66 protein-coding genes, 1 tRNA gene, 3 pseudogenes, 1 riboswitch and 1 other annotated feature (1 of these 72 only partly in view) are annotated in these 56,247 nt (G+C 41.0%); of the genes and pseudogenes, 12 read left to right on the top strand and 58 right to left on the bottom strand.

All coding sequences use genetic code 11. The features are described from left to right. Window positions 1-88, bottom strand: a sequence feature (16S ribosomal RNA rRNA prediction is too short). Window positions 89-523: 435 nt separating this feature from the next. Continuing rightward, a riboswitch (TPP riboswitch) is annotated at window positions 524-626 on the top strand. 96 nt (window positions 627-722) lie between these two features. Beyond that, window positions 723-1,298: an energy-coupled thiamine transporter ThiT gene (thiT, locus tag ID12_RS00010; protein WP_050826533.1), complete on the top strand. Its 576-nt coding sequence runs from the start codon at window positions 723-725 to the stop codon at window positions 1,296-1,298. Window positions 1,299-1,538: 240 nt separating this feature from the next. Here the strand turns inward: thiT and ID12_RS00015 are convergent, their stop codons facing one another. Further along, entirely contained in the window at window positions 1,539-2,093 is a 555-nt protein-coding gene (locus ID12_RS00015) for a GNAT family N-acetyltransferase (RefSeq protein ID WP_050826534.1), read from the bottom strand. A gap of 170 nt (window positions 2,094-2,263) precedes the next feature. Here ID12_RS00015 and ID12_RS00020 point away from each other — a divergent pair, with 170 nt between their 5' ends. Genes ID12_RS00020 through ftsW form a run of 3 tightly spaced genes read left to right on the top strand, consistent with a single transcriptional unit; the run spans window position 2,264 to window position 5,210 of the window. Continuing rightward, window positions 2,264-2,902 carry a DUF1232 domain-containing protein gene (locus ID12_RS00020; protein ID WP_169476055.1) on the top strand — a complete coding sequence of 213 codons (639 nt, stop codon included), beginning with the start codon at window positions 2,264-2,266 and terminating at the stop codon, window positions 2,900-2,902. A 14-nt stretch (window positions 2,903-2,916) separates the two neighbouring features. Beyond that, window positions 2,917-4,071, top strand: coding sequence for a rod shape-determining protein RodA (rodA, locus tag ID12_RS00025; protein ID WP_050826536.1), 1,155 nt, complete (start codon window positions 2,917-2,919; stop codon window positions 4,069-4,071). Window positions 4,072-4,076: 5 nt separating this feature from the next. After that, a complete protein-coding gene (gene ftsW, locus ID12_RS00030; RefSeq protein WP_411859173.1) occupies window positions 4,077-5,210 on the top strand; it encodes a putative lipid II flippase FtsW in 1,134 nt (377 codons plus the stop codon). Between the two features lie 31 nt (window positions 5,211-5,241). On the opposite strand, the gene ID12_RS00035 is transcribed toward ftsW, so the two are convergent. Both ID12_RS00035 and ID12_RS00040 read right to left on the bottom strand, forming a co-directional pair. Beyond that, on the bottom strand, window positions 5,242-6,789 hold the full coding sequence (locus tag ID12_RS00035; RefSeq protein WP_008344044.1) for a flotillin lipid rafts scaffold protein FloT: 1,548 nt from the start codon (window positions 6,787-6,789) through the stop codon (window positions 5,242-5,244). An 11-nt stretch (window positions 6,790-6,800) separates the two neighbouring features. Then, on the bottom strand, window positions 6,801-7,331 hold the full coding sequence (locus ID12_RS00040; RefSeq protein WP_017367919.1) for an NfeD family membrane protein: 531 nt from the start codon (window positions 7,329-7,331) through the stop codon (window positions 6,801-6,803). A 205-nt stretch (window positions 7,332-7,536) separates the two neighbouring features. Here ID12_RS00040 and ID12_RS00045 point away from each other — a divergent pair, with 205 nt between their 5' ends. Continuing rightward, window positions 7,537-8,016 (top strand): DinB family protein, encoded by a 480-nt coding sequence (locus ID12_RS00045; protein WP_050826537.1) that lies wholly within the window; start codon window positions 7,537-7,539, stop codon window positions 8,014-8,016. Between the two features lie 40 nt (window positions 8,017-8,056). Here ID12_RS00045 and ID12_RS00050 read toward each other — a convergent pair whose 3' ends face one another. Then, window positions 8,057-9,265 carry a choline dehydrogenase gene (locus tag ID12_RS00050; protein ID WP_008344050.1) on the bottom strand — a complete coding sequence of 403 codons (1,209 nt, stop codon included), beginning with the start codon at window positions 9,263-9,265 and terminating at the stop codon, window positions 8,057-8,059. A 27-nt stretch (window positions 9,266-9,292) separates the two neighbouring features. After that, on the bottom strand, window positions 9,293-10,762 hold the full coding sequence (gene betB, locus ID12_RS00055) for a betaine-aldehyde dehydrogenase (RefSeq protein ID WP_050826538.1): 1,470 nt from the start codon (window positions 10,760-10,762) through the stop codon (window positions 9,293-9,295). Between the two features lie 207 nt (window positions 10,763-10,969). On the opposite strand from betB, the gene cudC reads away from it, so the two are divergent. Together cudC and ID12_RS00065 are read left to right on the top strand one after the other, a co-directional pair. Beyond that, the gene (gene cudC, locus ID12_RS00060; protein WP_035389194.1) at window positions 10,970-11,527 is read left to right on the top strand and encodes a transcriptional regulator GbsR; all 558 of its coding nucleotides are present in this window, start codon (window positions 10,970-10,972) and stop codon (window positions 11,525-11,527) included. Between the two features lie 72 nt (window positions 11,528-11,599). Further along, window positions 11,600-11,672, top strand: a tRNA-Ala gene (locus ID12_RS00065). Between the two features lie 59 nt (window positions 11,673-11,731). Here the strand turns inward: ID12_RS00065 and ID12_RS00070 are convergent. The 40 genes from ID12_RS00070 to ID12_RS00255 all read right to left on the bottom strand — a co-directional run bounded on the left by ID12_RS00070 (window position 11,732) and on the right by ID12_RS00255 (window position 39,319). Continuing rightward, window positions 11,732-12,178: a hypothetical protein gene (locus ID12_RS00070; protein WP_017359003.1), complete on the bottom strand. Its 447-nt coding sequence runs from the start codon at window positions 12,176-12,178 to the stop codon at window positions 11,732-11,734. A gap of 102 nt (window positions 12,179-12,280) precedes the next feature. Further along, window positions 12,281-13,102, bottom strand: a complete 822-nt coding sequence (locus tag ID12_RS00075; RefSeq protein ID WP_050826539.1) for a peptidoglycan recognition protein family protein — start codon at window positions 13,100-13,102, stop codon at window positions 12,281-12,283. A 19-nt stretch (window positions 13,103-13,121) separates the two neighbouring features. Further along, the gene (locus ID12_RS00080) at window positions 13,122-13,385 is read right to left on the bottom strand and encodes a phage holin (RefSeq protein ID WP_008361671.1); all 264 of its coding nucleotides are present in this window, start codon (window positions 13,383-13,385) and stop codon (window positions 13,122-13,124) included. Between the two features lie 12 nt (window positions 13,386-13,397). Further along, on the bottom strand, window positions 13,398-13,610 hold the full coding sequence (locus tag ID12_RS00085; RefSeq protein WP_017367922.1) for a BhlA/UviB family holin-like peptide: 213 nt from the start codon (window positions 13,608-13,610) through the stop codon (window positions 13,398-13,400). A 36-nt stretch (window positions 13,611-13,646) separates the two neighbouring features. Beyond that, window positions 13,647-13,787 carry an XkdX family protein gene (locus ID12_RS00090; protein WP_039170001.1) on the bottom strand — a complete coding sequence of 47 codons (141 nt, stop codon included), beginning with the start codon at window positions 13,785-13,787 and terminating at the stop codon, window positions 13,647-13,649. Further along, window positions 13,787-14,107 (bottom strand): heme oxygenase-like domain-containing protein, encoded by a 321-nt coding sequence (locus ID12_RS00095; protein ID WP_019743387.1) that lies wholly within the window; start codon window positions 14,105-14,107, stop codon window positions 13,787-13,789. Before ID12_RS00095 ends, ID12_RS00090 begins: the two co-directional genes overlap by 1 nt. A 13-nt stretch (window positions 14,108-14,120) precedes the next feature. Continuing rightward, complete coding sequence (locus tag ID12_RS00100) at window positions 14,121-15,506, bottom strand: hypothetical protein (protein WP_050826540.1); 1,386 nt, start codon at window positions 15,504-15,506, stop codon at window positions 14,121-14,123. Between the two features lie 33 nt (window positions 15,507-15,539). Continuing rightward, window positions 15,540-16,670 carry a pyocin knob domain-containing protein gene (locus tag ID12_RS00105; RefSeq protein ID WP_050826541.1) on the bottom strand — a complete coding sequence of 377 codons (1,131 nt, stop codon included), beginning with the start codon at window positions 16,668-16,670 and terminating at the stop codon, window positions 15,540-15,542. A 7-nt stretch (window positions 16,671-16,677) separates the two neighbouring features. Then, complete coding sequence (locus ID12_RS00110; RefSeq protein ID WP_017359001.1) at window positions 16,678-16,851, bottom strand: phage portal protein; 174 nt, start codon at window positions 16,849-16,851, stop codon at window positions 16,678-16,680. Further along, window positions 16,848-17,177, bottom strand: a complete 330-nt coding sequence (locus ID12_RS00115) for an XkdW family protein (RefSeq protein ID WP_008344076.1) — start codon at window positions 17,175-17,177, stop codon at window positions 16,848-16,850. Before ID12_RS00115 ends, ID12_RS00110 begins: the two co-directional genes overlap by 4 nt. A 10-nt stretch (window positions 17,178-17,187) precedes the next feature. After that, window positions 17,188-18,066, bottom strand: a complete 879-nt coding sequence (locus tag ID12_RS00120; protein ID WP_008344078.1) for a hypothetical protein — start codon at window positions 18,064-18,066, stop codon at window positions 17,188-17,190. 15 nt (window positions 18,067-18,081) lie between these two features. Then, a complete protein-coding gene (locus ID12_RS00125) occupies window positions 18,082-18,465 on the bottom strand; it encodes a phage tail-collar fiber domain-containing protein (protein WP_008344081.1) in 384 nt (127 codons plus the stop codon). Between the two features lie 11 nt (window positions 18,466-18,476). Beyond that, the gene (locus ID12_RS00130) at window positions 18,477-19,400 is read right to left on the bottom strand and encodes a YmfQ family protein (protein WP_050826542.1); all 924 of its coding nucleotides are present in this window, start codon (window positions 19,398-19,400) and stop codon (window positions 18,477-18,479) included. Further along, the gene (locus tag ID12_RS00135; protein WP_050826543.1) at window positions 19,387-20,433 is read right to left on the bottom strand and encodes a baseplate J/gp47 family protein; all 1,047 of its coding nucleotides are present in this window, start codon (window positions 20,431-20,433) and stop codon (window positions 19,387-19,389) included. Before ID12_RS00135 ends, ID12_RS00130 begins: the two co-directional genes overlap by 14 nt. Then, entirely contained in the window at window positions 20,426-20,848 is a 423-nt protein-coding gene (locus ID12_RS00140) for a DUF2634 domain-containing protein (protein ID WP_050826544.1), read from the bottom strand. The genes ID12_RS00135 and ID12_RS00140 overlap by 8 nt, the downstream gene beginning before the upstream one ends. 14 nt (window positions 20,849-20,862) lie before the next feature. After that, window positions 20,863-21,129: a DUF2577 family protein gene (locus ID12_RS00145; protein ID WP_017358996.1), complete on the bottom strand. Its 267-nt coding sequence runs from the start codon at window positions 21,127-21,129 to the stop codon at window positions 20,863-20,865. Further along, entirely contained in the window at window positions 21,126-22,136 is a 1,011-nt protein-coding gene (locus ID12_RS00150; protein ID WP_050826545.1) for an XkdQ/YqbQ family protein, read from the bottom strand. The genes ID12_RS00145 and ID12_RS00150 overlap by 4 nt, the downstream gene beginning before the upstream one ends. 12 nt (window positions 22,137-22,148) lie before the next feature. Next, window positions 22,149-22,817, bottom strand: coding sequence for a LysM peptidoglycan-binding domain-containing protein (locus ID12_RS00155; protein WP_025207870.1), 669 nt, complete (start codon window positions 22,815-22,817; stop codon window positions 22,149-22,151). Next, complete coding sequence (locus ID12_RS00160) at window positions 22,810-26,910, bottom strand: transglycosylase SLT domain-containing protein (RefSeq protein WP_419761246.1); 4,101 nt, start codon at window positions 26,908-26,910, stop codon at window positions 22,810-22,812. The genes ID12_RS00155 and ID12_RS00160 overlap by 8 nt, the downstream gene beginning before the upstream one ends. A 1-nt stretch (window position 26,911) precedes the next feature. Next, entirely contained in the window at window positions 26,912-27,049 is a 138-nt protein-coding gene (locus ID12_RS19225) for a hypothetical protein (protein ID WP_008344097.1), read from the bottom strand. A 41-nt stretch (window positions 27,050-27,090) separates the two neighbouring features. After that, entirely contained in the window at window positions 27,091-27,531 is a 441-nt protein-coding gene (locus tag ID12_RS00165; protein WP_008344099.1) for a phage tail assembly chaperone, read from the bottom strand. 2 nt (window positions 27,532-27,533) lie between these two features. Then, a complete protein-coding gene (locus tag ID12_RS19710) occupies window positions 27,534-27,974 on the bottom strand; it encodes a hypothetical protein (protein ID WP_438823434.1) in 441 nt (146 codons plus the stop codon). A 74-nt stretch (window positions 27,975-28,048) separates the two neighbouring features. Beyond that, a complete protein-coding gene (locus tag ID12_RS00175) occupies window positions 28,049-28,492 on the bottom strand; it encodes a phage tail tube protein (protein WP_003213309.1) in 444 nt (147 codons plus the stop codon). 1 nt (window position 28,493) lies between these two features. Continuing rightward, complete coding sequence (locus ID12_RS00180) at window positions 28,494-29,840, bottom strand: phage tail sheath family protein (protein ID WP_050826547.1); 1,347 nt, start codon at window positions 29,838-29,840, stop codon at window positions 28,494-28,496. A gap of 3 nt (window positions 29,841-29,843) precedes the next feature. Then, a complete protein-coding gene (locus ID12_RS00185) occupies window positions 29,844-30,056 on the bottom strand; it encodes a YqzN/YkzM domain-containing protein (RefSeq protein WP_008344108.1) in 213 nt (70 codons plus the stop codon). Beyond that, window positions 30,043-30,498 (bottom strand): phage tail terminator family protein, encoded by a 456-nt coding sequence (locus tag ID12_RS00190; protein ID WP_041091933.1) that lies wholly within the window; start codon window positions 30,496-30,498, stop codon window positions 30,043-30,045. The genes ID12_RS00185 and ID12_RS00190 overlap by 14 nt, the downstream gene beginning before the upstream one ends. A gap of 4 nt (window positions 30,499-30,502) precedes the next feature. Further along, complete coding sequence (locus ID12_RS00195) at window positions 30,503-31,000, bottom strand: HK97 gp10 family phage protein (protein WP_050826548.1); 498 nt, start codon at window positions 30,998-31,000, stop codon at window positions 30,503-30,505. Then, window positions 30,997-31,353 carry a YqbH/XkdH family protein gene (locus tag ID12_RS00200; protein WP_017367938.1) on the bottom strand — a complete coding sequence of 119 codons (357 nt, stop codon included), beginning with the start codon at window positions 31,351-31,353 and terminating at the stop codon, window positions 30,997-30,999. Before ID12_RS00200 ends, ID12_RS00195 begins: the two co-directional genes overlap by 4 nt. Continuing rightward, a complete protein-coding gene (gene yqbG / locus ID12_RS00205; RefSeq protein ID WP_007500574.1) occupies window positions 31,350-31,733 on the bottom strand; it encodes a protein YqbG in 384 nt (127 codons plus the stop codon). The genes ID12_RS00200 and yqbG overlap by 4 nt, the downstream gene beginning before the upstream one ends. Before the next feature lie 13 nt (window positions 31,734-31,746). Then, complete coding sequence (locus ID12_RS00210) at window positions 31,747-32,670, bottom strand: phage major capsid protein (protein WP_008344119.1); 924 nt, start codon at window positions 32,668-32,670, stop codon at window positions 31,747-31,749. Window positions 32,671-32,692: 22 nt separating this feature from the next. Continuing rightward, window positions 32,693-33,784, bottom strand: coding sequence for an XkdF-like putative serine protease domain-containing protein (locus tag ID12_RS00215; RefSeq protein ID WP_050826549.1), 1,092 nt, complete (start codon window positions 33,782-33,784; stop codon window positions 32,693-32,695). Between the two features lie 35 nt (window positions 33,785-33,819). Then, the gene (locus ID12_RS00220) at window positions 33,820-35,277 is read right to left on the bottom strand and encodes a phage portal protein (protein ID WP_035389215.1); all 1,458 of its coding nucleotides are present in this window, start codon (window positions 35,275-35,277) and stop codon (window positions 33,820-33,822) included. Beyond that, the gene (locus tag ID12_RS00225; RefSeq protein WP_050826550.1) at window positions 35,274-36,587 is read right to left on the bottom strand and encodes a PBSX family phage terminase large subunit; all 1,314 of its coding nucleotides are present in this window, start codon (window positions 36,585-36,587) and stop codon (window positions 35,274-35,276) included. Before ID12_RS00225 ends, ID12_RS00220 begins: the two co-directional genes overlap by 4 nt. Beyond that, on the bottom strand, window positions 36,584-37,231 hold the full coding sequence (terS, locus tag ID12_RS00230; RefSeq protein WP_050826551.1) for a phage terminase small subunit: 648 nt from the start codon (window positions 37,229-37,231) through the stop codon (window positions 36,584-36,586). Before terS ends, ID12_RS00225 begins: the two co-directional genes overlap by 4 nt. A 152-nt stretch (window positions 37,232-37,383) precedes the next feature. Continuing rightward, the gene (locus ID12_RS00235; protein ID WP_017358981.1) at window positions 37,384-37,902 is read right to left on the bottom strand and encodes a sigma-70 family RNA polymerase sigma factor; all 519 of its coding nucleotides are present in this window, start codon (window positions 37,900-37,902) and stop codon (window positions 37,384-37,386) included. A 124-nt stretch (window positions 37,903-38,026) separates the two neighbouring features. Continuing rightward, a complete protein-coding gene (locus tag ID12_RS00240; RefSeq protein WP_370648332.1) occupies window positions 38,027-38,212 on the bottom strand; it encodes an XtrA/YqaO family protein in 186 nt (61 codons plus the stop codon). Between the two features lie 17 nt (window positions 38,213-38,229). Then, entirely contained in the window at window positions 38,230-38,634 is a 405-nt protein-coding gene (locus tag ID12_RS00245; protein WP_050826552.1) for a RusA family crossover junction endodeoxyribonuclease, read from the bottom strand. Between the two features lie 102 nt (window positions 38,635-38,736). Then, window positions 38,737-38,931 carry a hypothetical protein gene (locus ID12_RS00250; protein ID WP_234717158.1) on the bottom strand — a complete coding sequence of 65 codons (195 nt, stop codon included), beginning with the start codon at window positions 38,929-38,931 and terminating at the stop codon, window positions 38,737-38,739. Continuing rightward, window positions 38,909-39,061: a hypothetical protein gene (locus ID12_RS19290; RefSeq protein ID WP_164704276.1), complete on the bottom strand. Its 153-nt coding sequence runs from the start codon at window positions 39,059-39,061 to the stop codon at window positions 38,909-38,911. The genes ID12_RS00250 and ID12_RS19290 overlap by 23 nt, the downstream gene beginning before the upstream one ends. 18 nt (window positions 39,062-39,079) lie before the next feature. After that, a complete protein-coding gene (locus tag ID12_RS00255) occupies window positions 39,080-39,319 on the bottom strand; it encodes a helix-turn-helix transcriptional regulator (protein WP_050826554.1) in 240 nt (79 codons plus the stop codon). 159 nt (window positions 39,320-39,478) lie between these two features. Between ID12_RS00255 and ID12_RS00260 the strand changes: the two genes are divergently transcribed. The 3 genes from ID12_RS00260 (at window position 39,479) to bioB (ending at window position 41,600) form a co-directional block, all read left to right on the top strand. Then, a complete protein-coding gene (locus tag ID12_RS00260) occupies window positions 39,479-39,856 on the top strand; it encodes a helix-turn-helix domain-containing protein (protein ID WP_007500560.1) in 378 nt (125 codons plus the stop codon). 242 nt (window positions 39,857-40,098) lie between these two features. Beyond that, window positions 40,099-40,449 (top strand): hypothetical protein, encoded by a 351-nt coding sequence (locus ID12_RS00265; RefSeq protein ID WP_003213146.1) that lies wholly within the window; start codon window positions 40,099-40,101, stop codon window positions 40,447-40,449. A gap of 155 nt (window positions 40,450-40,604) precedes the next feature. Then, the gene (bioB, locus tag ID12_RS00270; protein ID WP_017358975.1) at window positions 40,605-41,600 is read left to right on the top strand and encodes a biotin synthase BioB; all 996 of its coding nucleotides are present in this window, start codon (window positions 40,605-40,607) and stop codon (window positions 41,598-41,600) included. 40 nt (window positions 41,601-41,640) lie between these two features. Here the strand turns inward: bioB and ID12_RS00275 are convergent, their stop codons facing one another. From ID12_RS00275 to ID12_RS00290, 4 genes are all read right to left on the bottom strand, one after another. Continuing rightward, the gene (locus tag ID12_RS00275; protein ID WP_008344156.1) at window positions 41,641-42,114 is read right to left on the bottom strand and encodes a hypothetical protein; all 474 of its coding nucleotides are present in this window, start codon (window positions 42,112-42,114) and stop codon (window positions 41,641-41,643) included. A 171-nt stretch (window positions 42,115-42,285) separates the two neighbouring features. Further along, window positions 42,286-43,119, bottom strand: coding sequence for an undecaprenyl-diphosphate phosphatase (locus tag ID12_RS00280; protein ID WP_024719699.1), 834 nt, complete (start codon window positions 43,117-43,119; stop codon window positions 42,286-42,288). 127 nt (window positions 43,120-43,246) lie between these two features. Next, complete coding sequence (locus ID12_RS00285; RefSeq protein WP_008344159.1) at window positions 43,247-44,389, bottom strand: AI-2E family transporter; 1,143 nt, start codon at window positions 44,387-44,389, stop codon at window positions 43,247-43,249. 65 nt (window positions 44,390-44,454) lie between these two features. Then, complete coding sequence (locus ID12_RS00290; protein WP_008344160.1) at window positions 44,455-44,847, bottom strand: DoxX family protein; 393 nt, start codon at window positions 44,845-44,847, stop codon at window positions 44,455-44,457. A 200-nt stretch (window positions 44,848-45,047) separates the two neighbouring features. Between ID12_RS00290 and ID12_RS00295 the strand changes: the two genes are divergently transcribed. Then, on the top strand, window positions 45,048-46,037 hold the full coding sequence (locus tag ID12_RS00295; RefSeq protein ID WP_008344161.1) for a Gfo/Idh/MocA family protein: 990 nt from the start codon (window positions 45,048-45,050) through the stop codon (window positions 46,035-46,037). A gap of 55 nt (window positions 46,038-46,092) precedes the next feature. On the opposite strand, the gene ID12_RS00300 is transcribed toward ID12_RS00295, so the two are convergent. The 8 genes and pseudogenes from ID12_RS00300 to ID12_RS19680 form a co-directional block, all read right to left on the bottom strand. After that, window positions 46,093-46,617, bottom strand: a complete 525-nt coding sequence (locus tag ID12_RS00300) for a type 1 glutamine amidotransferase domain-containing protein (protein WP_008344162.1) — start codon at window positions 46,615-46,617, stop codon at window positions 46,093-46,095. A gap of 90 nt (window positions 46,618-46,707) precedes the next feature. Beyond that, on the bottom strand, window positions 46,708-48,696 hold the full coding sequence (tlpB, locus tag ID12_RS19715; protein WP_050826555.1) for a methyl-accepting chemotaxis protein: 1,989 nt from the start codon (window positions 48,694-48,696) through the stop codon (window positions 46,708-46,710). A 369-nt stretch (window positions 48,697-49,065) separates the two neighbouring features. Next, the gene (locus ID12_RS19655; protein ID WP_370539194.1) at window positions 49,066-50,013 is read right to left on the bottom strand and encodes a methyl-accepting chemotaxis protein; all 948 of its coding nucleotides are present in this window, start codon (window positions 50,011-50,013) and stop codon (window positions 49,066-49,068) included. After that, window positions 50,005-51,042: pseudogene (locus ID12_RS19660) on the bottom strand (HAMP domain-containing protein); the annotation flags it as partial. The gene ID12_RS19655 and the pseudogene ID12_RS19660, both read right to left, overlap by 9 nt. 179 nt (window positions 51,043-51,221) lie before the next feature. Next, window positions 51,222-52,172 carry a methyl-accepting chemotaxis protein gene (locus tag ID12_RS19665; RefSeq protein WP_370529239.1) on the bottom strand — a complete coding sequence of 317 codons (951 nt, stop codon included), beginning with the start codon at window positions 52,170-52,172 and terminating at the stop codon, window positions 51,222-51,224. Further along, window positions 52,167-53,210 (bottom strand): annotated as a pseudogene (locus ID12_RS19670) (HAMP domain-containing protein); the annotation flags it as partial. The gene ID12_RS19665 and the pseudogene ID12_RS19670, both read right to left, overlap by 6 nt. Window positions 53,211-53,336: 126 nt before the next feature. Beyond that, window positions 53,337-54,287 carry a methyl-accepting chemotaxis protein gene (locus tag ID12_RS19675; RefSeq protein ID WP_370529240.1) on the bottom strand — a complete coding sequence of 317 codons (951 nt, stop codon included), beginning with the start codon at window positions 54,285-54,287 and terminating at the stop codon, window positions 53,337-53,339. Continuing rightward, window positions 54,279-55,328: pseudogene (locus ID12_RS19680) on the bottom strand (cache domain-containing protein); the annotation flags it as partial. The pseudogene ID12_RS19680 and the gene ID12_RS19675, both read right to left, overlap by 9 nt. 156 nt (window positions 55,329-55,484) lie before the next feature. Between ID12_RS19680 and ID12_RS00325 the strand changes: the two are divergent. After that, window positions 55,485-56,225, top strand: a complete 741-nt coding sequence (locus ID12_RS00325; RefSeq protein ID WP_008345763.1) for a protein-glutamine gamma-glutamyltransferase — start codon at window positions 55,485-55,487, stop codon at window positions 56,223-56,225. Window positions 56,226-56,246: 21 nt separating this feature from the next. Here ID12_RS00325 and ID12_RS00330 read toward each other — a convergent pair whose 3' ends face one another. Then, window position 56,247, bottom strand: partial view of a hypothetical protein gene (locus ID12_RS00330; protein WP_017358966.1) — a 1-nt sliver only. The gene runs 248 nt beyond the window's last position; only 1 of the gene's 249 nt is visible here; its start codon lies beyond the right edge, outside the window; its stop codon straddles the right edge of the window (only 1 of its three bases is visible, at window position 56,247).

Here is a 56,247-nt window from a genome sequence, read left to right on the forward strand (position 1 = left end):
GGAGCAAGCTCCCTTCTGCCCGCTCGACTTGCATGTATTAGGCACGCCGCCAGCGTTCGTCCTGAGCCAGGATCAAACTCTCCGAGGTATGCAGGATGCATATCACACATGCGTTGCTACACGATGTAGCGAACTTAGCATGTGATCATTTCCTGCCTCGCCAGTTTGACTGACTACCTATGATGTATCATAGGATTTTTTATAAAAACTCGAATTAACAGGTACGTTTTGTCTTGTTTAGTTTTCAAAGATCATCTTCGTTATCGCTCAGAGGCGACTTTATTAATATAACATTCTATCAAGATGAAGTCAACAACTTTTTTCTTGAATGTTATTTCTCAACCGCGCTGTTTCAGCGGCGAATACAAATATAACACCTTTTAAAAGAAGAAACAAGTATTTTTTCTAAATAATTTATTTTTCCTGATCTCTTCCTATATATTCGTACAAAAAGGGCTTAACTCCGTAATTCACTATTGTTGATCCTGTAGGTCTTTAGTATATTTATAATAGATTGAAATTTAATAACCGCAGGGGGAGCCTCGTGCTGAGAGTGAACAATTCGTTGTTCTGACCCTTTGAACCTGTCAGTTAATACTGAAGTAGGAATGTGGAATCACTTGCATACATGCATGTATGCAAGCCGATATGTTTTTCTATGAATCACATACTCATCCTGACATGGTCTCTCCTTGCACAATTCGTGAAAAGGGGATTTTTTTATGCAACAATCAAATCAATTAGTACGACTGATGGAGATCGCCATCATGACTTCTCTTGCACTTGTTTTAGATTATTTATCAGGTCTCTTTTTAAGAATGCCAAACGGCGGGTCAATTGCACTGATCATGATTCCTGTCATTCTCATGTCCATTAGATGGGGCGTGTCTGCTGGATTTATCATCGGTGTGTTAATCGCAGGACTACAGCTGATGAACAATCCTATTATTGCTACACCTGTACAAGGATTTCTCGATTACTTTGTCGCATCTGTTGTGATTTGTTTAAGCGGGCTATTCTCAGGATCAATTAAAAAAGCCATTCAGGATAAAAAGCGAAAGAAACAATTCTTCTATATTATCCTAGCTGTATTTGTCGCCAGTTTCTTCAGACTGCTGACGTTCTTTATTTCAGGTGTAGTTTTCTTTTCTCATTATGCACCAAAAGGAACACCAGGATGGGTGTATTCATTAGTTTATAACAGCACATATATGGTTCCTTCATTTATCATTTGTAGTATTGTTCTTTGTTTACTCATCCCTAGTGCGTCTCGTTTGGTTTTCCCTCAACAAAAATAACCCAGCTGCTTCAGCGGGTTATTTTTTTATGCATAATTTGCTGCTCTATTGAATCTATTAATAGTAGAAGATTTCATGCTGGAGGTACGACAATGAATCCTTACTCCATTATGCTGTGCTGTTACATCCTCAGTCTCGCCTACTTTTTGGCAAGTTTCTATGAGGCATTAAAAATAGCAGGTGTGAAAGGGAAAGTAGAGGCTTCTCCTTTTATATCTTATATTTTACTCGCCACCCTTTTTACTTTTTTCTCTCATTATTATTGGAAGCTGACGATATAATTTGTTGAACATGATCACTTAGTACAGACAGTTCCCATCCATACCCTATTTCCTCATGTTTCTCACCAGCCAGCTCGAACTGGCTGGTGACGGCAAAACTAGGTTGAAGCTTTTGATAAAATTGCTTTGCTGAATTTTGCTCAAATACCCAGAGCAGCATATTCTGATAGCCTTTCTCTATTAAATAATCCACACCTTTTGCAATCAAAGCCATACCCGCTCCTGATTTCTGTTTTCTCTGCAACAAATAGATGGCATAAAGCTCACCATCATATATTGAATATCTCTCATCACGCTGTTTTCCGAAGGAAGCAAAACCAAATACTCCGTCAGCATCCTCTGCGACAAACGTGCCTTCAAGCGACCTGCTTCTCCAGCTCTCTTCCCGCTCCTCTACATTCAAAGCATCTAAATACTCTTGTGAAATAATGCCGTGATAAGTCGTTTGCCAGCTCTTCACATGAATTTCGGCAATTTTAGGAATATCATTATGTACTGCATGTCTAACCTTCATCTGAACACCCCTTTTAGCAATTTCCTACTCTATGTTTCATATGATAAGTTGCTATTTTATAAAATTCAATCCCTAATGGATATTCGTTGACATTTTGTCAACACCCCTATATATTGGGTACGACTTCTTCTATTAAAGAGTTGAACTTTATGAAAAGGGTGAGGAAAGAGATGGAATTTAAAACAACTGAGCTTCGGCAGTTTTTAAAAGAACAACTGCAAATACGTTCTCTTTCATTAAGAGAACTGAGTACACAAACAGAAATTGATAAAGCCACACTGTCTAGAATCATGAACGGAAAAAGAAAACCGACTTTGAACCATTTACAGCGGCTTTCAGATGCTCTACACATTTCTTTAGATCATCTATTGATCACGGCTGGATTTTCAATTAAAAACGAAAGAGTTCACGGTGATACGTTCATTCAAGCGGTAGAAGAGATTGAGCGAACGCTGAAAGATCATGATGTCTATGACGGAACGTTCAGCGAGAATGAATTGAAACAGAAGTTAAATGAATATGAGACCTATAGTCAATCAGACGAGGGAAAAGAAACGATCTCAGCAAAGTTTGAAAAAAAGATAGACACGATAAGTGGTGTTGGGCCATTTCTTGATCAATTGAAAAGCATGTACAGCTCGTTCATGAGCGCACGGGGTACTTCTCGAGAATTGATGTTGATGGGAGGCGCATTACTTTACTTCATTATGCCCGTTGATTTAATACCAGATTATATTTTTCCGATCGGCTATATTGATGACGCTGCAGCGGTGCAGGTCGTATTAAATCAGCTGACAAATAGGTCATAGCAGGTGACGGAGACATGAAAAAACAGAACAGCATTGACTTCGCATTATTATTCACTGTCATTTGCTTCTTTGTGATCAGCCTGCTGGCTGTGTATAGCGGATCGGGCCAGTATGAAACGCAAGATATGTTTTATTTCGTCAAAAGACAAGTTTTCTGGTATATCGTCGGTTTTGGCCTTATGGCGGCAGTTGCTTACTTTGATTATGAACTGCTTGAGCGTTTATCTTTTCGATTATTTGCAGGTGGTCTTTTCCTCATCATTCTCGTTCATTTTTTTGGCACGAATCAAAATGGCTCCCAAAGATGGATCAGCTTTGGGCCCATGAAAGTGCAACCATCAGAATTTATGAAAATTTTTGTCATTCTTCTGTTAGCGGCTATTTTAAATCGATACAAACATCAGCGCTTTGCGTTTAAAGAAAGCATGATTCCCACAATGAAAATCATATGCTGGACCGCTGTTCCTTTTTTCCTGATTTTAATTCAGCCAGATTTGGGAACGGCACTTGTGATCTTGTCTATAGCTTTTACACTGATGCTTGTGTCAGGAATTTCAAGTAAGATGATCGCTGCATTAATCGCTTCTTTTCTCGGGCTTCTTGCATTTTTGACCTACTTGCACAATGAACATTTTGAGCACTTTACAAAAGTGATTAAACCTCATCAGCTTGATCGCATTTATGGGTGGCTTTCCCCAGATGAATTTGATTCGACATATGGGTATCAACTGAAACAAGCAATGCTTGGCATTGGGTCAGGACAATTATCAGGAAGCGGTTATACAAAAGGAAATCAAGTACAAGGGGGAAATATCCCTGAAGCCCACACAGATTTTATATTTGCAGTTATTGGTGAGGAGTTTGGTTTTATCGGCGCCTCCCTATTGATCTGTTTATATCTTATGATGATCTATCGAATGATTCATGTGGCTATGCATGCGAATACCCTTTATGGGCTGTATATATGTGCTGGGGTGGTTGGACTGATCGTCTTTCAAGTCTTCCAAAACGTAGGGATGACAGTAGGGCTAATGCCTGTGACTGGTCTTGCCCTTCCTTTTATCAGCTATGGGGGCAGTGCGCTTTTAACCAATATGATCGCCATTGGCCTTGTGTTTAGTGTCAATCTGAGGTCCTCATCCTACATGTTTGGACGTAACTGGGATTGAAGGTGATGTCATTGATTCTTTCTCACCTAAAAAAAATCGACTACATTCTTGCTGGGACGATTGTTTGTCTTTGTTTCTTTGGATTGCTGATGGTGTACAGTGCGAGTTATCCTTTAGGCGAAATAAAATATGGACAGGGCAGCTACTTCTTCATGAAACAGTGGCAATGGCTTTTGATTGGGTTCTTCTTTTTCATCGCTGCAGCCCTGGTTCCATATCAAGCTTACCGTAAATGGATTCGTTGGCTTGTGATGCTGTCACTGCTATGTCTTCTCCTTGTCCTGCTTCCAGGAATCGGTGTTGTCAAAAACAATTCACAACGATGGATTCAATTAGGCTCTCTGATCATCCAGCCGTCTGAGGCTGTGAAATTAGTGATGATCATCTATTTTGCCTATGTATATGCAAGGAAACAAGCGTACATTACATCCTTTAAAAAAGGAGTACTGCCTCCACTTCTTCTTTTAAGTCTAGCTTTTTTATTGATTTTAAAACAGCCAGATTTAGGTACAGCAGTTTCTATTTTATTGAGCTGCGGTATCGTCTTATTATGTGCTGGACTTAAAACACGCCACCTCATTCTACTAGGTTCGACAGCTGCGGCAGGGATCACTTTTTTTGCTGTGACCGCTCCTTATCGCTTGAAACGAATCACTTCTTTTCGTGATCCTTTCATGTATGAGGATGGAGATGGTTATCAGCTGATCCATTCTTATCTCGCCATGAATTCAGGAGGGCTTACCGGGAATGGTTTAGGCGGAAGCATTCAAAAACTAGGGTTTCTTCCTGAAGCCCATACAGATTTTATTATGGCCATCATTAGTGAAGAGCTGGGAATCATGGGGCTGTTGTTTGTGATGGGTGCCTACCTACTCATCATGTATCGCGCCGTTCGAATCGTTCAAGGTTTACAAGATCCATTTGGAAAGCTATTAACGATCGGGCTTACTTTTCAAATTACGATTCAAGCAGCCTTTAATCTAGGAGCTGTCTTTGGGCTTCTCCCCATTACAGGCATTCCTCTTCCCTTTATTAGCTACGGCGGATCTTCATTGGTGTTCATGATGATATCTGCAGGCATTCTTGTGAATCTCTCTTCATCTATCAAAAGACACCGGCATGTACCCCAATTAAAATAGACACCCTCTATCAGAAGGTGTCTTTTGATTTTTATTCTTCTATTTGACGATCAGCGATTTCTTTTTTTCTTGGCTGTTTGATTTCATTCGTCAGTTCTTGGATGCTTTGTTTCACATTGCCTTTGCCAGAGAAATTCTCAATAATTTCTTTAACATCAATTCCAGAGGAAGCTTTCAGACTTTCTTGAAGACTGGACATAAGGTTTGTCGCATAGCCGGTCACTTTGTTGGCGCCGCTGCCTTCCCCGTTACCACCTGTATCAACAACTGTAATTTTATCAATGTTAGAAAGTGGAGCAGATACTTGTTTCGCATATTCAGGTAGCATTTTCACAATCATATCAAGAATCGCCGCTTGACCATACTGTTCGAATGCTTCTGCAATTTTCTCTTTCGCTTCTGCTTCCGCAAGTCCTTTCAACCTAATGACTTCTGCTTCTGTTTCCCCTTTTGCACGATCGGCTTCTGCTTTGGCAAGCCCGTCAATCCGAACTTTCTCTGCTTCTGCTTTTGCCATTGCTTCAATGCTGTATTTCTTCGCATCTGCTTCTGCAAGACGCTTCGCTTTTTCCGCCGCAGCCGACTGCTCAACAGCATAACGGTCCGCATCTGCTTTCTTTTTCACTTCAGAATCGTATTGACGCTCACGACGCTGGATCTCTTTTTCTTCTAATTCAATTTGCTTCTGACGTTCAATGATTTTGACTTGCATTTCTTGTTCAGTTACGTGCTGACGATTACGAGCTGTTTCAAGATCGTACGCTTGGTCAGCGCTTGCTTTTGCTGTATCTTGTTCACGTCTGAATTCTGCTCTTTTCAGCTCATTGATTTTTTCTGCTTCAGCGATTTCAGTGGCACGCTCAAGCTCAGATTTCTTCGCATCTTTATCTGCTTCTGCACGTTTGATACGTGTTTCTTTATCTGCTTCTGCTGTCGCAATATCTGCATCGCGTTTCACTTGAGCAATTCTAGGTTTACCTAGTGATTCTAAATAGCCATTTTTATCACGGACATCTTTGATTGTAAACGATACAATGACAAGACCCATTTTCGCTAGATCTTGAGAAGCGACACGCTGTACTTCTTGAGAAAATTTCTCTCTGTTTTTATAAATCTCTTCAACTGTCATTGACCCTAAAATGGAGCGAAGGTGTCCTTCTAGTACTTCTCTTGCTTCATTTTCACGATCTTCTTTTGTTTTCCCTAAAAACTGCTCTGCCGCAGTGGCGATTTCTTCAATTGATCCGCCGATTTTAATGATGGCCGTTCCATCCGCCATGACCGGTACACCCTGTTCAGTATAGACTTCAGGCGTTGAAACATCTAGCTTGCTAGATAGTAAGCTGAGCGGCTCTGCTTGTTGAAAAACAGGGAGTACAAAGGTACCTCCACCTCTTACAATCTTAATCTTGTTTCCACCTTCATCCACGTGGACATTTTTACTTCCGAGGTAACTTCCTGTGACAATTAATGCTTCATCTGGACCAGCTGTCCGGTATTTCGAAACAAATACACCAATAAGTGCAATGAGAATCACAAGCACAATTCCAATAATAATTAATATGGTTGTTCCTGGCATAGCATTCCCTCCTAGATTTCTTCATTTGGTATAACAGATAACACGCCTTTGTTCACTTCGACGACCAGCACTCGGGTTCCATATGGAATCTCCTCTTCGTCGAAACTGACGGCAGGCTTTGAGATTTTCCCGCTGTTACTAATTAACAGCACTTCTCCAAACCCATCTTTTGGTACAGATACAATGATCTCCCCAGTTCTTCCTTTTAGGTCGGCCTCCGTATATGAAAGAGATTCTTCAGCAGAGGAAAGCGGGACTAGGACAAATACATGTAAACAAGTAACGAGAACCACTGCGAGGATGGCAGATAATACGGCGCCAAGTCCACTTCCTACAATTGCTGTTTTTTCAGAGATAAATCCTCCAGCCGAGAAAAAGGTAAGAAATGCGAGGATCAATGTTGGTTGAAGGAACGGGACAGGAATCGCTTCAAACAATCCATCAAATACATCGCCAAAAAAGACGAAAACAAGCGTCAGGATTCCTGATACCATCAATATGTATAAGTACAGCGTCTGAAGAGGCAGCCCAAACACATCCATCTTCCTCACCCTTTCTTTATGAAATGAGCAGCCTTTCATTCATTTAGACCATGCTCACATCCAAGTGTATTCCTTCTAACAGGTAATACGAACCACTTTTGTAAAGGTTTCATATTTCATCACAATTCATTAAAGGATTTCTCGGATAGCTAAAGAATGATTGTCTTGTACCAGTATGATAAAATTTGATCTTGAGGTGAGAGAAATGAGTTTATTACATGAAGCAAGACAAGAATTATGGCAAGAGCTGCAAGGATTAAGTGAAGAACAATTAAACAAAAAATTATCTGATGATACTTGGAGCATTCAAGAGGTTGCAGATCATTTAAAGAAAATGGACCTAATTTCAGCAAAACATCTAGCTGCCGAGGGGAAAAAAGCACCAATCAAAGAATATAAGCCAAAACCAGTTGAAATGGCAGAGGATCGTTCAAAAAAAGCCACCGCGCCTAGTATTGTTGAACCAGAGCGCAAGCATGTGACACCTACACATTTAAAAGATGAGCTTGATACAGCTCGTGAGAAATTAAATCAAATTTTATCAACGTTTACAGATGAAGATTTCAAACGCGTGATTGCACATCCTGTGTTTGAAGAACTTTCATTAAAGCAATACCTTGATTTTATCGGCGCACATGAAAAGCGCCATATTCATCAAATTAAAGAAATTAAAGAACAGCTATAAGATGTAAAAAAGACTCCCTTTTGGGAGCCTTTTTTCATTGTTACACTGTTTTAGGTGTTAAATCAAAACAGCGAGCGTAAATCCAGTTGTATGCTTTTTCGTTCAGGTCTCTTGGATTTCCAACTGTTTGCGGATCTTTCATTGCTTCTTTAGATAAGCGATCGATCATATCTTTTGGTACACCTTGTTCTTCTAATGAAGGAACTTCTAGGTCTTCCACTAAATCATACATCCAATTCACTGCTGCTTTTGCAGCTTCCTCTGTTGTCATTCTGCTTGTATCAATACCGAATGCTTGCGCAATCCGGGCGAATTTCTCTGGGTACCCTTTCCAGTTATATTCCATGACAGGTCCCATCATTGCCGCTACACATTGACCATGTGCGACTGGAATAATGCCCCCAAGCGTTTGGCTCATCGCATGGGCTGCGCCAGCTGATTCACTGCCATAGGAAAGTCCGGCAAGCATCGCAGCTTGTGCCATGCCATATCTTGCTTCCAAATCCTCTCCATCGGCAAAGGCACGGCGAATATAATGAGCAGCATATTCAATGGCCATGAGCGCTACCGCATCTGTAATTGGCTGAGCAAACTTCATCGTATAGCATTCGATCGCGTGCGCAAGTGCATCGATACCCGTCATTGCCGTCACATGCGGCGGCATTGATACATGAAGCTCAGGATCAATCACTGTTAGGTGAGCTGCAATGAGCGGTCCACCTGTGTTGAATTTGAATTCCCTTTCTTCGTCAGTGATCACTGCCCACTGCGTGACCTCTGAACCTGTACCAGCCGTTGTCGGAATTGTGGTTAACGGAGGGATTCTATTTTCAAGCGGTTTTTTCCCCTCAGCCGCTTCGTAATCAAGAACTGATCCTTCATGAGTCGCTTCCACACCGATAGCCTTCGCTGTATCCATTGAGCTTCCGCCGCCTACTGCGACTAAACCATTACAGCCTTCTTTTTCATATAACGCAGATCCTTCATTCACTAAACGGACTGGCGGGTTTGGCTCTACTTTATTAAATAGAACCACATCAACTTGTGCTTCTTTTAATGAAGCAATCACTGGATCTACAACACCTGCTTGATAAATACCAGGATCTGTGACAAGCAATACCTTTGAAACGCCGTATGCTTTCACTTCTTCCCCAACATGTTTCACTGCACCAATGCCGTGCTTGATGACAGTCGGAATTTCAAACGTATGGAATTTTTGCATGCTTTCAATTTTCATATTTAAAGTCATATAGAATCTCCTCCAGATAAGTGATATTTATTTAAACCAATGAACCGCTTCTGGTTTTGTATTTCGATATAAATGTTTTAGTTCCGTATATTCTTCAAGGCCCGTACGTCCTAATTCACGTCCAAGACCTGATTGTTTATATCCGCCCCACGGTGCTTGAGCAAAATAAGGGTGGAAGTCGTTGATCCATACCGTGCCTAATCTTAATTGACGAGCCACTCGTTCGGCTTTGCCGATATCAGAAGACCACACCGCTCCTGCTAAACCATAAATCGTGTCATTTGCCAGCTCGATGACTTCTTCCTCTGATCGGAAGGATTCGACAGTGAGGACTGGTCCAAACACTTCTTCCTGTACAATTCGCATCTCTGATGTACAGCCTGAGAAAATCGTCGGCAAGTAGAAGAATCCTTTTTGAAGCTCCTCTGCATCAGGTCGTTTCCCACCTGTCTCTAAGGTTGCTCCTTCTTCTAGACCAATACTGACGTATTTTTCTACTTTTTCTCGATGCTCAGCTGAGATGAGCGGTCCGCTCTGGGTTCCTTCATCAAAGCCGTTGCCTAGCTTGATTTTTTTCGTACGCTTCACCAGTTCTTCTAAAAATTCATCATGAATAGATTCTTCCACTAACAAGCGTGAACCTGCTGAACACACTTGCCCTGCATGGAAAAACACAGCATTCATTGCCTGGTCAACCGCTACGTCTAAATCAGCATCTTGAAAGACGATATTCGGGTTTTTCCCGCCGAGCTCAAGGGCGATTTTTTTCACATTCCCGCTGGCTCCCTGCATGATTTTCTTCCCTGTTTCAATACCGCCTGTGAATGAAATTAAATCGACTTGGTCATTGACAGCCAGCTCATCTCCAACAGTTGCTCCAGGTCCAAGTACTAAGTTGGCAACGCCTGCTGGAACACCCGCTTCTTCCATAAGTTTGAAAACTTTTATCGTGGTTAATGGTGTAATTTCACTTGGCTTTAGTACGATTGTATTTCCAGCTGCAAGGGCAGGAGCGATTTTCCAGCTCGCTTGAAGCAATGGATAGTTCCAAGGAGTGATTTGACCGCATACACCGACAGGTTCTCGGACTAATTCACTTTTTGAGTTTGGAATAGGCGATGCAATGATTTCCCCGCCATCCTTATCAGCAAGCCCCGCATAATATTGGAACACGTTCGCAATATCGTCCATATCCGCTTTGCTTTCTTCTAATGTTTTGCCGGTATCAAGTGATTCTAATTTGGCTAATTCATCTAGGTCTCGCCTAATCAATTCAGCAATTTTAAACACAATATTTCCTCTCTCAAGTCCAGGCATGTTTGCCCAATCACCTTGATCGAAGCTTTTTCTCGCTGCCTTAATGGCTAACTGCGCGTCATTTCTTGATCCTTCACTGACTGTCGCGATCACTTCTTGATTAAATGGATTGATGATATCTCTTGTGTCGCCACTCTTAGCGCCAACCCATTGTCCATCGATAAATAGTGTTTGACTCATAGAAGGAACCTCCTCTGATTCTCTTTGGTAAGTTTGTTAAATAAAAATTTAACGTTTTGAACATAATTAACTTAACATGTTCAAATTTTTCTGTCAAAGGGTGGATATGCTTCTTTTATTTTGACATTTTGCATTCTTTCGTTAACATATAGTCCATAAAGATTTTTTTGAACGTATTGAATTCACTTAATAGAAAGCAGGGACAAGATGAAAAAGCAGGAACAGCCACAAGCAGAAGAACGCATTTTAGCTGCTAAAGATCTCGTCATTGATTCCATCGCTGAAACAATGGATCTCTATGGCATTACTAGAAGTGCGGGTATTTTATATGGAACGATGTATTTAAATGAGGAAATGACGCTGGATGAAATGCGTGAAGAGCTGCAAATGAGTAAGCCTAGTATGAGTACGGGTGTGAAAAAACTGCAAGACATGAATATTGTCAAAAAGACCTTTCACCGTGGCCGAAGAAAACACAGCTTTGTTGCTGAGAAAGACTTTTTTAAGTTTTTCATGAACTTCTTCCCGCAAAAATGGGAACGAGAGGTTGAGGTCAATCTAGCAGCGATTGAAGAAGCGCAAGAACGCCTTCAAGATGTAGCTCGTGATGATCAGGCAGAGGAACATGAAAGAGAGGAAGCGAAACAGCTCATTGAACAGCTTGAAAGCTCAAAAGCCTATTATGACTGGCTTAGACGATTAGCCCACTCGGTTCATTCGGGAGACATCTTTGACTATATTCCGATTGATCAGAAAGAAAAATAGCCGGGGTGTTTGTGTTTTACAGCTTGAATTTTACAGGAGGATTGATTATAATAAGTTATGTCGTAATACTTCGGGGCATTAGCTCAGCTGGGAGAGCGCTACGCTGGCAGCGTAGAGGTCAGCGGTTCGATCCCGCTATGCTCCATTATCAAAAGCCTATCCAATGACGGATAGGCTTTTTCATTTGATTTTACTCATAAAAGCTTATTTGTCTGGTTCTTGAATTTGATAACCAAAGACTCCTTTTATCTCAACATCCCCGCAGCCTTCTTTTTTGGTCAGCTTAATACCATGGGGTCTATAAATGTAGCGCCCACTTGATAAAATTCGGTCTGTTGCACTTAGATCATATTGGTTACCTGTATACTCTTTGACTGATGACGGAAAATCCGTTCCTGATAAAGATGTTCTGTAGAGTGTCACCTCTAGAGTACACCCCTCTGCATTTAGTATAGAAAATTGGTAGCCATAAGTAGATGGATATTGTTCAGGATTATTTTGACCTCCTGGTACCCACAGATCTTTTTCCTGTTCCGTCATGATGAAATCAACTTCTACTTCTCGATAAATGGTCTTAGCTGCAACCTTTTCCATATTAAAATGGAACATGACAATGAAACAAAGAGACATCATTACACATATCCGCTTCATACAACCCCTCCATTCATTTTTACCATTATACAACAAATAACGCCAAAAATGGTTTTATTTTACTTTTTTATAATAGATAAGGGTTGATTCATTCCATATGTGTTAACTTTCTATGACCTTACTTAATGTTTTTTTGGTCTTTGGACCATATATGCCATCCGGGGTTAACCCATGCATCATTTGAAATCGAGACACTGCATTCGCAGTCTTGGGTCCGTAGTACCCATCGATTCCATTGTTGATCGCTCCCTTATCAGGATAAAAATAAATCGATGCTAAGGCTTGTTGTACAGCTTTTACAGCTGACCCTTTTGTAAGAGGCTTCGTCATTTTTAAAATACCTGCAGGCAAACTGTATGTTTTTTTGACCTTGTTGGTTTTAGATGTTGATCTCGTTGATATGGTTTTGATAGATGTTTCTTTCACAGGTTTAGCTGTTGTCATTTGACTTGTAGATGCTGATGCAATACCAGCTTTGAAGCCATCCCACCGATTTAACAGCTTACGCGGACACTCCTTCCCGCTCCAATGCTTATGTGGCACCACGTTAGATAAAGGAATTCCTAAATCCCCCATCAGTTTCCGAATAAGCCATTGGGCGTTTTTAACAGCCTGTTCAAAGTTAGCGCCTGCATTTTCACAAATTTCAATTCCAATTGATTTCATATTGCCGGTTCCCCTGCCATCTCCTGCGTGCCAGCCATTTTCGTTTAAAGGTAAATGCTGATAAATGACCTGATCATCGACCGTGTAGTGCCAGCTAACCCCGGTACTTGCCCGAGCAACAAATGCTGCATGATTTGCCGCATCAGCCCCCCGTCCAGTGTTCGATGTATTATGCACCGTAATATAGAGCGGCTTCATCCTGTTTCCTGGTCTGTTGCGATTTTGTTTTGGGATGAGTGCTTGAATGATCTTCACCATATTGTTTCTCCTTCAAAAATTATTTTGTTAACCCTCTTTGTTTCAGGGCATCTTTTTGCAATTGACCTTTATAGGTCACATAATTATTTTTAAACCAAGCGATCACGGCAGTGACCATAGTGAAAATTGTGGAACCTGCCACATATAGTGCCTCTCCTACGGTTTGCACTTGCTCCTCGCTAATCGGCAGCACTGTTTGTCCAAACATGACAAGCGTTTGGTTGATAAGCGCAATAAAAAGAAGCACTGTGCGAATCACAGTGCCTTTGTCGAATGTTTTCATGATGCTTTCCTCCTATTTTAAATTCCGTTCAATTTTATCGAGCTTGTCGATCACGACGTCATACTTCTCACTAAACTTTGCTAACACATCATTTTGTGCCTCGATTTGCTCATTGAGTTTGTTTTCTCGTTCCTTTGTTGTGTTGAGAACATAAAACAGAATCCAGCAAAAGAGAACAGCAAATGGGCCTTGTGTCATTAAGTTTTGAACGACATCTACTTCCATTTGAATCACCTTCTTTCCGGCAAAAAAATAAAGCCATTAGGCTTTGTATATTTCTCCAGTTATATTTTGATAGTCTTCTGCCGAGATCCATCCAATGCTTACATAAAATGCAATGTCCTCTGGGCCGTAACACTGCCAGTCCCAGAATTGTTTGATATCCGCTACAGTTGGAAACATCAATCTGAAGCACCTACTTTTTGCATAGCTAATAGCTGCGTTAATTGTTTTGATAACAAAGCATTTTGTTTCTTTAAAAGTTCTATATCACTTGGCGGGAGAAGGGCCGGTTTTAAGCTGTCTATATACTCTTGGGTCGCTGATTCATACCATTGTTGTTTTTTCACATCAAATGCAGCCTTATAAAAAGAAGGATTATTGGGTGGTGCAATTGTTGTGCATTGCTCTGGAATAATATAATTTCCTTCATCATCCCTTTCGAACACTTCGATAGGTCTGATCAATTCATTTTGCTGATTGTATTCATAGGCTTGTATCATTTGTATCACTTCCTTAATTTAATGGAACAACCATGTCTAAATAGTAGCCAGTTACTGCACTGTTATTCACTGCATGTAAACCAGTTAGTTTTAGCTCTCCTGTATTATAGATATATAATTTACTATGACCCGTTGTACCTGATACCGGAACTGATACTACTATTCCTTTATCTGGTAAACGATCAGCTGGAATCCATCCAAAAATAACTTCTCTATTTGCTTTTAGGTGGCCTCTCAGCAATAATAAATTTCCCCATTTCACATATTCAACTGGTCTATCCCCTATAGAAGAGCTTTTGTCTAAGGTAACACTAAGCCACGAGACATTTTCAAACTCAGTATTGGTCATTAGCTGTTTCCAGCCTCTGAAAATACCATCTGTATGAGTAGTTCCGTACCAATGGCTATTATCGTAGCTTCGACTCACATGAAATGTTTTGCGATTATTTCCCGTTTCTAAAATATCTACATTAAACCACGAGGCATCGGTCGTCGTTGGCATATTCACTGCATTCGTTCCAGAGACATAATAAAAACCAGAGGGCAAGGTGAGTATATCTGTGCCAGTTGGAATAAGCATTCTAGTTCCATTTGCATTTAATAATGGATGATCGTTCAGCCTCTTCCACCCGCTCCATTCTTGCTGAGTGCCCGTGACATCAGTCGTTGATCGATTGATGTACATATCACCTGTATTATTTGCCCCTATAATCCAGCCATAGGTATTTTCACTAAAAACAGATAAGGCTCTCATAGAACTTCTTGTTGGCAGATCAGGGTGTGCTTCATGGATATACCACGAATGGACGCCTGGTAATTTTGTGAGCTTATCTAAAATACTAGGATCATTTGCATTAATTCTTTCGTAAGCCCTTCCGTCATCAGAAGTAATTTTAGATAATTGTCCTGCATCCCATTTATTTCTTTCATTTTGAGTAGGTAATTGAAGCCAGTTGATTCCGACATCATTCACATGATAGGAAAAACAAAATGCGTTGCCCGATGTATCAATTGCAATTCCTACACCGATGTTATTTTGACCTACTAACTGAAAGCCTCTTAAAGCCGCATTCCCGATTGCGGGAGAATCGACTACTCCAGAACCTCCTGGCGCATAAAATGAACAGGCACCTAAAGATTTAATTCCATTATAAATACTCCCGCCAGCAGGGATATTAACCAACTGGGCCCCGTTATCATTCGTCATTTTATAGAGCTGGGATTGATTCCATTTCTGCTTTTCTGTTTCAGCTGCATGAGATGTTGTGTCATTTTTGTGTTGATTGATTTGGTCCAATAGTCCAGCATCATTTTCAAGAATTACTTTAACCATGTTATTAAACAGTTCCGCATGGGCTTTGTCACTGGTTTTGAAAATACGAGGTGTCTTTATCTCCATCAGATTCTCCTTTCACCTTTCAGTTTTATTACATTATCTTGTACTGAACTTAAAACCAAATGTAATAAACTCAGTGGGATTGGCATTATTTGAAGAAGACTGCACACATACATTTCCATTCTTATCTATTAATGTACGATGAAATTGAGGTACTCCTGGTGTCCCTATACTTGAAGCAACTCCTATAAAATGCATCGCTTGCTGCGGCCGATATGGTGCAGGCAAGTTAAACACTGGATTATTTCCTAAAATCCCACCTTTTATCGCACCTACGATCTCGACTTCCCCTAAGAGATTCTTTCGATATTTAACTGGTAAATTAACAGGATCATATTCTTGCCAGTTGCCTTTAATTTCTTTAGGTGTTTCCCAAGCACCATCTAATAAATCGGAAAGCGTTATTTGCTTCTCCCAAGGTGTCCATGATTCTGCATTGTGTTTAAGAACTCTAAAGTAGGTGTTCTTCCCATAAACAGATTCATAAGCTATTTGAACTAATGTATTGCCATAACTCATGACCAATAAAAACACTCGATTCAAGGAAGAAGAGGGACCGTTTACTCCTGTATTATATATGAGATACATCCCTGTCTCAGTAAGGGTATTGTAGTCTGTCTCGCTAGAAAATCCATGATAAAAGGGCTTTCCATTATCTTGAGTGATTTTTACTAATTGACCGTTATCCCACCTGTTTCTATCGCTTTCTGTAGGCAGCTTTGTCCAAGTAATCGATGTATGACCGGTCTGATAATAAAAGGAATAAGCAATCCCAGAACTATCCACCGCAAAGCCAGTGCCGATATTTTCTTGTCCTACTGTCTGCAGTCCCCTGATTGAAACATTCGATGAAGCCGGGGAATCCTCCACACCAGCAGCTGCATAAAATGTACAAGTTCCTTTATATTTTATCGCATCAAATATTCTTCCGTCAGTTGACACATTGATCAGCTGTCTTCCACTATCTGCTGTGATTTTATAGCTCTGTGAATCATTCCATTTTTTCTTTTCTATTTCAGATGCGTGTACTTTCGCATCATTTGTATGTTTTAAGAACTGCTCTATTAATCTATGATCATTTTCAAGAAGTACTTTGACCATGTCATTAAACAAATCAGCATGTGCTTTATCATTTACTTCAAAAGGCTTTGGTTCTTTTACTTCCATTCAATTTTCACTCCCTTTCTTTGATGCTTGGTGCCATTTCTTTCAGCTGCTCTAGAGTAAGAATTCTTTGCTCATATCCTTCATTTAAATCTTCCATTGAACAATCACCTAGTTCGACTGCTTGTTTGACCAATTCAGGGGTCACCCATTTAAAATATAATGCCATTACCCAATAATTCATGATTCACTATCTCCTTTAAATAAAAGGATCTCATTTTTTAGCTTCTTTAGTTCGCTTGTTAAATGATCACATTGATGTTCAAGCTGTTTTCTCATTAGCTTTTCTTTAGCTACTTCTTGTGCTAGATAATCTAGCGGCAGAGGTGGTTGATATCTTGGATTGATTTGACATTCCTCCCACCATTCTTTCAATTCTTCTACCGTTGGCTCGGGCACATCTAGATGCCACTCATTTATATACGAACCGTCTCCGTCATTTCTAAGTTCAAAATCTTTTTGCGGGTCTGCATCGGGGTATTTATACTTAATGGCTTCATATAAAATCATCAGAATCCTCCTATACTCTCGGGAAATTTCGTCCGCCTATTTCTGTAATGTCGAAATAGTTGTACCAGCCTGAATTTTCCGACACATATCGACTAACGTCTCCGTCATACCCTACATATAGGTACATTTCTAAATAGTCTCCCTTATTCGCTGGCACATTGGCAGCACCATAAAGCCCGGTACTTAAGCTCAATGTATCAGATGGGCTTGCAGGGCTTTGTCTATGGTGAGCAATATTTTTATATCTTTTTCCATTCAAATAGATCGATAATTCAAAGTTCGCGTATCGTTGAAAGCTTTCAATATAAACACCTGCATTCACTGAATACATTCCGTTTTCAGGGCAGATGAACCGATTATTTTTGATATCAAAATTGTTATGACTGTCTTTAATTTTTCGATTAAAAAGGACTTTTTGATACTCTCCTTTGGTTAATAACTGCTTTCCAGTTGTACCTATATTGGCATGACAAAACCCTGAGATTTTGTGCCATTCAGTCCAGCCAGACCCCGTCCACCAGTGACGACACCACGTACCTGTACTATCAAAATAGCTGCCTGCTTCGTTTCCAGTTCCATAGTAATATTGAATAAATCGAAAGTTACTATATTTTTCATTTTTCACAAAGCCAAATCTCGTAGGATAACCGGTATCATTCGCTTGTCCAATATCCATAAACGTAATACCTATTGGATATTCCTCGCCGCTGACTGATGCATCTTGAATGGCTTGATCGCCTGTTAATTTGAATAAACTTTCATTCGTGATCCCTGCTATTTGTTGACTGAGCGCATTGTCATTCTCCACAAGTGTGTTGACCATCCGGTTAAATAAGTTGGCATGGGCTTTGTCAGAGGTTTCAAACGGTAAAGGTGATTTTATGTCCACTTCTTTTCCCCTCCATTAATAAATATCATCAATCTCAAAAACAAATTCGATGTCGCCGTCTTTTTGTTTGTCTGTCATGGTTCGGATGGCGGTGAATTTGCCCGCTTCGTCGACAAGGGCTAGTTCATTGATGACTTCGCCTGCGAGTTCTCCTTCAGCGATGGTGCAGGTGTAGCGGATTTTTGCCGGTTCCATGAAGGTAAACGAGTCAATATTTTTTTGAATCAGTTCTTTTTTGAGTGCTTGTTCGGTTCCGTCAAGAGAGATTGGTTTTCCATCCTTTGTTCCTCCACTTCCGAACGCCATTTTGACGACTTTTGTGAGTTTTGTTCCTTCTGCTCGTGCCTTTGCCATTTGTTGACGTGCATATAGTGTGGTTACGGTTAATTGATCAGCCATTGTGATCCTCCTTATAGGTCTATTTTTTTAGAAGTTGCTGCTAGCATTTTTGATCCATCAAGCGGAATGGATCCATCGAGAATCCAATAATGCTCCTTGATCAGTAAACTGCCGTCTTGTTCATTTTGAACATGTACCGGTAAGCGGAACGTCATCCTCTTTTTCATTTGATGTGAAAGCTGGTTCTTTGCGCGCAAAGTCAGCGTAGCTGCTTGCTTCGTTTCATGCGATGCTCCAGTCATGACATAATTCAGACGATATGCTGTTTCTTTCTCTTGTTGAAGCAGCATTCTCATCTTTAATGAATGCCGAAAGCGAGCAGGGACCTCCGTAGTACCTCGTATCCCGCTGAGATAGAACGTTCCATTTAATACGAATTCACCATTGAGTAAAATTGGAATATGATCGAAAAAGCCCACTCTGCTTCGCAGTGTGAGCCGCTGGTGATGATCATTTGTTTCATGAACATCGGTATGATGAATGGCGGTGAACGTATACGCCAAATGTGCTGGCTTTAACGTTTCGAGTATTTCGACGATATATCTTGTGTTTTGCAGGTCATCCAGGTTGACACGCAATGCAAAATGATAACGATTGGTTGTAAGTCGGATGATCGCACTCGGATTTTTAAGAAATCGATTCACAGATTTCTCTAATGACAGATACGTAATTGGTGGAATGTTCGACATCATATTAAGTAATCGCGCTCTGCGCAGCTCAATCGAATCATCTGACTCTCGCTGCACCTTGAGCATTCTTTCCCACCGATTCAATCCCCACGTCGCTGTTAAAGGGAAAAATTGATCCGTTACATCAAAAATGGATTCATCCAATTGTTCAAACTCTGGCGCCTCCGTTTTTAGTAAATGATCCACATCATAAATCTCTGTGAAATAAGGCGGCAAGTAGTTTTTCATTTCATCAAGTTTGCTCAATAACCTTCACCTGCCTCAGACGTGGTATCTCAATGTCCTGTAATACTAAGTTTTTTGACTCCCCATTCAATAAGACGTTTGCATAATCGGACACACTCTCTGAATGGTACAAAATATCATTTAAAGCGGACATTCGAATCGTACTTTTTTCAAATGCGATTGATTTTAACAGTGCTTTGACCTTTTCTTCTATTTCTTTTTGCGCACCTTCAAGCGTCCAGTCCATCTGAAGTTCGACGGACACTTCTATGTCAATATCTAGCCACTTGGCGCTTTCAACAGTTGCTTTTGAACCAATAGGAGCTTGTCCTTCTCCTTCTCCCGGGACAGGGTCGATATACTCCTGGACCCTTTCGACAAGAAGCTCAGAGGCTACATCTAGATTGCCATCTGTGATGACAATTTTGACCGTTCCCTCTCCATTCCATAGCGGGAACACTTTCGCTCTGCCGACACCAACCACTTCCTCGGCCCACTTTTTGTAATGTGCTCTGTTGGCACTGACAGCCTCTCGCCTTGCGCGTATTAAATACCGATCGTATAATGACGCATCATCTTCTTCCTCTTGCCCTGGTATCACCAATTCCTTCATGATCATCGACTCTAGACCCGGAATGGTATCAAGCGATAGCAGCGGCTGACCTGTTAATTGCCCATTGCCGGCTGTACCTGTTGTCTCGCATTCTAGTGTACCGTCCTTTGAAAATTGAAAATAAACATCTTCAATAAAGAATCTTGATCCTGCTGGAATGTTTACGTTCTCTGGTTGAATGGTTACGGACCAGACCGCTTTGGTGGCTGGCTTTCGTTCAATCCCCACTTCTGCTGCTCGTCGATCTAAAAATTCCCCCTGTGCTGTATCAGCAAAGACAAGCTCAAATACTTGATCAAGCCAAATATACGACTGAGCGAGTTCAGCAGCAGCAGGTGCCAAGGCATTCCAAATAACGCTGTTTTCTCTTTTATCTATGTCATCTGGCAGCCTGTCCAGCATTCTTTCCATCAACGCCTCATACGTTTGCTCCTCAAACATCTCCCTCCATCACCTCCTCTATTTCTAATGTGCCTTCATCTGTGACAATGGCTAGTTTGACTTGAAAGGCATCATTTTGCTTCGTGACCTCTATCTCTTCAATATGATCAATCCGCTCATCAACGACCAATGCTTCTTCTAGCAATCTTGGAATCTCCATTTCTTTGTATTCATCTGTTGCTTCTGTATCGGTCAATAGCTCCTGAATTTCAGTGCCAATGTCGTGACTGTAAATGGGATGTGCATAGCGCTCTGTTCGCAATGTCATATAAATAAATTGTCGGATCGCTTCAATGCCTGTAATGGCTTCATTTGTCAGCCTACCATTTACAAAATCTATGCGATACGTCGTCGAGGTTTCTACCTCTTCGTCTTCTTCTGTTTCCTCGATTTCTTCCTCTGGTGAAAGTGCCACATTCATCACCTCCCTTACAATTTGTCGATGATGTAAAAGGACTGCCCTCCTGCCATTGCAAGTACCATAATGCTGTCTCCCCTTTTCAACTCATCATCCTCACCCTTATTTAAGCGTTTAGGCCAAATAAGCAGTTCTTCTGGAATGATCAGCTTACTGTTTTCATTTAATCGGATGTGAAGAGGCGAAGCCATTGTGACCTCTCCAATCACCAGATCAATTGGAGAAGCTGCATCTACTGCATTGACAGCGAGTCGTTTAATTGCTTCACTTAATCTCATGCTTGATCACCCTTTGGCATGGAATTTTTCTCAACGACGTCAATTGTCATGGTGTGCTTCACTCCATTGAATTCATGCTTGTCTTGATCGATCCAGTAGGTTTTTTTGATGTTGATTTCAGGGATTTTCAAATAGATTGGCAAACCGCTTTGCAGTTCAGGGATTCCGAGTGCTTGTATGCTTTTCACTTCTTGTTTGACGCCTTTTTTTTCAGCTAGGCGTACTTTCGCTCTTTTTTGAAGCTGCGGCTGGTTGATTTGACCTGTGACCGTCTCCACATGCTGTAAAATGCCGTACTGACTCTGACCCGCTTTGTCCTGTTCGATCACCACAATATCTGATTTGCTACCTTTTTTCTTATTCTTCCCCTGTTCGTCTACAGACGTGCGCATCTTCACACGTGTTGCTGTCTCTTCAATGGAGGTGCTGTACTGATAACCGATGAGGTTGACGCCTGATTCAATGACCCACACGTCCTCTGGATCGGGCCAAGCTCTCAGCCCCATCTTGCCTTTAGCAGAATAAACTTGATAATTTCTACCGGTTTGCCGCTTCGTTTCCTTCAATGCTTTTAAAATGATGTCATATAAACTCGTGTCATTTTTAAAAACGAGAGACTTCATGACATGTCCTGTATTTGCGATGGATGTCATAGGAATTTGAAAGTCTGCCCCGATCCGCCTCAAAATTTGATCTGCCCGTTGATTTGAAAAAACATATACATCTTGGTTTTTCACTAAATATTGGAGCATATCGTATGCGGTAAAGGTCAGCTTTCCTTCAACAGGCGTCCTAGAAAACACGATGCCTCTGAACAGCTCTTTTCCTTTCCATTTAAAAAGAACCGTGTCTCCTTCTGAGACACGGTAATATGTTTGACTGCCTTGCTTTGTGATAATGTTCGCCTGAATAGAGCGAGGGGCCTGATACCTTTGCCCCTGAAGTGTCACACTCTCTGTGACAAGCTCATACATCGTGCCGCTTCTGATGGCAAAAAGCTCAATCAATGTCAGCCCCCCCTATTGTGGTATTTTCAATTTTTGCCCTGGAAAAATCCAATGTCCCGGCTGTTTAATATTCCGTTTACTTCGTTTGATCATCGCTGCTTTATTGGCATTCCAAATACGCCGCCATTTTGTACTATCGCCATAAAAACGGCCTGAAATGGCCCACAGAGTATCTCCTTTTTTGACAGTGTACAATTTTGGTGGTGTTTTTGAGGGTCTTTTCTTTTTCGTTTGTTTCGCTTTTTTCTTTCGCTTGATTTTCCTAGGCGATGCGGTTTTATATTCCTTTAGCGCGATCGTAAATTCACGATCGCCTATGTCATAAGACCCTTCCTTGTGTGTGAAGCTCTCAATGCTGCACGTCATATTGATTTTAGTCCCTGTCACAATCAGGCGCACAGACTTCTTTGAACGCATCATTCGTTCAATTTTCGCTATTGCATTCTCTGGTGATGGAATGCTTTTATATTCTGCAATTGGCGAATATTTCTTAGGAAATAATGAGGTGAATGATACTTGTTTAGCTGATGGTACATCAATAAAAGTCAGTTCTCCAAAGGAGGAGACCTTCACTGTTTCATTTTGTACATTATTTGTGATCTCAAGTTCGGATGGAAGCACAGGGAATCGCAACTTCTCCTTGCCTTGGGAAATCCACAATTGATACACTGATTTACCCATCGATCACGACCCCTTTCGTTCCTGTCTGAAGCTCTACTTCCAATTCGTCTACAAGCATTTGTCTAATTTTTTCGACAAGCGATTGCTGATCCTGTCCATTATGGAAATGCTGATCACCATTGAACTGGATGGTGATTTGTTTGTTGCCTGACGTTGTTGTATTCCCAGCTGACTGAGCTGATGTGACTTGCTGCATCTGTGATTCTGGTAAAGGAGCAGATGCATTTGATGGATCATAGACTTGCATTCCAAGTGCCTTCGCTGCCTGCGTCAATAAATATCTCCCGCGAATACCTCTTTCTTCTGGAATAATCCATTCGCGTTTGTTTCCTTCACCGACTCTAGCTACCTGCTCCTGAGTAATCAGACCGCCATTGGCGTAGCCTTTATAAGGACCGCCTCTTCTCATACTCCGTAATCCCGGTGTATTGAAGACTGTTCCATATCTGCCCTTAATGTAGTTAATGGCTGCTACGGCATTATGAATTGGGTTCCAAATATCATTCATGCCCTTTCCTTTATTGGAATGGAAGGTCGGTCCAATGGTTTGCATTAACCCTTTAGAAGGCGTTCCCTTCTTGGCGTTGGAATCCCACAAGTTGATGGCTTTCGGGTTACCATTTGATTCGTGCTGAGCGATTGTCATAAGACCTGGAAGCCAGCTCATCGATGTACCAGTGGCCATCAGAGCTGCCATGAGCCATTGCTGAACACTAAGACCTGAAGCACCCATACCGCTGAACGCTCCGATTAATGAACCCGCTTGATTTTCAGCAAACTTTTTCACATCAACTGAATCGAGCCCTTTGACGACACCAATCGATGCGAATTTCCCTAGACTCATCATGACACGTGAAGGAGAATGAATGTCTAGTTCTTCTCTAAACGCCTGTTCCACTTTCTTCGCCATTTCTTTGGCAGCTTGTGTGACTTCACTTGCTTTTGAACGCATGCCGCTATTGAAGGCGTCGATCATTCCTGAACCCCATCCTGGTGATTCTTGTTTGGCTTGCAGGAATGGTTGTTTGACGTGTTGGTCTACGTATTGGCTTGTGCCAATTGATGTGGCATTTTGACCTGTTGCAAAGCCACTAACAGTTCCAGAACCCCAAGTTGGTGATGCTGTCATCACTTGTTGGTATGGTGCTTTTACACGACTTTGCAAAAAGCTGTCAGTTCCTGTTGGTGTCATTTGCTGGCTAGTAGCAAATGCCGATACCGTTTGTTGTCCGTACTTTCCTGAATCTGATGTCATTTGATTAAATGGCTGCTGAATGTTTTTTTGCTTCCATTGATCAAGTGAAACCACCTTTTGATTCAGCCCTTGTTCAAAATCATGATTAAATTGCTCACCTATGCTGGCAGATTGGATGTTTCCATTCATTGAAACCGTTCCACCAATTGAACCGGCAGAAGCAGTTGGAGCTGCTGGAGCATTTGGCGTTATTGGAGCTGGAGAGCTAGAAACTGGACTTGCTGCTCCGCTGCTGCTTGGCACAACAGACATTCCAAGATGAGAAGCAGCTTGTGCAAGCAACATCTTCCCACGACCCCGATTATTTTGAGTTGGAATGACAAATTCGTTACCCGCTTCACCAATCCATGATAAGGTAGGCTGGGTGATATAGCCGCCTGTTGCATTATTATCAGGTTTTTTCTTTCCAACGATCCAATTTATTACAACATCTACAATACCGCCTGCTTTTTCAAAAATCTTTTGAACCCAACCAAATGCTTTAGAAAAACCATCACTTATGGCACCAGCCACTTTTACGATCGGTGTCTGAATATTATCTTTAAACCATTTGGATAATCCATCCCATATATCTGTCACCACTTTATACGCTTCTTCAAACTTCTTCCCAATGCTATCTTTGATGGTTCCAACCGTTTCTACAAGTGGATTCCATACATTGTTCATAAACCAAGAGGATACTGCTCCAAAAATTGATTGAATGGTTTTCCACGCATTTGATAATGCTGTCCAAATCCCAGTAGCGACTGTAACAACTGTGCTGCTTAGCGGTGTCCACACATTCTCAATAAACCAGCCTGCTACTGCACTGAATGTTTCTTGTATCCACGTCCAGGCATTGACTAGACTTGTCCAGATCGTGGTTGCTACTGTAACGACTGTGTCGCTTAGCGGTGTCCAGACATTTTCGATAAACCAGCCCGCAACTGCACTGAATGTTTCTTGTATCCATGTCCAGGCATTGACTAGACTTGTCCAAATCGTGGTTGCTACTGTAACGACTGTACCACTTAGTGGTGTCCAGACGTTTTCGATAAACCAGCCTGCGACTGCACTGAATGTTTCTTGTATCCATGTCCAGGCATTGACTAGACTTGTCCAGATCGTGGTTGCTACCGTACCAACCGTGCTGCTTAATGGTGTCCACACATTTTGGATAAACCAGTCTGCGACTGTAGACCACACTTCAACAATTTGATCTTTGATTTCAATGGCTTTTTGGCCAATCTTCTCAAATCCACCGCCATCAAACCATTTTCCAATTGTTTCACCGATAGATTCTCCGCCCATACTGCCAGCGATGCCGCCTACTAGGCCGCCGATGGCTGTGCCTACTCCTGGTACTATACTTCCAATAGCTGCACCTGCTGCTGCACCTGCCATCCCTCCGGCGATGCCGCCTCCAGTCGCACCGATCTTTTCACCAGCATTCTCTTTTTTCATACCAATTAGATTTGTTGCACTAAGTACACTGCCTAAAATAGGTACTTTCTTTAATAATTTGCCGCTCCCTTTACCGATATTTTTCAACGCATCCCCTAATTTACTTGGAGGTCTTCTATTCATTTCGGTTCTTGTTGTAGCATTTGGATTTCTAGGTTGTCTTGGTGATTGACCATTTCTATTTTTGGTTTTAGTAGATCCTCCCCTGCTTAAACCTCTTGCACAACAAGGACAACAACTATTGCGAAACAAACCTTTACCACCTCGCGGCTTAGATTTCTTATTGGGAGCTGAATTTGATGATGTGGATGTTGGTGCTGTTGTTGGTGCCGTTGTTGGTGCTGTTGTTGGTGCCGTTGTTGGCGCTGTTGTCGGCGCTGTTGTTGGCGCTGTTGTTGGCGCTGTTGTTGGCGCTGTTGTTGGCGCTGTTGTTGGCGCTGTTGTTGGCGCTGGAGTGCTACTTCCATTCGATTGATCACCTGCACCAAAGAGACGATCAAATACATTGGTCACCAATTCATCTAGTTTTTTTTCAGGATTAAATTTAATCTTCTCTTTTATTCTTCCGATCACATCTTGCTTGTACTCTTCCATTTTATTTTCAACCCAAGGAAGTGCCTTTTCGTCCCAAAACTTTCTAGGACTTAATTTTTCTTTCAGCTTGTCTGCAACATCACCTGCATATTTTTGAATTTCATTTAACCCTTTATTAGCAAGGCTCTGGAGCCAACCCTGTTTAGGTTCATCCGTTTTAACTGGCGGACTAACAGCCTCAGGTTCTTTTTTTATATTTTGTTCTTTCACAACTGACTCTGCCTGATCTCGTTTTTTCAACTTACTCTTTGCATTGTCTTGAACAGACACTCTGATCTCATGTTTAGCCATTGTCAAGCTTTTGAGTGTCTTTTTGATTCGTTGAATGGCAGCGGTGGCTTGGTCAACCATGTTTAATCTCATATAGTACGTTCTGTTCATGAGCTGAAGGATTGATTTTTTGATTGATGACATTTTTCCTGACAACTGATCATTCAGTTTGAACGTCACCAGGATTGGACTTGCTTGTGATTGTTTCAAGCGATCTATACTGGATTTAATGACATCTAGTCCTTTTACTTGAATCGATATGATCATCTGTTTCGGTATCATGTTCAGCTGGTTTGTTAATGATTTGAGATCACGATAGATTCCTTGATCTAGCTTCATGGATAATACAGAAAACCTTCTCATCGATAAATTGAGGTTCCTTAGCTTCTTTTCATCCATTTCCAGGCTTATTTTCACCGGTTTTCTAAATGGTTTGAGCTGCTTCTCAAACGTTTGAAATCGTTTTTGAATGCGCAATAGCTTCTTTGATACTTTGTCTTCTAATTCAAATCGTGCAGTGAGCTTCGCCAGTTTATTTCCCTCCTTTCTTTGCTTCTTTTTCTAGCATGTCGAGTTTGTAGCTGATGAGTCCGAATAAGAATGCCTTAAATTGTCTTGGTGCTTCGTATAAATCGAGGAGTTCTGATGGGGAATAGTGAAGCTCGTGCATGGCGTAATATAAAAACACCGCTTCCTTATCCCCATCTTTTATTAGTTTTTTGCTGCGTCTTCTAAATCTTCAATTTCGTCTTCGAATCCATTGATTTCAATGGCCTTGTTTAACCAGTTTGCGTATTCACCGCCGACAGATAAAACACGTTTTGCAACTTCAACTGGATCTTGTGTGCTGTAGGCTTCTCTTAATTCCTTTGAGCGGAAATCTGGATAAATCGTCGATTCAATGGCAATTCGTGCATAGAAGCGCTGGCTGTCTAAGTCTTTTACGCGGCCTCTGCCTTTGACATTTTTGAACGTGGTGTTTTCTTTTTCCAGTTCATCAATACGTTCCGTGGTAATCGCTTTGAAGACAAAAGGAATGACATTCCCTTTTTTATCAACAAAACGCTTAGAAATTGGTACTTTGACCTCTTCTGCTTCTACTGTTTGTCCCGGCATAAAAAATGAAAGATCAAATGTTTGTTTTTCGCTCATGTTTAAAAACTCCCTTTTGTTTGTTTTTTGAATGCAAAAAAGCACATCCATTTTTGAATGTGCTTTCCAATCTTTTCATGTATAATATAACTCGTACAATTGAACGGCTTGCTCAAGGGTGTCTGGCTCATCCCCGATAGGAAGGGGGTGATGCTCATGTCAACGTTCCAAGCGATTTCCCTAATGCTTTTATTCGGGATGTTTATCCTTGCTTTGTTGACGTATATAAACAAAAAATAGACTCCCCCTTGAGCTTTGGTAGGTGAAAGGGAAAGTCTATCCTTAAAACTATCTAATTGATAAGCCAGCCCCTTGAAGGGCCTCATTGTACATTGCCGGGATGTTAGCGCATCCTGGCTTCTTTTTATTGTATGCAAATCGCTTTGCATGTAAACATCATTTTGTGTGTTATTGAATGCAATGTGCATTACAAATGCATTCATTTTTCATTACATCTGCATTATAGCATATTTGGTTTTTATTTAGCTAATTAATTAGCTAATTTCCTCCACATTTCTTAGAAAGAATTCTTCAGCTTTTCAGGCAGATCAAAGTCTTCAAATGTAAATGGAACTTCTTCTTCAAGTGCCTCTGAATCGACATCTAGTCCAGCAATTTTAGCTGAATCAAAGTTGACATCGAATAATGTCACACGCTCTGTGCCTCGGCCTGATGATTTATCATCAATTACCGCTTGAAGAGTGAAATAAGGATCTTCCCCTTTTTTCACATAGTTTAGCATGAGTTGAACGAATCGTGACGTAACTTTATAGAATGTTGCCGTTCCTGTTCCGTTTGCCCCTGTTGTTTTATGACCAGTCATTCGGCGGCCCATTACGTTCACTTCTGATTTATTTTTCTCCACGTTTGCTTCAAACGTTTTGATAAAGGCAAGCTCCTCACCTTCTAAGAAAAGACGACCTTCTTTACCTGAGATTGTATTTTGCGCTTTAAAAGCCATCTTACTTCACCTCCACATTGAAATAGAATTTTTCTGCTGCGTCTACTGGCTGTACTGCTAAATCGATGATAAATCCATCACGATCTTCATTGAGGCCAATGACGATATCTGTTTCTGAGTTAAAGCCTGTAATGCCGCTTCCATCTTGAAGTTGTGTGAGATACTGTGTAATCAGTGTTTTCACAAGCTGCACTCCATCATCAGATGCTGGAATGTCATTGCCATTGGCTTTGCGTAATTTAATCAAATTTTTCAGTTCAAATGTTAAATCATTGTTGATTGCATCTAGCACACGGATGATTTTGTTTTTCGCCATTTGCTGGTTCTTTTCAACCGTGAAGCTTGTCAAAGAGTTAATATCTTTTTCAACGCTCACCGTGCGGTCTCTTGCATCGAAAGTGAAAAGAAACTCTCCTTGTGATAAACGGTATTCTACCTGATCATTATCAAGACGCTCTAATGTATCGACTGCGCCTTCGTATTCAACAAAGGTCAGTGACTGATTAAAATTCGCTCCTGCACTTGCTCCTGCGACCCAAGCTGTTGTTTGAGCAGGCGTCAGTTCTGTTCCGTCTTCTAAAACAACACCGCTTGTGACATTGATGATACCTTCTTGATCAGCTGCATAGTTAGCCACAACACCTTGTACCTTACGTCCTTGCTTATCACGTAAACGCTCAATAAATGACGCGAATGTTGCTTTTAATTGCTCACTATTATCGACTGGGAGTGCAATGACATCAAAGTATTCCGTTTCAGCTGCTTCTAGGAAAGCTGTATAATCTGCGACACTTGCCACACCATTTTTTCCGCCGCTTAAAGCCGCTCCTGCAGTAATGACCGCTTCGCCTTCACCAGAAAATTGAACGTATTTGTTTTTCACAAGATCTTTGACATCTTTGACCACCTGTTTATCGACAATATCTGTTCCAAGATAGGTGATGACGTCACGTTTTGTGCTGTCGAGTACATTTTCTGCCACTTGAATGGTAATCTCATTTCCTTTTTGACCACCATAATTGGCTGTGACCACAAAGTTTTCTGCGATTTCCACTTTAGCTGGCTCTCCTTCGTTTAGACGGTAAAGCAAGACCGTTTGCGCTTTTTTCTTCGCTTCACGGAAAAGAAGAAGTGACTTATCATCAATGTTGAGCCCGACCTTTTTATTTAAGTCTTCCATATCGGAAACGGAAATAAAAGTTTTTGGTTCTCCCCAGCTCATGACAAGAGGAAGTGCAACTGTTCCTCGCTCGCCTAAAGTAATTCGCTGCTCTGCTGTTGTTTTAAAATTAAAGTAAATGCCAGGACGCTTTTTCTCTGTACCTGGTGTAAAAGTGCCTCCGTTCATCCTTTAAACCTCCTTGGACAAAAAAGCATCAATGTGCTTCTTTGCTTCTGTTTTTGTAATTGGTTGATGTTTGATATAAAAAAGAGCACCTTCAAGGATTTCTGGTTTTACCCCAAAAAGATCCTTGCTGTGCTCTTTTAAGGCTTCAAATGAAAAGCCAAATTCTTTTTCTTCGCCCGCTGTTTGATCGAGCTGTGTTTTTTTAGTCTTGCTCACGTTTGATCACCCCATCTGAAAAATTGATATCTTCTAGGCTTGGCTGTTTATCTCGGTTGTACCAATAGCTGCTATCCCACGTCAGGACAATCGCTGCTACACCTTGATCTATGATTCTTGTTTCCACTCTTTTTATGCGGACATAATCATCAAGCACCTCTCCATCTTCACTGATCATTTGAATGATTTGACGATCAGCAAGCAATGCATCGACGACTGTTTCCGCCGCATCATGCGCTTTTTCTGTATCCATATGAAACACTTTCACTTGTAGCGAATAAGATTTCATAAAAGTAGACACTGTATCTGGACCACTAATGACAGTCACTGGCGGCACATAAACAGATGGCACTTGGAAACGCTCTGGCAGAAGACGATCATACATTTTCACAGGAAAGTGTGTGTATATATAATGCATGATTGCCCCGACTTCTTGATTCATTCCATCACCTCCCAAAATGTCGATCGATCCAGCTTTGAAGCTTTCGATCCAACGAGTGTTCAAACATTTGTTCATAGAGCATGACGGCATGATCCCAGTACCCATTTCCTTCAATCCATTGAGATGAAAGCATCATGCCAGTACTGGCATTCGGATCATATTCAAAGCGGCTGCCGGCCCATCTGCCTGGCACCCATCTTCGTTCTCCATTTGAAGAAATGGCATGTCCATCATTCACGTAAGAGGCATAATCAAGCTGTGTCCCTACTTCTAGCGTGAGCCCGCCTCGGGAAGTGAGAAAGTGATTCTCCTTGTCACCTTTTTGAAAGGAATTGAGGAGACGGCCTGTATCAACAGCCTTTTCTTTGATGATTTCATCTTGAATGATGTCTAAAAACTGTAAGCCCATTTCCTGTAACCACTCTTGATATTGCGCCGTTAAGCCGACACTATTTGCCTGTTGGAGCTGGGATAGCAGCCGGTCAAGTCCATCAATTTTCATAGGTTTTCCTTTCTGACGGCCATCACTTCCATGTGATGATTTTTCACTCTTTTTGGCTGCTGCAACTTGAGTGAGATGCCGTTCCACACCATCTTGTCATGCAAACGAATGTCGCTTGCTAAAGGGAAATGGACGAGATAGGACTGATAGATGACTGTATTCGGTTCTTCTTGCACGAGTGACTGGCTTTTTTCTACAACATAGCAAGCCACATCTCTCATACTTGGTGTATCAGGATAAGTGAGGTCCGTCTGCAGATCTCCTGCTGGTATACCAAATTTGCCGCGGACTGCCTCCTCATTCTCTAAGTGAAAAAGATCACAGCGATCCGTTAATAGAGAATCATAGCTCATAATGATCTCACCTTTAAATTGGCGCTGCCGCCAGTTAATGAAGGTTCAATATAATCAACAAGAAGGGCATACACATAAGGTCTGCCTTTCACTTTGTCCGCTGCCTTTGCATATGAATAATCACCCATTTTTTCTGAAGTCAAGCCTTTCATCATGGATTCGTCATCATTCAGCATGGCAAAATACTGGGCCATTTTTAATAAGGCGATCCTTGCTTTTTCAGGAATGGGCTGATATTTTTCATGTGTAAAATCGTGCCCGACCATTTGAAATACCGCTGCTTCTGCTTCAATAATATCTGCAGCTAATCTCTCTACAGAACGATTTTTCACGCGATCAAATACAGAATAGGCTTGTAGTTCCTCAGCAGAAATGATCATAGCCTGCTGTCACCTACTCTTTCACTTTCATGACTTTGGCTACAGCATCCTCTTCCTCAAATTTGCTGTCGAGCTTCGCTGTCAGAACAATGATAAACTTACGGCTGCGAATATCTTTTTCTACTTCAATACGAATATTGCGAGAAAACCCTACGATAATGTTTTTCGGGTGTGTCAGTAAAATATCTGATACGTCTGTTCCTTCTTCATCATATGGCTGCATATTGGCAAGACCTTTGACCGGAACACCGAATGCAGAAGAAAGTCCGCCTTGAATCGCCGCATCTCCGAGACCTGTCTGACGGTTTGCTACTTGGTCTTTCCACTCGACCTCTAAACTTGGGGATGTATAAAAACGGAAATCCTGAGGTACACGTAAATATTTTGACGGCATCGCTTTATAGGCTTGTTTGAACATTTGACGGCTAATTTCCGCTCCATTTGCATCGACAATATGAGAAACTGCCTGTTTTCGTACGCCATCCATTTGAGCTAAAAATGGGTCTTGTGATGTTGTATCACCGTTGACGATCAGTTCTTCAATATCGACTGCCGCTCGTTCCGCCAGCATTTGCATAATGGTTTGCTGAATCCCGTCTTTTTCAATGTTGTTTTCAATGCTGTCGTACGTCATATGGATCTCAGCAATGACTTCTTTTGCATTGAGCTGGACAGTGCTTGTCGCTGGGACAACACGGTCTTTTGCATCAAGCGCTTTGCCTTCTTCTGCTGGGCGTAAAATGCGCTGACCGAAGCCGATTTTTTCGATTTTTTGTGAATCACTTTCCATTGGAATGATACGTGCGTCATTTAAAACGGTTGGTGTATTTTGCATCATTCTAATGAATGTGTTGGATTGGGCTGCGTTCATGAGACCGCCTGTTTTTAAGCTGGCAAGTGTCATTTCAGCCTTGCGAATCAACTCTTGATTTCTCACACTTTTTCCTCCTTATTTAGGCTTATAGTAAGCCATCCCATATGGGCTTTGTCATATCATTTTGTGTATCGTGATTTGTTTGTTTAGAAATGCCCCGCGCTTTTTCAAGCATGTGTATCCGCTCTGAAATAGGCAGTAGCTGTTGCTGAAGCACTTCCTGAATCGCTGCTTTTTCTCTGCCTGCTGATTTCTCTAAGGAAGAGAGCTGATGACGAATTGGCGCAACCACTTGCTCCAGCACTTTTTGTACAGGTTCTTCTTCACCAGTTTGATCTGTCCCTTGTTTATCCGCTTGTTGTAAAACGTTGTCGATGGCCATTTTTGCTTTTTCTAGTTCGCGTACTTGATCAGTCGTTAATCCGGCATCTTGCTTTTGAACGGATGCTGGTCTTTCGCCAATCGTATGGAGGACATCATTTGTTTTCAACACATCCTGCACAATTGGAATCAATTGTTCAAGTGCCGCTCTTACGCTAGATTCATCACCATCACTTGACTGCAACGTTTCCAGCAGATGATCTAAAACGCTCCAAAATTGTTGTGGCATATTTGCACCTTCCTCTTTCAAAAAGAAATTTTTCAGCAAAGAAAAAAGCCCTCTCTCGTTCGTTTCTTGAGATAGGAGCTGATCGTGTTCCTCTATTGCGATGATGTCTGCTGTTCCAGCCATTGAGTAGCCTGTAATGTGGCCTTGCTGAATTTGGTCCCAAATATCTTGTGATGCCTTTGTCACAAGTACCCAAGATCCTTTTTGAATCAGCTCCCCGCCTACTTCAAAATCCGCTGGGGCAATGTATGATTCGACGACTTCGCCAACACCGTCTTGAAAATCATGCTGTTTATCAATGTGACGGGCATCTTTCATAAAACCGTGTGCTGCTCTTTCAATTTCTTTGGCCGACATAAAGTCTTGATGTGCATCAGGTGTATTTGGTTCATACACGACGCCATATACGAGGCGATGGGCATCCTCTGCCTTCGTCAGGACACTGACTTCTTTTTGAAAGTCAGGCTGCTTTTTCTTTGCTTTCATCAAGAAAAATTTCTTTTGGTTGGCGGCCCTGTCTACATAGGAAACATGCGTAATTTTTGCGTTTTTTAATTCCCTTGGCATATGTTCACCCCCTTTCAAAAAAAGCTCACGTCCTTCTATTTCTCTAGCCGGTTTGGCTCAGATGGAGACAGCCCATCAGCTGTTTTTATGCGGCTTTCTAAAGGTCGGTGGTAGAATTCTTCCGGCCATTCCTCTAACGTCTTGCCAAGAATACGCCCCGCAAGATCTCGTAAATCATTTGGCGATACTGCCCCAGCCTGAATAAATGGTGTCAGAACCTTCGCTATCTCTAATGGATCTCTAAAGTCAGGGCCATTTAATAGAAAGCGGACATGCCATATATCTAAATCCGGGAGAAAAAGAGTATTGAGTTTCCCTGTAATAAGATGCCGCTCTGGCTGAAATACTTGCTCCTCCGTTGTTTTACGCGCGGTATCTGCTGTGGCCTTGTTATAATCTTGTGACTCTCCTGTGTAAATAGGCGGCAGACGAAAAGCGGAGCGGATTTTGTTTCTCGTCTTTTCATCGTATTCTAAAAAGAGCGCATCCTCTTGCAGGATTTCCGCCAAGGATTTAAAGTTCACTTTGACATTTGATACATCTTCTTCACCTGTTAATCCTTTTTCTGTCGGAAGCCCTTCTACTTCAAGCAATAAAAACTTATGCGCATGGTCAGAGCCTTCAATATCATCCATATAATCTTGTAGCTGCTGATAAGAAGTCTCTGACAGCATGCCGTTTTCGACAATGATGGCACCAGGTACATGCCGTCCTTGCTTAAAATAAAGATAATTCAGCTCTTCTGCTTTTCGTGCGCCATACATATTGACGATGTTGCCAATCCAGCGGGGAATCCCATACGTCCCACTGCCAATTTTAAAATGAATGACTTCTGTTGCTTGAAGCGGTTCTGGTGTAGCATCATCGTACTTGCCTGTTTCACAATTTAATATGCGCGGATCACCATACTCCTTGAAAAAGACTTTCTTCTCATTGATGACCTGCACATATTTTCGGAATCGTTTCTTGCGATTCATCGTCTTTAATTCGCCGTTTTCTGTGTAGCGGAATTCGACGTCGACTGGCTCACTTAGCTTGCAAATGCGGATATGGAGTGCATCCAAATACTCGATTCCTGCCGGCTTTCCTTGTCCATCCCGCAGCACCTCTAAAAAGCCATTTCCTGTTTTCTCCCGGTCTTCTAGGACATAACCAAGAATTACGTCAGCAGACTCATCATAGTTCATGTATTTCGTAAACTCTTCGAGTCTTGTCCATTCCTTCTCGGCTGTCTTCTTTTTGACCGGTTTCACATCTTCCGCATTAAAATCAAAGGCGTATTCCACCCCAAATCCAAAACCTAAAATGTTTGTTCGATACGCATCTATACATTGCTGAAGAATCGTTGAGTATTCTGCCATGCTTTTTAATTCATTGATATGGTAGGGCGGGGGGACAATGTCATCTTTTTCGTATGAAAATTCATCCTCATACATTTGTTTTGTATGATCAGACATGTTGGCCTTCATAATCGTTGCTTTTAATTGTTTCATTGTATGGACCTCCTCTCTCGGTTTGGACGGACACGCTCTGAAGCAGTCTGTTTCAAATCGGTCACCTCATAATCATCTAGCGCATACCAAATGGCGGATAATGTGTGTGGATCGATTTGAAATTCATCTTCCTCTAAGCGGCCGTTCTTATCTGCCTTATAGGTTAGTGATTGAAGTTCATAGATGGTATAAGGGCAAGCATCAGAACAAATGATTTTCTTAAATCGTTTGATTTTCTTTGTATATTGCAAACGTGAGCCTTGGAACTTATGTGCAGCGACCATTTGAAATCCGCGCTGCCGAAAATAGTGAATCGTTTTAGGTTCTGCTGCGTCTGCCTTAATGAGTTCCTTTGATTCAACAAATTCTTTCAGATCAACAGCTGTTTCATCATCCGTTTTCCCGCGGTCGTAATATTCCCAATAAATATATAAGTACTTTTTTTCATGATCGACAGCTAACCGAATGAGCGCATTGTAGGATTCGACAAATCCAAAATCCATCCCCGCCCGTTTCAGCGGTCTTTCAATCTGCCCGATCGCTTCTAATACGTCAGCATGCTGTCTGACCTCAAATTGCGGAAACACTTTTGTGCCATTGATACCGAAGTATCCCTTCCTTGCAATTCGATAAAGATCTGGATCGTATTCTTTCAGCTCATCCAGCTGCTTGACATAGCTTTTAGGAAGAAATAGATTGTCTTCTGCTGTTGAGTGGTGATAGTACGTATCTTTTATCACGATGGTTCGCTGTTTGTATAAGGTTTCGTCATCAAGGACAAAACGTTTCAGCTGCTCATCTCGAAAGAAATGTCTGTACGTCCAATTATCCTGACCAACGGGATTCGTCGATAACATCATATAAAGAGGTAAAACCGGATGTCTCAGCCTTCCAAGCAGTTCTTTAAACCCTTCATAAGAAACCTCGGAACACTCCTCAATCCAAATCATTGAGATGTTGTTGATCGACTTCAATTTCTCAGGCTTGTCCAGTCCTTTAAATAAAATGCTGCTCCCATTGCGAAAAGTGAGAGCAAGTGTTGAACTGCGGCACTTTACTAGATGATCGATGCCAAGATCGCTGACGATTTCTTGTAAAAGAGAGTAGGTCGACTCCCGGTGCGTATCATACACTTCTCGAATGACAAGTGCTGTCCGTTTTTCCTCAAGCAGCTTTAAGATCAGCTTTAAAGCAATGTGATAGCTTTTGGATGAGCCATAGCCGCCTACTAAAAACTGAAACTTTTGATTCCAATCGAACAAAAAGTGTTCAAAGTGAGGATTGACTTCTTTTTCAATCAACGGCGTCATGAATCGTCCTCTTTTCTTTTGATCATGATATGAAGATCTTCTTCTTTTTCCTCACGAACTGCTTTTTTTGTTTTTTCGATTGTTAGCTCAATTTGCTTCAGCCTTAATCTTCGTTCATCTTTCGCATGAGCGAGCTCTTCAAACTGTTTAATCAGCCGTCTTAGTTCTCCCATTGCACGAGATTGGGCATTTAAAAAAGTAGCATGCCGATCCCATGAAAATTGAAACGAAAATTCCTCTGCCGTGATCTCTGGCTCTGGATGAATACCTTCGCCTGTTTCTTCCTCTAATGAAGAAGGCAAGTACGTCGCCTTTTTCAGTTCTTTGATCATGTCATCTTGATCTGTTACATGCATGATGCGCTGCGCTCGAATAATGGCTGCGTATTGAATTTGAATTTGATCCCAGATGATATCAAGAGATGTGCGCCCATCCATTTTTTCCATGATTTCAATCGTTTCATCTGAAAGAAATTGATGAAAGATCGAGTGCGCCTGCTTTGACGGTGTTTTTTGTCTTTGCCAGCCGTATCGTCTTTTCCATGATTTAACGGTATGGATGGAGACGTTGTATTGATCCGCTAGCTGCTGGTACGTCATCCCTTTCATATAATCCTGCTTAGCCTCTATCCGTTTATCTTTCATTTACATTCACCTGCCGCCTCCTTTTAGTTCGAATGATTCCCTGAAGAGAAATCATTTGTGCCGGGCTAGCAAACATTCGTTTGGTCTTTCTAACTATAGGTGGCAACTGTAAGACAAGCTTTTGAAGATTGATGTGATGAAAGAAAAAACGCCTATTCAGCTGCTTTGAATAGGCGTTCTTGTACTTTTTTGGACATTTTGGTCCGAGCTCTTTCCATATGTTTTTGGACTGTTCCTTTTTTTACATCTAGCATGATCGCAATCTCGCTAAATGACAGACCCTGCGTTGTGTGCATAAAAAATACGTCTTTCTCTCGATCTGTCAAAACGGATAAGGCTTCGTCAATTCGCCTTTTGTCCCGCTCACTTACCTCTCTTTCTTTCTCTTGAATGAGGGTGTATTCATGTGATAAAGCCTCTAACACCTCTTGATTAGCAAGAATGGTGCGCTGGTACACAGACCGTCTATCTAATCCTCTGCGTGCGCCTGGCTCTCTACCGATTTGAAGCCATTCCACCACATATTCTAAATCACTGACCATACTGGCGATCATTTTTTGATCATGTTTGTCCTGATCTGACATCTGTTTCTCTTCTTTGTCTTTCAATTGTTCATATCGTTTTCTGGCATCTTTTAAACTTCTTTTATATTCGATCAGTAAATCTTGCATCTGTGCTCTCTCCCTTTTTTAAGAAAATAAAAAACGGACACCAATCAGCCCCTTTTTATAGGGTCTTGATCAGTGTCCGCAGGCTTTCCGTCTTGGACTTATTCAGTTGTTCTTGTTCATCAGACTAGCTGATTTTAAAACCAATCTCATGATCGACTCTTGCAAAATGCCCTTTTGCTGTTTGAATAATCGTTTTTCCATGCTCAGGTACATCCATCATATAAGCCGTTCCTACGTTTCCATCTAACACAATGACTTGAATCTTTCCTTTTTCCATTTCACCGACAAATGTCTGGTTTTCTTGAATCATGAGTTGTTTTGGCTCGTTCATATGCTTGTCTCCTTATTTGATGGTGAGGATCTCATATCGTCACCCATCGTATTTAAAATGATTTCCATTCGAGGACGCATGCTATAAAACTGTGAAACTCTTAATTCTACAATCTGTAAAGAGGCGTCATCGGTAAAGGCATGAAGTGCTTCTTTTATATACTGCAAATTTGGTTGAAGAATGCTGATGTGTACCGGGCGTATCAAGCCTTTTTCAGCAGATGTACGCGTGTCTTGGCTGTTCGCTAGATCAATGGGCATATTGTAAAATGAGCGAATGTCGAGTGATAATGCGCCTTTTATTTTGCTTTTGCATTGCGCTTTAGCGGCTGTTTGAATTCTGTTTATCAATGTCTCTTTTGTGCATAAATGTTCTTTTTCAATGATAAAATGAAGGACCATGCTACGATCTCCCGTCATCCTTCGCCCACTGCCGAATGTCTTGTTCGTTTTGACCCGCATTGAGCAAACATTTCAGGAATGTCATGATTTGCTTCAATCGATTCATGTCGCATTCTTCCTTTCCTTCTTCTTGTCATCAACGGCTTTTTCTGCCATGAGGGTCATGTATGTGCGTTTTTCTTCTGCTGTGGGGAAAGCAAAAATCGGCTCTTTTTGATGAAAAGTGATCCAGCCGCCAGCTTGTACTAGGCAATGCTGTGCTTCTTTTCGGGCATCAAATGTCATCTGATGTCTCATCATTATCAAATCCTTTCTCACGGTCCTCGTCCTCTAATCGATAACCACTTCGGGACATTTCATATGGCCAGTAACGTTTTGGATAGCCGAAATCATTCATTTGCGTCACCATCGGATGTTCGATATTCATTCTGTTTGTCTCCCCTTTTTAAGAACGGTCTTCCTCAAGACTATTACTCTTTTTGTGTAACTTTTGACCAAAAAAAAGCTCTTGAACACCGATATTTAGCAAATCTGCAATATTCTTGGCTATTTCTAAGCTGGGCTTTGTTCGGCCCATTTCTATATTTGCATAGCCACTCGTGTACTTATATCCAAGTTTTTTCGCCATATACGTTTGTGTTTTTCCTTGTAATATTCGTTCTTCTCGTAAATTTTCAAGTTTCATGTTTCCACCTCTTACTCATTATGTGTAAGTTATATTCATTATGATAATATACACAAAACGAGTAAGTCAATCATATTTTTATTCTTTTTGTGTATTTATTTATCTTTTCCGTGTAATTCATGATAAAATTTACACATAATATGAAAAAAGGTGTTTCCGATGGATAATTTGACTGGAAAGATTCTAACTGAATTAAGAGAGAAGCATGGATGGAGTAAGTCTACCGTTGCCAAAAAACTCGGATTAAAGGCGATGTCAACCTATGCTAACTGGGAATATGGATTGAGAAAGCCAGATGGTGAAATGATTGTGAAAATCGCCGAGTTATACGGGGTCTCAACAGATTATCTTCTCACAGGTAAAGACAAAAACGCCTCTGATGACGATCTTGCAGATGATCCTGATTTGCAAATTGCGTTTAAAGCTGCCTCCGATTTTTCTGAAGAAGCACGAAGACAAACCATCGACTTTATTAACTACATTAGAGAGAAAGAGAAACAAAAAGGCCGTCAGCCAAAACAGACAGACGACAAATAAAAGATCTCTTTTCATAAAGCATCACATAGCTGGGTAGATACCCAGCTTTTTTTATGTCTCTTTTTCCCCCTAAAAAAGAATGACATATGAATAAAAAATCATGTTTTTTGGGATAAAATCGTCTTCCCCTACATAATATGTGACAATTTTCACCAAAAATACTCATTTTTCCACTTATTTTGATTGACATATAATTCTATTATTATTAATATATGTATATACCAAAAAAAGGAGTGTTACCGATGAAAAAATTAATGAAAGCTTGTACATTGTCTTTAGCTGCTTTAGGTGCTCTTACGTTCTTCCAAACAGAAGGTGCTCATGCAGCTGCACAGCCTAAAGAACCAGTTATAGCAAAAGCTCCTATTATGAATAAAGTGATTACGGTGAACCGCACACTTACTGTAGGTTCTTCAATCGCTGTTTCACTTCCAGCAAGTCAAATTTCTGTCTCAGGCGCAACGTATGCCATTCAATTAGACCAAACTGCTCCAAACTTCACATGGATCCGTGCTGTACAACGCGGTTCTGTTACAGTGTCTTACTATAATTCACTAGGGGAGCTTGTTATTAACTATATTACTGTTCGTTAAGCGATTTTTTTCATATGAAAAGGCGATGACTATATGTTCATCGCCTTTTTGTGTTTTTTGTGTTTTTACTTAGGATGCTTACCAGTGCTTGCCAATCTCTATCTATTATGTTAACTTTTAATAAAAATAAGTTTACATATTGAGAGGGGCTTATGATGGGAAAAATAACGTCTTTGTCTTGGGAAACGATCGTGAAGAAAGCCATCAATGATGAACCAATTACGATGGAAGAAGGTCTAAAAATTCTTGAAGCAGACGACGCAGAGTTGCTGCCTATTATGCATGCTGCTTATCAGGTGAGATTTCATTTTTTTCAAAAAAAGGTGAAATTAAATATGATCTTTAACGCCAAAAGCGGATATTGTCCTGAAAACTGCGGGTATTGTTCACAATCGGTGATTTCAACAGCTCTGCTTGAGAGATATACAATGCTTGACCAAAAAACCATTGTGGCCGGTGCGCGTGAGGCGTTAAAAAGAAAAGCGGGGACTTATTGTATTGTAGCAAGCGGGAGAGCACCTTCGCACCGTGAATTAGATGAAGTCACCGCAGCAGTAAAGGAAATTACTGAGACGATGCCTTTGAAGGTGTGTGCATGCCTTGGGTTATTAAATGAAGAAAAAGCGAAACGGCTGAAGGAAGCGGGTGTTCATCGGTATAATCATAATCTCAATACACATCAAGATCATCATGCTCAAATTACAACGACCCATACGTATGATGACCGCGTATCGACCATTGAGAAGGTCAAACAGTCAGGGATGTCACCATGTTCAGGGGTTATTATTGGAATGGGCGAAACCAATCAACAAATTGTCGAAATGGCTTTTGCGCTTAGAGCCCTTGATGCGGATTCGATTCCCGTCAACTTTCTCCATGCAATTGAAGGAACGCCTCTTGAACATCAAGAACGTACACATCCAATCAAAGCGTTGAAGGTTTTGGCACTGATGCGATTTATCAACCCGGCTAAGGAAATTCGAGTATCTGGGGGAAGAGAGTTTAATTTACGAACGCTTCAGCCTCTCGCATTATATGCAGCGAACTCTATTTTTGTAGGCGATTATTTAACGACAAAAGGACAGCAAGTTCAAACCGATCATCACATCATTGAAGATTTAGGTTTTGAAATAGAAGAATGTGCGCTTTAAAAAAGTCTGCCGATGAATCGGCAGACTTTTGACGTTGAGATTAGAATCTTTTATGGAAATCGACAGTACCGCTTCCTTCTTCGCGGTCAAAGCTGCCAACAAAAGTCCAGTTAATATAGCCGCCGTCACCATTGTTGACAAACGTACCATCTTCAAATACCCAAATACCAAACGTAATGCCGTCATATTCAACACTATCATAATAGACAACATTGTTCAGTCCGCTAAAATCATGATCTTGGCTTAAGTTTTGAACAACTACGTTGTAATTTTGACCTGCTTCATAAAATGCACTGTATGCCGCATTTTTTACAAATCCATCACGATTTTGAGATGATTTTACTGCTTGTTCAATTTTATCGGCAATGGCTACTGGATCAATCGAGACACTTCCATCGACACCTGTTGTCGTAGCAGCTTCAGCCTTTTGACCAAAAGTCGTAAGAGATAAAGGGACAGCAACCATTGACGTAGCAATCACAGAGCTAACAAAAAATTTACTTGTTTTCCTCATTATTTCTAACTCCTCCTTTAATTGGTATGTTTATGTACTACCCTTTTCTTTGTCACTTAAACACTAATTTAAGAAAAAACTTCTTTTTCTACCAATTAAGAGGCTGTTTTTACTGTTTAAAAGGGCAAAACAACAAAAAAACTACTCTTTTAAAAGAGTAGTTTTCCATCATTACATAAACAGGATAAATAAAATCAGACCTAGGATGATTCGGTAGATCGCAAAAGGCACAAGTTTGATTTTATTAATCAGTTTTAGGAAGAATCGAACAACAAAGAGAGCCACAATAAACGCACTCACAAAGCCCACAATAAAGAATGGAAGCATGTCTGTTGTTAAATATTCGGCATTTTTAACAAGTGTTAAGAGGCTTGCTCCCGCCATAATCGGCATGGCCATAATAAACGTAAAGTCAGCCGCCGCTCGGTGATTCAGACCAAGAATAACACCACCTGCTATTGTAGAACCTGAACGCGAGAAGCCTGGCCATAGTGCTAAACATTGAAATAACCCGATATACAGCGCTTGTCTGTACGTCATATTATCCACAGAGCTTGTTTCTGTTTTACGTTTATTGATCCAATCAGCGACAAGCATCAGCACAGCCCCTAAAATCAAACCGACGGCGACCGTTCTCACATCAAACAAATATTTATCAATATAATCTTCAAATAAGAATCCTAAAATGACGGCTGGGACGAGTCCAACAGCAATTTGAGCAATGGTCAGCTTATGTCCGCTGCGTTTTTGTTCTTCTGTGATATTTTTCTTTAAGCCTAACAAGTTCAAAATACGATCTTTGAACACGATCATGACAGCTAAAATAGAACCTAACTGAATCACGACTTTAAATGTGTTTGCAGCCTCTGGCGTAATGATGTCTTTTGATTTTAGCCAAAGATCATCAACAATGATCATATGCCCTGTAGACGAGACAGGTGCATACTCTGTTAATCCTTCGACAATTCCTAAAACCAGTGCCACGAATAAATCCCATAGATTCATGATTTTCTTTCCTTTCAATTCTGATCTTTTGAACTGGCCAAACATCTATGTCCACATAAAGACAAGCTTCCTTTTTCGAAAGCTCGTCTTTATGATACTATATTTTTTTCTAAAAAAGATTATGACATCAAACCTTTTCTTCTTTATACAAATTGGATCGCATTTTGAACCAATCAAACAGGTGGGTCGTGATCACTTTCAGAACGGCATACGTCGGAATCGCAACAATGATGCCGACGACACTGAACAATTTACCTGCTGTTAATAGAACAAAGATAATCGTGATCGGATGGATATGAAGGTTTTTCCCCATCACCTGAGGAGAAATGAATTTCCCTTCAATGAGCTGAACCACTGTCCAGACAATGATGAGTTTTAAAAGCATCACTGGTGATGTCACAAGCGCAATCACAATCGCTGGTGTAATCGCAATGGTTGGACCAAGGTATGGCACTACACTTGTACATGCCGCAATAATCGCCAGCAGCAGTGCATAGTCAAGTCCAATAATCATATAGCCAATTAAAAGAAGAATACCGATACAGAAGCTGACAATGATCTGCCCGCGTATATAAGAACTCAGACGATGGTTCATTTCGTGAAGCACGATATGAGTATGGTCTCTTAGCTTATTCGGAATAAATTTCAAGAAATAGTCAGGCAGTTTTTTGCCGTCTTTTAATAGATAAAACAGAATGAACGGAACCGTCACGATCGAGATGATAATTTCAGTAAGCGCCCCTAAGAAAGTGCCGACTCCGGTAAAAGTGCTTTCCAAAATCTTCGTCGCTTGACTTGACGCTTTACTTACCAATTCAGAGACGTTAAAGTTCATCGTTTTCTGCACTTGACTAATAAAGTTGCTTCCAGTTAATTGTCTAATCTGTTCTTCTACCGTATCAACGTATTTTGGCAGATTATGAAACAGACTCATCGTTTGTGCTTGTAAAAAAGGAATAATAGATACAATGGTCACAGTAATGATCCCAATAATGACGATATATAAAAGCAAAATCGAAAAGATCCGTTTGACCTTAAATCTCTCTAATAAATTCACAATTGGATTTAATAAATAATACACAACCCCCGTTAAAATAATCGGTAAGGCAATGGTTTTGATGAGTACAATGAGCGGTGTGAAAATAAAAGATGCTTTCATGAAAACAAGGATATTCAACCCTATTAATAGCAGGATGAGTAAAAAGAGAACAAACTTGTTATCAAGAAAAAATTTTCTAAATCGACTGCTCCACATTTGCATAGAATTCATATCTTTCCTCCAAACACGGGCTATTTTATTAGTAAATTGTACACTACTTGATCATCATTTTGTGATCATTGTTTTAGCTTTTTTTCACGTTTCGCAATGGACATGGCCCATCCAATCAAAATCGGTTGTCCGATTAATCTCATCCATAACAAGGCTTGTTCTGTGCTCTCTTGCCCTGGAAATGGAATCCCTTCTCTCGCAGCAAATAGGTTCGCAGGGAAAATGAGCACCAGATAGACAGCGATCATTTTTGCTGCCACAATCCTTACGTTTGGAAGAAGCAGTAATACGGCCAACAGCCATTCCAAGCATGCGGTGGCATAAATGATACCATAGGGAAATGGCCATCCAGACATCATGCGGGCAAAGCCGCTTGGCTCTATCACATGAAAAACACCGGCTGCTATAAATAAAAGCGCGAATGCGTATGTACTTCCTATATGTAGGATGCGCTTCATGTTCGTTTCCTCCTCCCTCCTTCTCAAGTATTACCCGAATGAAGGAGGAAACTATCCACTTTTCGTACATTTATATTCTTTATGTAAGACGCATCAGCTAAGGTAAAGGTTTCATCCGCTTTTCAATAAAAAAGAAGATTCTTTCATACAAACGCTTTCAAAGCATGTATAATCAGAGAAAAGCAGAAGGAGGGAATGTGATGATTCGATTTGCTGTCATCGGAACGAATTGGATTACAGATCGATTCTTACAGGCTGGTGAAGGAGTGGCGGATTTTACATGTACGGCCGTCTATTCTCGGTCTGCTGAAAAAGGACAGGCATTTGCAAACAAGTATGGCATTGATACCGTCTTTACTAATTTACAGCAAATGGCGGCAAGTGATGCGTTTGATGCTGTGTATATCGCAAGTCCAAACGCCCTTCACAAAGAGCAAGCGATGCTGATGATGGCGCATCAAAAACATGTATTATGTGAAAAACCATTGGCCTCTCACCGTAAAGAGGCTGAAGAAATGATTGCTGCTGCGAAAAAATATCAGGTGTGCTTAATGGAAGCGATGAAGACCACATTTCTGCCGAATTTTCTTCAAATCAAGCAGCATCTTGATCAACTAGGCCCCATTCGGCAAGTGATCGCTCATTACTGTAAATATTCCTCAAGATACGATGCCTACCGAAACGGTGAGATTCCAAACGCTTTTAAGCCGGAATTATCCAATGGCTCCTTAATGGACATCGGCGTGTATCTTGTCTTTCCCATCATTTATTTATTCGGGCTGCCACATCAAATCACCGCGAGAGGCTATACACTTTCTTCTGGAGTAGATGGGAGCGGTTCATTACTTTTACAATATGAAGGACATCAAGCACTTCTTTTCCATTCAAAAATCTCAACATCTCATGTATCTGCTGAAATTCAAGGGGAGGATGCCACGATGGTCATTGATCAATTCCATCGCCCTTCTCGTATCATCATCCATGATCGGAATGGACAGCAAACCGATATTTCTATTAAAGATGATCAACCGGCTATGTATTATGAAATCGATCACTTCATTCAATGCATCAAGCAAAAAAAGGGGCAGTCTCCAATCAATACATTTGCCTTATCTGTTCAAACCATGTCCGTCATGGACGAGGCGAGAAGACAAATGGGCATTATCTATCCAGCCGACAGACAAATGTAATGAGGCATTGAATGAACAAAGGGCGTTTTACAGCCCTTTGTTTGTTCATGTGAATCTAGTTTGCCGCTAATACATCGGCAAATGCTTTCACATATGGCGGAAGGTCCGGCGGGCGTCTGCTAGATACAATATGACCATCTGTCACAACCGCTTCATCAAACCATTCTGCTCCAGCATTCGTCATATCATCTTTAATACCAGGTGTACTCGTTACTTTTTTACCTTTCAGGATACCAGCTGAAATGAGCACCCAGCCGGCATGACAGATTTGTCCGATCGGTTTGCCCTTTGCATCAAACGTACGAACGATGTCTAATACTTCTGGATATCGGCGCAGTTTATCGGGCGCCCATCCCCCAGGAACGAGAACCGCATCATAATCATCTGCTTGAATGGAATAGAAGTCTGCATCTGATACAGCCGGCACTCCGTACTTCCCGATATATTCATGATCTGCTTTTTCGCCTACGAGATGGACAGTTGCCCCCTCTTCTCTTAATCGCAAAACGGGATACCATAGCTCTAAATCTTCAAAATCATCACTGACTAACGCAATGACCTTCTTATTTGATAAACGCATAACATCTCTCCTTTTCTTCGGATTTCCTCTATTGTACGAGATCATCTCTTAAAAAGAAAAGCGGTTCCCCTTGAGGAGAACCACTTTCTATTATTCACTGATCTTGAATTTTTTAATTAAGTCACGCAATTCTTCCGCCATTTGGGAAAGCGTCGTCGAAGAAGAACTAATCTCTTCCATTGATGCCAGCTGTTCTTCTGCTGATGCCGCGATATCTTGAATACTTGCTGAACTCTCTCTCGATACATCTGCAATTTCATTCACTGCTTTAGAAATTTGCTCAGATCCTTTTGAAAGCTCACGAACTGTCGTATTCATTTCATTGATTCTTGTCGCAATTTCTGCCGTTTGCTGATTGATTTGTGAGAAGCTTTCTTTTGTTTGGTCTGTAATTGATAGACCATTTTTTACTTCTTCATTCACAGATTTGAACATATTTTGAGACGTTTCAATTTCAGAGACAATTTCTTTGACGAGTTTTTCAATCTCTTTTGCAGAATCTGATGATTGAACCGCCAGCTTACGGACTTCTTCTGCTACAACCGAGAAGCCTCTGCCTGACTCGCCCGCACGTGCTGCTTCAATGGCTGCATTCAGAGCCAGTAAATTCGTTTGATCTGCTATACCGTTAATGACACCTAAAATGTTGGTGATATCTTTTGATTTATGCTCTAATCCGTTGATCACACTTTCAGCTTCTTTCACTGAATGATCAATCGTTTTCATTTGGCCAACTGTCTGTTCAACAAGCTGTCCGCCTGTTTCTGCGACTTTTTTTGATTGAACCGATGATTCTGTAATGACATCAGATGTTTGTGCAACTTCATTTAGCCCTTCGTTCATTTGTTTCAAGTGGGCTGCACTTTGTTCCACCATTTCACTTTGATTTTCGTTTCCGTTCGAGAATGTTTCAATGGATGATGTAATATGTTCGGTTGCTTTTGTCGTTTGACCTGCACTTGCCGTCAGTTCTTCCGACGATGACGCCACGTTTTCAACAGATGTCTGTACAGCTTGGATCACATCTCTGAGTGACTCACTCATTTCATTAAAACTTGTACCGAGCTGACCAATCTCATCCTTTGACCGGACATCAATTTTCTCTGTTAAATCTCCTTCGCTAATCTTCTTAGAAGAGGAGACAAGCATGGAAAGTGGTTTTGTAATAGAACGGATGATAAAGAAGATGAGAATACCGCCAATGATGAGCGCACCAGCTAATATAATGGCCGCCATGTTGAAGACTGGCTGCGCCGCTTCTTCTACTTCACTGATAAACATTGTACCGGCAATTTTCCAACCAGTCGCTTTGTTTGTTGTGAACTCCATTTGCTTTTCTTTCCCTTCAAACATATAACTCATTGAACCTTTGTCTTGTGTATAAAGCTTGTCTACCCAATCACCTGTTAATTTTGTTCCTGCTTTTTTCGTTGGATGTGCCACGTATGTTCGATCTGGGCTTCCGATAAAAGCATGACCTTCTTTACCAATATTGATACTATTAGACTCTTTTACTAGATTCGCAATGTCCAGGTTCATGGCAATAACACCAGAACCGTCCTCTAGTTTTTTAGAAATCGTCACAACAAGTGTACCAGTTGATGCGGTTGGGTATGGAGCGGAAACAGACAGCTCACCGTTTTTCGCCCAGCCATCTTTGTACCAATCCCGCTCAGTTGCGACATAATCAGCAGGCATTTTTTGATTTGGATATCTTGAGAACACTTTTCCATCACTTGAAGCAACAAAGATGCCTTCTGTGTCATCATTCATGCTCATGAATTGCTCAAAGCGCCCTTGAATATCAGTCGTTCCTTTTTGCCCCAGCTTTTTCTTCGTAATCCATTTGCTAAAGAAATCGGCTGCGTCTGTTTTTACTTTCACAACCTTCGTAATGTTTTTGTCCAGCTGTTCTACATTTTCCTTTGCACTTTGCATGATTTGATCATTTAAAGAGGTGCTCGCCGTATGATATGAAGAGAATGCCAATACGATAATTGGGCATAAAAGAATAAATAAGAAAGAGAAAACGAGCTTTTTTGATATAGATGGTTTTTTGAAATACTGTATGAAATTCATAAAAAAGAAAACTCCTTTTAGTAAGATAGTATATATATCGGAAGTACTACTAGGTTCTTTACTTTTTTAATTTATTAAAGTCTAGATAAGTCCAAAATACCCAAATTATGTGCAAAAAACGGAAAAACACCTGACGTCAAAACGTCAGGTGTTCCAAATTATTGACAAAGGGCTAAAATGAATTTGATTTTAGCCCTTTTCTTCTTTTCAGCGTGATAGAAAACCTTTCCAGCCCTAGGAAGGACGAGTACTGGCGCGGAGCGAATTTGAATTCGTGAGCACCAGCACGCAGGACTGACACCGAATGCGAGGGTTTGTCTACACGCTGAAACACCTGACGCCAAAACGTCAGGTGTTCCACTATGACTCTTATATTTTAAATTGTTTGATGAGCTCTCTCAGTTCTTCTGCCATTTGGGATAAAGTGGCGGAAGATGAGCTGATCTCTTCCATTGATGCCAGCTGTTCTTCTGCTGAAGCCGCAATATCTTGGAAACCTGCGGAACTTTCACGTGAAAGCTCTTTGATTTGATTGACTGCTTGTGAAATATCGTTTGAGCCATGAGAAAGTTCTTGGGCTGATCCATTCATTTGTTTCATTTGTTCTGTCATTTCTGATGTCTTATGGGTGATTTTCTCAAAACTCACTTTCGTTTCATCTGTAATGTTTAATCCAGATTGAACTTCACCTGCTACTTGTCTAAACATCTTCTGCGACTTTTCAATTTCATCTACGATTTCGTTCGTCAGACTTTCAATTTCTTTTGAAGAGCTGCCTGATTGCTCTGCAAGCTTGCGAACTTCTTCAGCGACCACAGAGAAGCCTCTTCCTGCCTCACCTGCACGTGCGGCTTCTATCGCTGCATTTAAAGCAAGGAGGTTCGTCTGATCTGCAATGCCGTTGATAACTCCAAGAATGCTTGTAATGTCCTTAGATTTCTGTTCTAGCCCTGCAATCACAAGCTCCGCTTCTTTCACTGCTTGTTCAATCGTTTGCATTTGACCTGCTGTTTTTTGAACGAGCTCTCCACCAGCCTGAGCGGTTTTGCTAGACTCGATAGATGATTCCATCATATGAGAAGTCGTGTTGACCATATGTGATAAGCTTCGATCCATGTCGTTTAACTGGACAGAGCTTTTTTCGATCATCTCATTTTGATGTTCATTGCTGTTTGAAAACTGTTCAATAGATGAGGTAATATGCTCAGTTGCTTGGGCTGTCTGTCCTGCACTAGCTGTTAATTCTTCAGATGAGGCAGCCACATTTTCAATTGAATTCTGGACGGCTTGAATGACTTGTTTCAGCTTTGCCGACATATCGTTAAAGCTCTGTGCAAGCTTGCCGATTTCATCGTGTGTGCGCACCTCGATATGCTGGGTGAGATCCCCCTGACTGATTTTCTCAGCAGATTCAGAGAGCTCTATGAGTGGTTTTCGAATCGATTTAATAATAAAATAAATCGCGATTCCACCGATGACAATCGCAGCAGCTAGGATGATCATGGTTAAGTCAAGCACTGGCTGTGCGGCTTCCTTCACTTCGTTGACATACATTGTTCCCGCAAGCTTCCAGCCTGTCGCTTCATTTGTGTCATAAAACATTTGCTTCGGCTGTCCGTTAAATTCATATTCGAAACTTCCTTTTTTATTGTGATACATCTTTTCGATGAAATCGCCTGTCAGTTTCGTCCCGGCCTTTTCCGTTTTATGAGCAATGTAACGTTGGTCTGAGGTAGCGACAAACGCATAACCTTCTTGACCAATTTTGATGCTGTTTGTATCTTTCACAATCGTGTTCAATCGTACATTTATACCAATGACACCAGAACCATCTGCTAACTGTTCTGATATTGTGATGAGCAGGTCATCTGATGACTTGTCTGTAAAAGGATCTGAAATGATGAGTTTGTCATCTCCCATTGATTGTTGAAACCATGGTTCATTTTTTGCGCTTTTGGCACTGCCTTTATGAATCTCGGAATATTCAGTTAGTTTACCATTCTGATCTGCAACAAATACTTCTACGACATCGTCGTCTGTTTCCGATAGTTGCTCTAATTTCACCTTAAGTAAATCCTTATTTTTAGAGGCCAGTTCCTTTTTTTTCACCGATTTAGATAAATATGAAACAATATCAATTTTAGGCTGTACATCTTTATTGATCAATTCATTTAATTGATTCACACCATTTGCAGCGCTAGACATAATCTCATCATTGAGAGACTTAGACGCCACTTCATAGGAAAATGCGGCCAACACAAGAATGGGCACTAGGAGAATCGCTAAGAATGCAGTAATTAATTTCTTTGACATCGTAAAGTGCTTAAAAAAGTTGATTTTTTTCATGACTCTACTCCTTTTGGTTTATGATTTGGGATCATCCCCCTCTATTCTTAGGTAATACGGATTATTTTTCAAGGTGTAATGTTCAAAAAACCACCAAAATAAGCATTTTTACCTATTTCTTTCGATTTATTCACTTCAAAAAAAGAACCCCAAAAAGCTGGAGGTTCTTTTCATTTGGTTTATTCAACTTTAAATTTGCTAATCAAATCACGTAATTCTTCTGCCATTGAAGAAAGGGTGGCAGAGGATGAGCTGATCTCTTCCATTGATGCCAGCTGTTCTTCAGCTGAAGCGGCAATGTCTTGAATATTGGCGGAGCTTTCACGTGATACGTCTGCAATCTCACGGACAGCCTCAGAAACATGTGCAGATCCTTTTGACAGCTGGACAACTGTTCGATTCATTGTTTGGAGCTGATCTGAGATTTCTTTGGTCATGTCGAAAATATTGTGGAAGCTGACTTTCGTTTGTTCAGTAAAGCTTAAGCCTGATTGAACTTCTTGATTTACTGCTGTGAATACTTCTTGTGATACATCAATATCTTGAACGATTTCTTTGATTAAGTTTTCAATTTCTTTCGCTGAGTTGGCAGATTGAACAGCAAGTTTTCTTACTTCTTCTGCTACAACGGAGAAGCCTCGACCAGATTCGCCAGCTCTTGCTGCCTCAATCGCTGCATTCAGCGCAAGTAAATTCGTTTGATCTGCGATGCCATTAATGACACCAAGAATCTGGGTGATATCTTTTGATTTGCTTTCCAGCGCACTGATGACATTCTCTGCTTTTTTCACTGATTGATCAATCACGTTCATTTGAGAAGCGGTTTTTTCCACTAGCTGTCCGCCTTCTCCTGCAATCTCTGTTGATTTGATGGATGAAGCGGTAATCGATTCAGCCGACTCATTCATGTGCTGAAGGCCTCTGTTCATTTCTTCTAACTCTTCTGAGCTTGATTCCACTTTATCATTCTGGCTTTCGTTACCAGTAGAGAATTGTTCAATGGCTAATGTAATATGCTCTGTTGCTTTACTTGTTTGTCCTGCGCTTGCGGTCAGTTCTTCTGATGAAGAAGCGACATTTTCAACAGAGGTTTGGACGGCGCCAATGAGGGATCTTAATGAGTCAATCATCGTATTAAAGCCTTTACCAACTTGTCCTATTTCATCATCTGATTGAATCTGAAGTTTATCACGTAAATCACCATCGCTGACCTTTTTCGAGAAACGGGCAAGATTGGATAATCTACTTGAAATAGAGCGGACAATAAAGAAGATGAGGGTTCCTGCTACGATCAGTGTCACACTGAACACAATAATGGCAGTATTGAAAACGGGTTTAGCTGCATCCTCTACTTCTGATACGAGCATCGTGCCGCCGATTTTCCAGCCGGTTAGTTCATTGGTGACATACGCCACCTTTTTATCTGTTCCATTGAGTGTATAGCTGCCGTTTCCTTGTTTGTTTTTAAAAATAATGTTCGCCAAATTCTCATTGACTTTGCTTCCTGGCTTTTGGGTTGGATCTGCTAGCACGGTTTTATCCTTCTCCATGATGAAAGCATATCCTTTTTGACCTATTTTAATTTCTTTTAGCTTTTGAATGAGGCTGTCAATTTCCATATCAAGACCAATTACCCCTGAGCCATCTTTCGTTTTTTGGGCAATGGTGATGACCATTTTACCTGTAGATGCTGCGACGTATGGCTTCGTGATGACTTGTTTACCATCAGCACTCATGGCCTCTTGATACCACGGACGCTCTCTCGGATCATAGCCTTCAGGCATTTTTTGAACTGGGTATTGCATGAACAAGCCCTTTTCTGAACCTGCATAAATGGCTGAGACATCTTTTTCATTAATTTTTCCGTATTGCTGCAATTCTTTAATGGTAGCTTTTCTATTTTTTTCTTGAAGATTAACCGCTTTGAGATCATCTGTAAACAGAGTCACAGCCTCTGCCTTGTTCCCAATATTCTCATCGATTAAGGTATCAAATGCATTGACCTGACTCATCGCACTGCCCATAATCTGTTTGTCTAACTCTGTTTTTGATGTAAAAAATGCACTGATTGTGAGTGCGACGGTTGGCAGTATGAGGACTACCAAAAAGGCAATAACTAATTTTTTAGAAATGGATGGTTTTTTGAACCATTGGATCATTTTTCCCATTTTCTCTTTCCCCCTTTACTTCTCTAAAGTTATTATCGGATGAAAGGTTTATTTTTAGAGGGCTGGAAATGACGTTTAAAAATAAAAAAAATACCCAGACAATTCTGGATATTTTTTCATCGTTTTTTAATCAATTTTAAATTGACTTGTCAGCTCTTTTAGCTCCTCAGCCATATTGGCAAGTGTGACAGAAGAGGACGAAATTTCTTCCATAGATGCCAATTGTTCTTCAGCAGATGCCGCAATATCTTGAATGTTCGCCGCACTTTCTCTTGAAACTTGACGCATCTCCTGCATGGCTTGTGACACAAGTTTTGATCCGCTTGATAGGTCAACCGCTGTATCATTTAATTGAGTGAGCTTTTTCGACATACCTTCTGCCGCCTCATAGATGTTTTGGAAGCTTTCTTTTGCTTCTTCTGTCATCCCAAGTCCTGCATTTACTTCTCGGTTAACAGCTTTGAACATCTCTTGAGATTTGGAAATTTCCAACACAATTTCTTGGATCAGCTTTTCAATTTCTTTCGCTGAATCTGCGGATTGGACTGCTAGTTTTCTGACTTCCTCTGCTACGACAGAGAAGCCGCGCCCTGATTCACCTGCTCTTGCTGCTTCAATGGCTGCATTGAGTGCAAGTAAATTCGTTTGATCTGCGATGCCATTAATGACATTTAAAATGCTCGTAATATCTTTAGATTTGTATTCTAATTCTTTCATGACTTGTTCGGCTTCTTGTACAGATGTATCGATATGTTTCATTTGATTCGCTGTGCTTTCAACGATACGTCCGCCTTGTCCAGCCGCTTCTGTCGATTGAATGGAGACAGCAGTCACTTCTGATGAAGTTTGTGACATACCTTGTAATCCTTCATTCATTGCGACAAGCTGATTCGTGCTAGATTCGACTTTCTCATTTTGTGCTTCATTCCCATTTGAGAATTGTTCAATCGACATGGTGATATGCTCTGTTGCCTGACTCGTTTGGCTGGCACTGGCAGTCAGCTCTTCTGAAGCTGAAGCCACATTGTCGACAGATTGCTGGACCGCTCGGATAACTTCACGCAAAGATTCACTCATCTTACTAAAGCTTCTTGTGAGGTCTCCTATTTCATCCTTCGATTTGGTTTCGAGGGTTTCCGTTAGATCCCCTTCACTCACCTTTTCTGAGAAATCAACAAGCCTTCTAAGTCCAATTGTGATGGAGCGAACGATAAAGAAGATCGCAATACCGCCAAGGATAAAAGAAGAAATTAAAAGAATAATGGCAGAATTCCAAACTGGCTGTGCTGCTTCTTCTGTTTCTGATACAAACATCGTTCCAGCAATTTTCCAACCTGTTAAATCATTTGTCACAAAAACGAGACGTTTTTGCTCTCCTTTATTCTCATAAGTTGATGTTCCTTCTTTGCTGCTGTAAAGGATTGATGAAATATTTTCAGTCACTGCAGATCCTGATTTTTCTTCTGGATGAGCGACAATCTGTTTGTTTTTATTTGCAATAATTGGATATCCTTCTCGTCCAATTTTAATGTCTTTGATTTTATCGACAATGTCTTGAACTTCAATGTCGATTCCTATTGCTCCAGACCCGTCCTTCAAGCGTTGGGCAATTGTGACAACCATGCTGTCTGTTGTGGCTGAGACGTATGGATTGGTGACAACAGGTTCACCTGTCTCGTCCTGCATCGCCGCTTTGTACCAGTCACGAGTTGTTGGATCATAGTCCTTTGGCATATCCACTTTAGGATACTGAATAAAATCACGATTTTTACTTGCTGCATAAAACCCAACCACATCATCTTCATTGATTTTACTGTATATCTCAAAATGCTCATACAGTTCGTCCTGGTTTTTCTTTTTAAAGTCTGCAGCACTGGATGTTTCGGTAAACAGTTTGACTGCGTTCTCCTTATTCAAAAGCTTTTGCTCGATCATGTCATTCAGCTCATTGACTCTTGCGTTGGCTCCGTACATGATTTCATGATCTAATTCTTCTTTGGCAATCTGATATGAAATCGTACTGAGTGTAATGATAGGCAAGACGAGAACAAGTGTGAATGAAATAATCAGCCTTTTAGAAATCGATGGTTTTTTCAACCATTTTATGATACTTTTCATGTTTTTCCTCCTTTTAAACGTTATGTTTTATATCGGACAGCTTCATATTATTTTCATGTTTTTCAAATAAAAAGGATGCCTTTTTGTTTATTTTCACAAATTGATTCCTTGCCCAAGCATCCCGCATACGCTAATACAAAAGGGGGCGCTTTTCATATGATTATCCTTTCAGGACAGCCAGTGACAAATGAGCAGCTGGCATCGTTTCAGCTAGAAGGACAAAAGCGGATCATTTTGATGCAGTTACAAGCCTCAAATGATACGTTCCGTTATAGGCAGGCATCTGATTTGTTATTTGAGGTGACTTTACGATCGAATATCATGAATGCGGCAAGAGATTTGAACAAGAGCGGTGCCTCATTTGCTATCTTTCAAAGGTCCCGTGCGAATGACGCCTATTGGCGTGTATCAGAGGCCGGAGCGTTAGAACTGCGCTATCAAGTCGAGCCATCTACGGGGATTAAAGACATCTTTGAAAATGGCTCAAAATATGCCTTTGAATGTGCCACAGCGATTGTCATTGTGTTTTATATGGGAGTCCTGCAAACGGTAGGAGACGAGAAGTTCAATCGAAGACTTAGAAGTTTAACGCTGTATGACTGGCACTATGATACATTATCCATTTATACAGAGCGCGGAAATGATTTTATTTATGGGGATTGCCTATATTTCGAGAATCCAGAGTTTAGCTATCAACAGTCTCAATGGCGCGGAGAAAATGTGATTTACTTAGGGGAAGATCAATATTATGGGCATGGGCTTGGGATCTTAACAGCTGCAGAGATTATCGATAAATTAAATGCCAGAAGACGGCCAGGGGCTGTTCAGTCCGCTTATTTACTGCCGCAGACTACTAGGATGGATGTTATTTATCTCAGGCAAATGTTTGGTAGCTAAAAAGGGCCTCTTGTCTATAGGT

The organism is Bacillus altitudinis, from assembly GCF_001191605.1.
In the GTDB taxonomy this organism is placed as follows: domain Bacteria; phylum Bacillota; class Bacilli; order Bacillales; family Bacillaceae; genus Bacillus; species Bacillus altitudinis.

Coding starts and splice junctions, on each gene's coding strand:
- ID12_RS00040 (WP_017367919.1), bottom strand. CDS start 7,331: ATGGATGTGTTTGGGCTGCCTCTTCAGACGCTGTACTTATACATATTG.
- ID12_RS00125 (WP_008344081.1), bottom strand. CDS start 18,465: ATGGCTGATCAATTAACCGTAACCACACTATATGCACGTCAACAAATG.
- bioB (WP_017358975.1), top strand. CDS start 40,605: ATGGGAAAAATAACGTCTTTGTCTTGGGAAACGATCGTGAAGAAAGCC.
- ID12_RS19290 (WP_164704276.1), bottom strand. CDS start 39,061: ATGAATATCGAACATCCGATGGTGACGCAAATGAATGATTTCGGCTAT.
- betB (WP_050826538.1), bottom strand. CDS start 10,762: ATGAGTCAAACACTATTTATCGATGGACAATGGGTTGGCGCTAAGAGT.
- ID12_RS00275 (WP_008344156.1), bottom strand. CDS start 42,114: ATGAGGAAAACAAGTAAATTTTTTGTTAGCTCTGTGATTGCTACGTCA.
- ID12_RS00245 (WP_050826552.1), bottom strand. CDS start 38,634: ATGGTCCTTCATTTTATCATTGAAAAAGAACATTTATGCACAAAAGAG.
- ID12_RS00250 (WP_234717158.1), bottom strand. CDS start 38,931: ATGAGACATCAGATGACATTTGATGCCCGAAAAGAAGCACAGCATTGC.
- ID12_RS00090 (WP_039170001.1), bottom strand. CDS start 13,787: ATGTTTCCAACTGTAGCGGATATCAAACAATTCTGGGACTGGCAGTGT.
- ID12_RS00015 (WP_050826534.1), bottom strand. CDS start 2,093: ATGAAGGTTAGACATGCAGTACATAATGATATTCCTAAAATTGCCGAA.
- ID12_RS19225 (WP_008344097.1), bottom strand. CDS start 27,049: ATGCACGAGCTTCACTATTCCCCATCAGAACTCCTCGATTTATACGAA.
- ID12_RS00235 (WP_017358981.1), bottom strand. CDS start 37,902: ATGCAAGATTTACTGATCGAATATAAAAGAAGTTTAAAAGATGCCAGA.
- ID12_RS00145 (WP_017358996.1), bottom strand. CDS start 21,129: ATGAGATTAAGTGAAGCAATTAAACGACTCGCTGTCAATGCAGTAGAT.
- ID12_RS00215 (WP_050826549.1), bottom strand. CDS start 33,784: ATGCCAAGGGAATTAAAAAACGCAAAAATTACGCATGTTTCCTATGTA.
- ID12_RS00155 (WP_025207870.1), bottom strand. CDS start 22,817: ATGGGTAAATCAGTGTATCAATTGTGGATTTCCCAAGGCAAGGAGAAG.
- ID12_RS00115 (WP_008344076.1), bottom strand. CDS start 17,177: ATGATTTTATATGAAGCCATTAAGTATAAATACCCCGATGCAGACCCG.
- ID12_RS00085 (WP_017367922.1), bottom strand. CDS start 13,610: ATGGAAGTAGATGTCGTTCAAAACTTAATGACACAAGGCCCATTTGCT.
- ID12_RS00220 (WP_035389215.1), bottom strand. CDS start 35,277: ATGAAACAATTAAAAGCAACGATTATGAAGGCCAACATGTCTGATCAT.
- ID12_RS00035 (WP_008344044.1), bottom strand. CDS start 6,789: ATGCCAGGAACAACCATATTAATTATTATTGGAATTGTGCTTGTGATT.
- ID12_RS00325 (WP_008345763.1), top strand. CDS start 55,485: ATGATTATCCTTTCAGGACAGCCAGTGACAAATGAGCAGCTGGCATCG.
- ID12_RS00240 (WP_370648332.1), bottom strand. CDS start 38,212: ATGATTCAAGAAAACCAGACATTTGTCGGTGAAATGGAAAAAGGAAAG.
- ID12_RS00070 (WP_017359003.1), bottom strand. CDS start 12,178: ATGAAGCGGATATGTGTAATGATGTCTCTTTGTTTCATTGTCATGTTC.
- ID12_RS00045 (WP_050826537.1), top strand. CDS start 7,537: ATGAGTTTATTACATGAAGCAAGACAAGAATTATGGCAAGAGCTGCAA.
- ID12_RS00100 (WP_050826540.1), bottom strand. CDS start 15,506: ATGGAGATAAAGACACCTCGTATTTTCAAAACCAGTGACAAAGCCCAT.
- ID12_RS00200 (WP_017367938.1), bottom strand. CDS start 31,353: ATGAGCTATGATTCTCTATTAACGGATCGCTGTGATCTTTTTCACTTA.
- ID12_RS00225 (WP_050826550.1), bottom strand. CDS start 36,587: ATGACGCCGTTGATTGAAAAAGAAGTCAATCCTCACTTTGAACACTTT.
- ID12_RS00105 (WP_050826541.1), bottom strand. CDS start 16,670: ATGGAAGTAAAAGAACCAAAGCCTTTTGAAGTAAATGATAAAGCACAT.
- cudC (WP_035389194.1), top strand. CDS start 10,970: ATGAAAAAGCAGGAACAGCCACAAGCAGAAGAACGCATTTTAGCTGCT.
- ID12_RS00110 (WP_017359001.1), bottom strand. CDS start 16,851: ATGAATTATTGGGTAATGGCATTATATTTTAAATGGGTGACCCCTGAA.
- ID12_RS00020 (WP_169476055.1), top strand. CDS start 2,264: ATGGAATTTAAAACAACTGAGCTTCGGCAGTTTTTAAAAGAACAACTG.
- ID12_RS00265 (WP_003213146.1), top strand. CDS start 40,099: ATGAAAAAATTAATGAAAGCTTGTACATTGTCTTTAGCTGCTTTAGGT.
- ID12_RS00195 (WP_050826548.1), bottom strand. CDS start 31,000: ATGAAAATTGATGGACTTGACCGGCTGCTATCCCAGCTCCAACAGGCA.
- ID12_RS00285 (WP_008344159.1), bottom strand. CDS start 44,389: ATGAATTCTATGCAAATGTGGAGCAGTCGATTTAGAAAATTTTTTCTT.
- tlpB (WP_050826555.1), bottom strand. CDS start 48,696: ATGAATTTCATACAGTATTTCAAAAAACCATCTATATCAAAAAAGCTC.
- ID12_RS00135 (WP_050826543.1), bottom strand. CDS start 20,433: ATGTTTGAGGAGCAAACGTATGAGGCGTTGATGGAAAGAATGCTGGAC.
- ID12_RS00050 (WP_008344050.1), bottom strand. CDS start 9,265: ATGACTTTAAATATGAAAATTGAAAGCATGCAAAAATTCCATACGTTT.
- ID12_RS00255 (WP_050826554.1), bottom strand. CDS start 39,319: ATGAAACTTGAAAATTTACGAGAAGAACGAATATTACAAGGAAAAACA.
- ID12_RS00290 (WP_008344160.1), bottom strand. CDS start 44,847: ATGAAGCGCATCCTACATATAGGAAGTACATACGCATTCGCGCTTTTA.
- ID12_RS00180 (WP_050826547.1), bottom strand. CDS start 29,840: ATGAACGGAGGCACTTTTACACCAGGTACAGAGAAAAAGCGTCCTGGC.
- ID12_RS19710 (WP_438823434.1), bottom strand. CDS start 27,974: ATGAATGCATTTGTAATGCACATTGCATTCAATAACACACAAAATGAT.
- ID12_RS00280 (WP_024719699.1), bottom strand. CDS start 43,119: ATGAATCTATGGGATTTATTCGTGGCACTGGTTTTAGGAATTGTCGAA.
- ID12_RS00165 (WP_008344099.1), bottom strand. CDS start 27,531: ATGAGCGAAAAACAAACATTTGATCTTTCATTTTTTATGCCGGGACAA.
- ID12_RS00080 (WP_008361671.1), bottom strand. CDS start 13,385: ATGAAAACATTCGACAAAGGCACTGTGATTCGCACAGTGCTTCTTTTT.
- ID12_RS00175 (WP_003213309.1), bottom strand. CDS start 28,492: ATGGCTTTTAAAGCGCAAAATACAATCTCAGGTAAAGAAGGTCGTCTT.
- ID12_RS00260 (WP_007500560.1), top strand. CDS start 39,479: ATGGATAATTTGACTGGAAAGATTCTAACTGAATTAAGAGAGAAGCAT.
- ID12_RS00095 (WP_019743387.1), bottom strand. CDS start 14,107: ATGATACAAGCCTATGAATACAATCAGCAAAATGAATTGATCAGACCT.
- ID12_RS19665 (WP_370529239.1), bottom strand. CDS start 52,172: ATGATTGACTCATTAAGATCCCTCATTGGCGCCGTCCAAACCTCTGTT.
- yqbG (WP_007500574.1), bottom strand. CDS start 31,733: ATGATCATTTCTGCTGAGGAACTACAAGCCTATTCTGTATTTGATCGC.
- ID12_RS00295 (WP_008344161.1), top strand. CDS start 45,048: ATGATTCGATTTGCTGTCATCGGAACGAATTGGATTACAGATCGATTC.
- thiT (WP_050826533.1), top strand. CDS start 723: ATGCAACAATCAAATCAATTAGTACGACTGATGGAGATCGCCATCATG.
- ID12_RS19675 (WP_370529240.1), bottom strand. CDS start 54,287: ATGAGTGAATCTTTGCGTGAAGTTATCCGAGCGGTCCAGCAATCTGTC.
- ftsW (WP_411859173.1), top strand. CDS start 4,077: ATGTCATTGATTCTTTCTCACCTAAAAAAAATCGACTACATTCTTGCT.
- ID12_RS00190 (WP_041091933.1), bottom strand. CDS start 30,498: ATGAATCAAGAAGTCGGGGCAATCATGCATTATATATACACACACTTT.
- ID12_RS19655 (WP_370539194.1), bottom strand. CDS start 50,013: ATGTCGGCAAAGCTGAAACAAGTCATTCAAGCCGTCCAGAATTCAATT.
- rodA (WP_050826536.1), top strand. CDS start 2,917: ATGAAAAAACAGAACAGCATTGACTTCGCATTATTATTCACTGTCATT.
- ID12_RS00075 (WP_050826539.1), bottom strand. CDS start 13,102: ATGGTGAAGATCATTCAAGCACTCATCCCAAAACAAAATCGCAACAGA.
- ID12_RS00300 (WP_008344162.1), bottom strand. CDS start 46,617: ATGCGTTTATCAAATAAGAAGGTCATTGCGTTAGTCAGTGATGATTTT.
- terS (WP_050826551.1), bottom strand. CDS start 37,231: ATGAAAGATAAACGGATAGAGGCTAAGCAGGATTATATGAAAGGGATG.